The following is a 45,066-nucleotide window of genomic DNA, read 5'->3' as shown; positions in this document are numbered from 1 at the left end:
TCGCGCCGGCGGCCACGTTACGCAGACCCTCACGCACCAGAGCCTGAGCCAGGATCGTCGCGGTGGTCGTACCGTCACCCGCGACGTCGTTGGTCTTCTTCGCGACTTCCTTGACGAGCTCCGCGCCGATCTTCTCGTACGGGTCCTCGAGCTCGATCTCCTTGGCGATGCTCACACCGTCGTTGGTGATCGTGGGAACGCCCCACTTCTTCTCCAGAACGACGTTGCGACCCTTCGGACCGAGCGTGACCTTGACCGCATCGGCCAGCTGGTTCATGCCGCGCTCCAGGCCGCGCCGTGCCTCCTCGTCGAAGGCAATGATCTTCGGCATGGTTTCTGGGTCCTCCCAGTGGGATGGCAGGTTCGATGGCCTGGCCACAACGACGCCCGCGACGGACGGCTCCCGCCGACTCCGGCCCCGGTGCAACCACCGTGGATGCCGGGCGGATCGGGCAGCCTCGCCGTTTCAGCCTTTGGCACTCCCTAGGCGAGAGTGCTAAGTCTTGTTTAGCACTCGGCATGGGTGAGTGCAAGCTCGCTGCCGCTTCTCCGCGTCGCGCACCGCCGCCTCTCCGGCCCGGTCCGTGGCCCGGTCCGTGACCCGGTGCGGCGTTGCGACATCCTCTGCCAACCTCGTGGAAGGGCTGCGAACATGGCGGATGCCGGCCCGTTGTCGGGTAGGCGACACAGGGGGCCGTCCGGTACCGGCGTGCCCTGGCCTGCCTCGTGGGCGCCGCCTCGCCCCGCCGGGCGCGGGGCCGGCGGGGTACCCCGCCGAAGCACGGGGCGGACCTGCATCAGTGGCCGCCGGGCGTGCCGGGCCCGCGACTTCCTTGCCCTTCCAGAGGGTCTCGTGTCTGATTGGCCCCTCGGGAAAGGCAAGGAACCGCGCCGCGGGGGGTCCGGATCGCGGGTCCGGGGGACCGTCGCAGCGAGGCGCGGGGTCGCGCTTGCGTGGGCGCGGGGCGGCACTGCGGGTCCAGGGACCGCTGGTCGGTCAGTCGTCGCCGAGGCCGGCGGCCTCGAAGGCGCGCAGAGACGGCTTGATGGTGGCCGTCGGCCCGCCGGTCTCGACCAGCGGGTCGAGGGTCTTCAGCCCATCGCCGGTGTTGTAGATGACGGTCTCGGCGGCCGGGTCGAGCAGGCCCTCGCGCAGCAGACGGCGCAGGTTCGCGACCGTGACGCCGCCGGCGGTCTCGCCGAAGATGCCCTCGGTGCGGGCGAGCAGCCGCATGCCCTCGAGGATCTCGTCGTCGCTGACGTCCGTGATCGCGCCGCCGGTGCGGCGGGCGACGTCGAGGGCGTAGGGTCCGTCGGCCGGGTTACCGATGGACAGCGACTTCGCGATCGTCGACGGCCGCACCGGGGCGACGGTGTCGACCCCGCGGGCGAACGCCGCGGCCACCGGATTGCAACCGGCTGCCTGCGCGCCGAAGACCCGGTAGGGCGTCGGCTCCACCAGGCCCAGCTTGCCGAGCTCGCCGAACGCCTTGTCGACCTTGGTGAGCAGCGAGCCGGACGCGATCGGCACGACGACCTGCTCGGGCAGCCGCCAGCCGAGCTGCTCGGCGACCTCGTAGCCCAGCGTCTTGGAGCCTTCGGCGTAGAACGGCCGGACGTTGACGTTGACGAACGCCCACTCGTACTCGCCGGCCAGTTCGCTGCACAGCCGGTTGACGTCGTCGTAGTTGCCCTGGATCGCGACGAGGGTTCCGCCGTACACACCGGTGGAGACGGTCTTGCCGGCCTCCAGGTCGTGCGGCACCAGCACCACCGAGCGCAGGCCGGCCCCGGCGGCGTGCGCGGCCACGGACTGGGCGAGGTTGCCGGTCGAGGCGCAGGCCACCGTGGTGAACCCGAGCTCGCGGGCGGCACTGAGGGCCACCGAGACGACGCGATCCTTGAACGAATGCGTCGGGTTGGCGCTGTCGTCCTTGACGTAGAGCGTCTTCATCCCCAACTCGGCGGCCAGGCGCGGGGCCGGGCGCAGCGGCGTCCAGCCGGCACCGAGGGACACCCGGCGCGCCGGGTCGTGCCCCGCGGGCAGCAGGCCCACATAGCGCCACAGGTTGGCCGGCCCGCGCTCGATGGATTCCCGGGTGACCCGACCCAGCAGGTCGGGGTCGTAGGAGATCTCCAACGGGGCGAAGCACTCCACGCAGACGTGGGCCGGGGAGAGCGGGTAGGTGGCGCCGCAGTGGCGACAAGATAGCCCGACCGCGGGGTTCGCGACGTCGAGGGCGGGAGTGCCGGCACGCTCGGGCGCGAGAGTCATAAAGAAGCTCCTCATCTTTCCCGGGGCAACCTGCCACGGGTCGGAATTAGCACCTGCCGCGCATCGGATGCGGGAGGTTGCCGGGGCTTCACAGGGCCGTTCCCTCTGCCCCTCTGGATGAGCCAGATGAAGTTGTCTGTCCGTACTGTAGACCGTGGGCCGGAGATCGTGCACCGGTGTTTCGTGGTTCACGGTCATGAGATCGTGTTTCGCCGGGTGCGGTCCGCCTTGGCCCCCACAATGTTCACCGGCGCAGGGCACGCCGGGCCCGCGTCCGGCGACCGCCGTCCCCGCCCGGTGCCCGAGCAGCGGCGGCGGGCCGACCCACCTCGCAGACCAGGGAGTCCGTGACAGTGAGTATTCGCGTCGTCTACACCGATCTCGACGGCACGATGGTCGGCCCGAAGGGCTGCTTCTTCCGCGCCGAGGGTGGGGCGATCACCCTGGACCCGGCGCAGGCGCTCACCGAGCTGCACTCGGCCGGCATCGCGCTGGTGCTGGTCAGCGGCCGCACCCGGCCGCAGCTGCTCGAGGCGGCGCAGATCTTCGGCGCGGACGGCTTCATCGGGGAGCTCGGGGCGATCGTCGGCTGGAACGACGGGCGAGACAGCGAGATCCTGCGCGGCGCCATGCCACCCGATTTCGACCAGGTCCCCGAGTCGCTGCTCGACCAGTTGATCGAGCGCTATCCAGGCCGCCTGGAGCTGCACGCCCCGTGGCACACCGGCCGTGAGGTCGACGTCATGCTCCGTGGCCGCATCGACGTCGGCGAGGTCGACGGCTGGCTCGCCGAGATCGGCTTCGCCTGGCTGAGCATGCGTGACAACGGCCTGATCTCGCCGGCCCACATGCCCGAGCTGGGGGTGGCACCGCACGTGTACCACCTCGTTCCCGGCGGGGTGGGCAAGGGCGACGCGGTGGCCTACGACCTCAAGCGCCGGGGCGTGTCCCCGGCCGAGGCGATCGCGATCGGCGACTCCGCCAGCGACCTGACGATGGCCCCGCACGTCGGCCGGATGCACCTGGTTGCGAACGCAATGCGCCATCCCGACATCACCGCCCTGCTTGCCCGTTACGACAACGTGACGGTCGAGGCGGGCACGGTCGGCGCCGGCTGGGCGAGCGCGGTGCGGTCAGCCGCCGTCTGATCCGTCGCTGTCTGCTCCGTCGGGGCGCGGTTCGCCGCCGGCTCGCTGGCGGTTTCCCCGCTGTTGGCGGACCGGCCGGCGGCCGGACACCGGACGGACGATAGCCGGTCGTTTCCGACGGAACCTGCGCCGGATGGCCGTGGTGTGGCCGGTGGTCCGGCCTGTGCGGCCGTCCGGATGGCCTACCCTCCGCAGTGTGCAGCGGATGCGGGAAGCCGAGCAGGGCACGTCGGCGAGTCCTCTGGCGCGGGGGACAGCGCGGGTGCTGGTCGCCTCCAACCGGGGCCCGGTGGCGTTCGTCACCGGTGACGACGGTGAGCTGGTGCTGCGGAGGGGGGCCGGCGGCCTGGTCAGCGGCCTGAGCCAGGCTGCTGCCGATGCCCCGCCCGATGCCCTGCCGATGGTCTGGGTGTGCGCCGCGCTCGGCGACGCCGACCGGCGCGCGGTTCGCGCCGCACCGGCCGGCCGGCTCGACCTCGCCGGCCACGACACCGGCGGCACGGCCGTGCGGATGCTCGACGTCGACCGGGTCGTGTTCGACCGGGCCTACAACGCGGTCGCGAACCGCATCCTGTGGTTCGTCCAGCACCTGCTCTACGCCCCGGCCTCGCAGCCCGTGTTCGACCCGTCGTTTCGCCGCGACTGGGCGGCCTACGAGGCGTACAACGCGATGTTCGCCGAGGCGCTGGCGCATGAGGCCGCCCCGGGCGCCTCGGTGCTCGTCCAGGACTACCACCTGACCCTCGTCGCCGGGCAGCTCCGCCGGCTGCGCCCGGACCTGCGCATCGCCCATTTCAGTCACACCCCGTGGGCGCCGCCGGAGTACTTCCGGATGCTGCCCGACGATGTCGGCGAGCAGATCCTGCGCGGCATGCTCGGCGCCGACCGGCTGGGGTTCCTCACCGACGCCTGGGCCGACGCCTTCATCGAGTGCGCCCGCGGTCTGGCCGGCGTGCGGGTCGAGCGGCGCGCGATCACGGTGGCGCCGCCCGCCGGGGCGGTGGGGACCGGCCGCACGGTGCGGATCGGGGTGCACCCGCTCGGCGTCGACGCCGACGAGCTGCGCGGCCGGGCCGACGCGTCCGACGTCGCCGCCCGGGCGGCGGAGCTCGTCGAGCTGGCCGAGGGCAGGCGCCTGATCGTCCGAGTGGACCGCACCGAGCTGTCCAAGAACATCGTGCGCGGCCTCGCCGCCTACCGGGAGCTGCTGCGGACCCACCCGGAGTGGCGCGGCAAGGTGATGCACCTGGTCTGCGCCTACCCGTCGCGACACGATCTGCCGGAGTACCGCGAGTACACGGCGGCGGTGCAGCGGCTCGCCGCGGAGATCGAGGATGAGTTCGCCACGGACACCTGGCTGCCGCTGCGACTGGAGATCACCGACGACTATCCGCGGTCGATCGCCGCGCTCACGCTCGCCGAGGTGCTCGTCGTCAATCCGATCCGGGACGGGATGAACCTCGTCGCGAAGGAGGGGCCGGTCCTGTCGCGGCACGACGCTGTGCTGGTGCTGTCCCGGGAGGCGGGGGCCTGCGCGGAGATGGGCCGGGCGGCGCTGGTGATCAATCCCTTCGACATCCAGGCGACCGCGCAGGCCCTACACGCGGCGCTGACGATGCCCGCTGCCGACCGCCGACGCCGCGCCGGCGAACTCGCCGCCGTGGCCGGCCGGCTGCCGCCGCGGGTCTGGTTCACCGACCAGCTCGCCGCCCTCGCCGCGGATCGCGCCGATACGCCAGTCAGCCACCGAGGCGCTCGATGAGCACCTCCAGCAGCGCGACCATGCCGGCGGGGCCGCCGACGACCAGGTCGGCGCGCTCCCGCAACACGGCGGGGACCTCGGGACTGTCGCTGCACACGGTGATGCCGGGCAGCCCGCCTGCCCGCATCTCGTCGACGGCGGAGAAGGCGGGCAGGTCGCCGTAGTCGTCCCCGGCGACGAGCACCGAACGTGCCCCACGGGCGGCGACGAGCTCGCGCAGCGCGCCCCCCTTGTCGTGCCCGGGCGGGCGCAGTTCCAGCACCTTCTTGCCCGGGGCAGCCTCCAGCCCATGCTCCTCGGCGAGGGTCGTCAGGGCCGGGGCGAGCGCGGCCAGCGCCGCGTCCGGGTCGGCGGTGCGGCGTACGTGCACGACGAGCGCCTGGTGCTTGTCCTCGACGACCGTGCCGGCGGGGGCGTCGCGCAGCAGCTCGGGCAGTGCTCCGCGGACGGCGGCGACGCCCGCCAGCGGCTCGGGGCTGGTGATCGTGCGCGACTGCGAGTCCCATCGCTGCAGTCCGTACTGGCCGAGGATGACCAGCTCGCCGAGGCCGGGGAGCTTGTCCACCCCGGTCAGCTCCAGCAGTGCGTCGACCGGCCGCCCGGTGATGATCGCCAGCGTGCCCACCACGTGGGAGATCCGGCGCAGCGCCTCGAGCGCCCCGGCGGCGGGGACGGCGTCGACCGGGCGGGCGACGATTGGAGCGAGGGTGCCGTCGTAGTCGAGGGCGATCAGGGCGCGGTCGGGCGCGGTGAGCAGGGCGGCGAGCCCGGCCCCGCCGGCGGGGGTGCGGGGCGCGGGCGGGTTGTGCTGGGCGGAATCGCTCACGGAGCCTTCCCGGGGTCGCTGTCGTCGATGGTCGAGGGCCGGCGGACATGCCCACCGGGGAATGTCTCAGGCGGAACGATCACTGATCATTTTTCCGGGTCGGCGGGGAAGTCGCGAGTGATGACGAGGATCAGGGCGCCGGTGGAGACGATCCTCGTCTGTGAGCGGGGAATGATCTTCTCGATGCCCGGAATGGCGTCCTTGAGTGCCTGGGCGGCCGCGGCGTCGGAGTCGTCGTAGAACACCGTCGAGACCGGCACGTCGTAGATCGACTGGAAGTTCCCGGTCCGCTCGACGGGGAACCCGGCGGCCTCGACCTGCCCGGCCGCCTTCTCCGCCAGTCCGGAGATCCGGGAGTTGTTCAGCACGACCACCGGCGCCGTCACGGGAGGCCGTCGGCCCGGCTGCGCCGGTGGCGGCACCGATGTCGCCGATGCCGGCCGTTCGGCGGGTGGCGTCGTCGCGGCCGGGCTCGGGCGGTGGGTCGGAGAGGCCGTGGGCGTCGTGCGATGCACGGAGGACGACGGGCTTGAGCTGCCGCCGTCCGGGGTGCGGGAGGGCGCCGCGACCGGGTTCGGCGGCTCGGGGTCGGACTTGCCGTTGAGGAGGTTGACCAGCAGGATGCCGACGAGCACGGCGGTGACGGCGATGGCTCCCGCCACCACGGCGTGCAGCCGGTCCGCGGGCCGGCCCGGAGGTCGGCGCTGCGGCGGCGCGCTCGTGCCATGCGTCATATGTCGCTTTACTCCTCGACCCGGTCCCGGCGGCCGGACCTGGCGGCCCGGCGCTGCTCGCGCAGTCGGCGCAGCCGCCGGACGAGCATCGGATCCGTGATCAGCGCCGCGTCCGAGTCGATCAGTCGGTTGAGGATCTGGTAGTAGCGCGTCGAGGACAGACCGAACTCGGCGCGGATCGCCTCCTCCTTCGCCCCCGGATGGCGCCACCAGCCCTGCTCGAAGCGAAGGATGCGCCGGTCGCGGTCGGACAGCTCCGCGGCCGGTGTGCTCGTCCGCCCGGGTTCCTCGGGCGGCAGGGGTTGAGCTGCCTGCACAGCGGGACCTCCTCGGGACGCGGCCGGGACGATGAGCGCGCTCGGACGCAGCCACGCCACGCCCGGTATGGTTCGCCGCCCACTATTTCACCCCGAGGGTCCGACATCCCCGGTCGTCTCCGGGAACACACATTCCGGGCGGCCATCGCACCGGCGGGCCCATACCCGCCCAGCCCGGCCCGCATCGACTGGGGAGCTTCTACGCTGGACCGGTGACCCGGCGTTTCACCCGCACCACGGAGGACTTCGTCTGCCTCGTCTGCGGGACCGCCGTGCGCGGCGACGGGTATACCAACCACTGCCCATCATGCCTGTGCTCGCGCCACGTCGACGTGCATCCCGGCGACCGCACGGCCGGCTGCGGTGGGGTGATGCGTCCGGTGGCCGTCGAGACCCGGGCGCATGAGGTGATCCTCACGCATGCCTGCGAGCGCTGCGGCCACCGCCGGCGAAACCGCACCGCGCCGGCCGACGACCGTGACGCCCTGCTCGCCGTCGCCGCAGCAGCGGCGCAGGCGGCGGTGTTCTCCACCACCGAAGTGGCGTTCCCCGAGATGGGATCTCTGATGGGGCCGGACTCCGCCGGTGCCCGGCCACGGCGGCGCGGCCGCGCCCGCACCGGCCGCGCCCGCACCGGCCGCGGCCGCGGCCGCTGAGCGGCTCGCGTCCTGGTCCGGTGCGCCCGGTCGGGCAGCCGCACGAGTTGCCGAGAGCTCGCACGATCGGTGGCCTTGACCGTGGTCACCCTCGGCAACTCGGCGACCGGCACCGTCCGGTGGCAGCCCTGGGCCCGAGGGCCCGGGATGCCGCCCGGCGCGGCCCGTTCGGGGCCGGCGCGAGTCACCTCGCGCCGGCGAGTACCCCGTTGGTCGGGGTCGCGACCCGTGGGGGAAGGGACGCCTGGTTCAGGTGGGAACGGCGGATCGGCAGGCGGGCCCTCAGGGGTACAGGCCGCGCGTCTGGTGGGCCTCGGCGACCCGGCTCACCCCGATGATGTGCGCCGCCTTGCGCATGCTGATGCCCTGCGTGGTGGCGAGCATCGCCACCTCGCCGTAGGCCCGCTCCATCAGGGTCCGCAGCCGGTCGTTGACCTCGTCCTCGGACCAGAAGTAGGCCTGCATGTCCTGCACCCACTCGAAGTACGAGACCGCGACGCCGCCGCCGTTGGCGAGGATGTCCGGCACGACCATCACGCCCCGGTCCTCCAGGATCCGGTCGGCCTCGGCTGTCACCGGGCCGTTGGCCCCCTCGACGATGATTCGGGCCTTGACCCGGTCGGCGTTCTCGATGGTGATCACGCCTTCGAGGGCCGCGGGGAGCAGGACGTCCACGTCGAGTTCGAGCAGGTCGTCGTTGGTGAGCGTGTCCGTGCCGGGGAACCCGACGACGGTCTCCGCTCCCTCGGCGAGGTGGCGGATCAGGGCCGCCGGGTTGAGACCCTGCGGGTTGTAGATGCCGCCCTTGACGTCCGAGACCGCGACGACCTTGCAGCCGGCGTCGTGCAGGTACTGGGCGGCGAGCGCCCCGACCTTGCCGAAACCCTGAATGGCGACGGTCGTGTCGTGCGGGTCCCGCCCGGTCTGGCGCAGCGCGGCGAACAGCGCGAGCTGCACGCCGCGGCTGGTCGCCCCGGCCCGCCCGGCGGAGCCGCCGATCGACAGCGGCTTGCCGGTCACGACACCGGTGGCGATGTGGCCGGTGTGGGCGGAGTAAGTGTCCATGATCCAGGCCATGGTCTGCTCGTCGGTGCCCACGTCGGGGGCCGGAATGTCCTTTTCCGGCCCGATCAGGGGAACGAGCTCGGCGGCGTAGCGCCGGGTCATGCGCTCGCGTTCCTGGCGGGACAGCAGCGCCGGTTCCACGGCGATGCCGCCCTTCGCCCCGCCGTAGGGGATCCCCATCAGCGCGCACTTCCAGGTCATCCACATCGCCAGCGCCTTGACCTCGTCGAGGTCGGTGTCGGGGTGGTAGCGGATGCCGCCCTTGCCGGGGCCGCGGGCGAGGTTGTGCTGGACGCGGTAGCCGGTCAGCACCATCAGCGAACCGTCGTCACGCAGCAGTGGCACGCTGACGGTGATCGCCCGGCGGGGCGTGCGGAGCAGGTCGTGCAGTCCATCGTCGAGGCCCAGATGACGGGCCGCGTTCGCCAGTTGAACGCAGGCCGTGTCCCATGCTGAGCCGGATCCGAGGATCACAGGCACCTCCGCGGCGCATTTCGAGTCACCCTCCGCCGCCGAACGCGCCGCCGGGTTCGTCGGCCACGGCGCGCTCCGTTGCGTGCCGTGGCAGTGACTCGATATGGCGCAAACAATAGGTGACGACAGAGGCCCTCCGCCCGGCGCATCGAGGGCGCGCCTCGGGCCGCCCGAACGGGCGGGTACGGTCGCGGTCGTGCGCGCGGATCAGTCGGCCCCGTCCGCCGGGCCGCCCCGCCCGCCGGCCCCGGAGCCGGTCGCCGGCGGCGGCCCGGTGGCCACATCCCGGACCGGTCCGGGTGCCCCCCGTCTGACCGCCGGTCGATTGTGGGGTGCCTGGCTGCTCAGCCACGCGCTGCTCGTCGTCGGGGTCCTGGCCGGCCAGACGTTCGGTGCTCAGCAGAGCGTCCTGGGTGATCTTCGAATCTACGCCGGCTGGGCGCACGATCTCGGCCACGGCGGTGGCCTGCCCGTCGGCGATGATCGCTGGCAGTACCCGCCTGCAGCGGCGGTCGCGCTCGTGCTACCGGAGCTCGCTCACACCCTTTCGGCGGTGCCCTATCGGGTGGCGTTCCTCGCGCTGACGCTTCTCGCCGACCTCGCGGTGACCGCCGCGCTGGCGCGGCGCGACCGAGGCGCGGCGCTGTTCTGGGTGGTCGGGATCACCGCGCTGGGCCCGGTGGCACTGGCCCGATTCGACCTGCTACCGGCGGCGGCGGCGGTCGCCGCGGTGCTCGCCGTGTCGCGTGCCCGGTTCGGCCGCGCCGGATTCCACCTCGGCGTCGGTGCGCTGCTCAAAGTGTGGCCGTTGTTGCTGCTGGTCGCGGTGCCGGTCCCGGCGGGCTCGCCGGCACGGTGGCCGGCCCGGCTGCGGGCGGGGGCGACCCGCCTGGTCGGCGGGCTGTTGGGCGCCGTGGTGCTGCTCGCCGTCGTCGGAGCGCTGACCGGATGGTGGCGCGACGCCCTCGGCTTTCTCGGCGCGCAGCAGGCCCGCGGGCTGCAGGTCGAAGCGGTGGCCGCGACGCCGTTCGTCGTCGCCCACATGCTCGGCGGGCCGGCGCCCGACTACTCCTACGGTTCCCTGCAGTTCGGTGGCTCGGTGGCGCGCGTCGTCGCCACAGCATGCAGCCTGCTCGAGGCCGTCGCCATCGTCGGCGCGACGGTGTGGTGGTGGTCGCGGGGCCGGCTGCCGGCGGGTGACGGGGCAGCCCGGGCGGTGGCCGGGACGCTCGCCGGGCGAGCCCTCGCGCTCGTCGTCATGGTCGTCGTCACCGCCCGGGTGCTCAGCCCGCAGTACCTCGTGTGGATCCTCGCGCTGGTCGCCGCGGGGCTCGCAGTCGACCCTCCGGCCACGAGCGGCACCGGCACCGGCGGCCGGCTGCGGCAACCGCGCGCGCGGTTGCCGGTGGCGCTGCTGGCCTGCGTCGTGCTGACCCAGCTCATCTACCCGTGGCGGTACAACGACGTCATCCAGGGCCGGATCGTGTTGAGCCTGCTGCTGGTGGCGCGCAACCTCGGCCTGATCATGGTGTGCTGGTGGGCGGTGCGGGCCGCCGCCGCGCCGCCAGCAGCGCCGTTGCGGCCCCGACCGCGACGGCCAGCACGGCGACGGTGACGAGGGCGGCCACGCCGGCGGTGCCGAGCAGCCGCCAGGTGGCCGCGAGCGGTGGGAGGGTCGCGAAGCACAGCACGGTGGAGGCCAGGACCAGCGCGGCGGCGGTGCGTCCCGCGGCCGTGCCCGCCAGCAGCCCAACCCGCCGCCCGGCCGGGGCGCCGCGTGCCGCGAGGACGGCGAGCGGCGCCAGGCACAGCGCGAGGTACCAGGGGTAGACCACCGGATTGCCGAGCGCCACGGCCAGACCACCGAAGCCGACGACGACCAGGTCGGGCCGGTGGTCGGCGAAGGACCGGAACGCCCGGTCGGCGCCCGCCGGCGATGTCCCGGCGGACGATGTCCCGATGGGTGGCGTTCCGGCGGGTGGCGTCTCGGCCGGTGGCGTCTCGGCCGGTGGTGTCCGGCGCCAGGCGCGCAGGGCGAGCGCGAGGACGACGACCGCCGCGGCCGCGAGGCACAGCGCCCGGGTCACCCGCTGCGACGTGCCGTCCGCGGGATGTACGCCGACCAGCGCGAGCACGCCGTCGGCCGCCGTGGCGAGGATCGAGGCGGGAGCGATTCCGGTGGTCACGGCGCCCGATGTCGACAGCGCCCGGATCCAGGTCGGGCCGAAACCCGCGGCGGCGATGCTCAGGCCCGAGGCGACGGCGACGGCGACGACGTCCGCGGTGAGGCGCACGGCGGCGGCCCGCACCGGCCGGGGCGCCCGCCGCGCGGCCAGCAGGTGGGCTAACACGAGCCAACCGACGCAGAGCAGGGCGGTCGCCTTGACGTTGCCCGCCAGGCACGCCAGTCCCGTCGCGGCTGCGCCCGCAACGATCCCACCCACCTCGGTCTGCCCCCGGTCCGCCGCCTGCGGGTACGGCCGCCTCGCGCGGCGGGTGGCGCGGTCCACCACGAGGGCGGCGACGACGAGCATGGCGGCGATCGCGTCGAGGTGCGCGCTGCCGACGAGGTGGATGACGACCACGGGGTTCGCCGCGGCCAGGACCGCAACCGCTTGGCGCCGGGTCGGCTCGGACCCGGCGAGGCGCAGTGACAGGCCGATCATGGCGATCGTGGCGAGGACGGCGACCACTCGGAGCACCACGACGGTGCCGGCGGGCCCGCCGCCGATCGCCGCCGCGGCCTTCTCGACCGCGACCGCGGCGCCGCCGTAGGGGGTGTGGGTGTGCCACCAGCGCGGGTCGACCGCCCACACGAACGCCCGGCCCGAACCGTCCGGTGCCCCGGCCGTCAGCAGGGTGGCCACGCCGTGGGTCGCCGGGTCCAGACCGAGCCGGGCCAGCTCGCCCTGGGCGGCGTAGGCGTACACGTCCCGGCTGAACAGCGGCGGGCCGACGGCGAAGGGCAGGCTCCATGCAGCGGCCGCCGCGAGCCCGGCGCGGGTGGACACCTGCCCGGCGGCCATCGCGCGCACCAGGAGAGCCCAGCACAGACACAGCGTGATGACGCTGAGCGCGGACAGCCCGACCAGAACGCCCCTTGCCGTCTCCGCCGGCGGGGTCGATGGGAGAATTCCCAACCAGGATGAGGGATCGGTGACGTACGGATCGCGTGGGCCGAGCCGCCCCTCGGCCAGCATGGCCGCGACCGCGGCGCCGGTTCCGCCGATGATCAGCCAGATGACGCTGGTCGAGGCCCTGCTGGCGGACGGTCCGCGGTCGCCGCGCGCCACCGGAGAGAAGGTGGTCGTGGCCGGCCGGTCGCCTGTCGGTGGGTTGGCGGGAGATGATCGGTGGGATGCGGCGGACGGACCGTCGTCGGCGCCTTGGGAGGTCGCGGGTGACAGCGCTCGCGGCGCCCGGCTCCCCGGTCGACGCCACGCCCGGTAGTCGGCCGATGACCTCGCTTGTGGCGCTGCCGGCCGGCGAGACCGGGTCTCGCGTGGCTCCACTGCCCCAGACCCCCTTCATTGCCCTCGAGCCGCCGCGGCATCACGGGCCGGTTGTGCGGGGCCTGCTCGTTGTCGTCGCGGCCGTGCGCCGGTGGCCCTGGACGCTGACCGCAGCACTGTGCCTGCTGTGCGTCGGGCTCGGCGTGACCGGTCCCGACACCCCCGCCCAGGAGTACCGGGTGTGGCTGTTCCGCCACGGCGGGGCGGTCCTCTGGGACGATCAATGGTACGGCGGCCACACCATACCCGGGTACAGCGTGCTGTTCCCGCCGCTCGGTGCGCTGTTGGGGGTCCAGCTCCTGGGCGCGATCTCCTGCGTCGCCTCCACGGTGATCGTGACCCGGCTGCTGCGTGGTCCGGGCCGGCGGTCGGGGCAGGACCTCGTCCTCGTCTGGTTCGCCGTGGCGACGGTGTCGAACCTCGTCGTCGGGCGGATGCCGTTTGCCCTCGGCATGGCGTTCGGCGCGCTGGCGCTGCTCGGGGCCCGCGAACGCCGGGCGAAGCTGACCTGGGCCGGCGCCGTGCTGTCGTCGCTGGCCTCACCCCTGGCCGCCGGGTTCGTGCTGCTCGTCGGCGCCGCGCTGCTGCTGACCATCGGCTGGCGGCGCGTGCTGCCGTTCGCCGGTGCCGGGGCCGGCATCGTCGTCGCGCTCGCCTTCCCCGAGGACGGCTACCAACCGTTTCCGGCGCTGACCTTCCTGTCGCTGCTGGCGCTCATCGCGGTGGGCCTGCTGGTGGTCCCGAAGGGCGCCCGGGCGATCCGCCACGGCCTGCTGCTGTGGGCGGCCGCGGCGGCGGTGTTCTTCTTCATCCCCTCCCAGGTCGGGGGAAACATCACCCGGCCGGCGACGCTGCTGGCCGGCCCCGCGGCGGCACTGTTGCTCGCCGACCGTCGCCGGGTGCTCGCGATCGTGGCGATCCCGCTGATCGGCTGGCAGATCGGTCCGATCCACGGCGCGCTGCTCACCCAGGGCGATCCGTCCTCGTCCGCCGGGTACTACACCGAGCTGCTCGACTACCTCGACCGCGGCGCTCCGGTGCCGGCCGGCCGGGTCGAGGTTCCGTTCACCCGGGCCCACTGGGAGGCGCGTTTCGTGGCGCCGAGCGTGCCGATGGCCCGAGGCTGGCTGCGCCAGCTCGACAGCAAGTACAACGCGCTGTTCTACGACAGCAGCCTCAACGCCGAGACCTACCACGAGTGGCTGCTCGCCCGGGGCATCCGCTATGTCGCCCTGCCCGACGTGGAGCTCGACCCGTCCGCCGTCGCGGAGGCGAAACTGCTGCGGGCGGGCCTGCCCTACCTCGAGCTCGCCTGGGCGAACCCGCACTGGAAGGTCTGGCTCGTCACCGACTCCGCTGGTCTGGTGCAGGGGCCGGCGAGCCTCACCGAGCTCGGGGTGAGCTCGGTGGCGGTGCGCTTCCGCACACCGGGGGTCGCCACCGTGCTCGTCCACTACACGCCCTACTGGCGGCTGTCGGAGGGCAGGGCGTGCGTGTTCCGCGCCGCCGGCGGCTGGACGGGCATCCTCACGGAGGCACCCGGGCCGGTGCGGCTGTCCGCCCGGCTCTCGGTCGACGGCCTGACCCGCGCCAGCGCCCTGGACTGCCCCGTGGACCAGCGCATCTCCTGACGGCGGCCCCGCTCGGGGCCAGCCGGGAGTCAGGCGGGATCGTCGAGGCGGACGATGCGCAGCCCCACATGGGCGAGGATCGCCGGCAGGCTGCGGATGACATCGCGGTCGCGTTCCCGGTCGGTCTCGGGCAACGCCGACCAGTCGACGATCGCGGGGTGGCGGCGGTCGGGACCGCTCTGCTGGGTCGGCCCCAGGGCGTAGCCGTGGATCTCCCGCTCCCGGCGCCACCGCTGGTGTTCCTGCTGGGCGAGCTCGTCGATCTCGTCCGCGGTGAACGCGAAGTCGGTGTCGGTCTCCCCGGCCGGCATCAGCATCAGCGTCTGCGCCGTCTGCAGGATCTCCCCGAACTGGGCGACCTGCGCCCGGTTGGAGTCCTGCAGGTCATCCGGGAGCTCCTCCCACGTCACCATCGCCGGTCTGGACCCCATCGCGGTGCCCCGGCGGCGTTCCGCCGCCAGATAGTGCTCGTGGCTCGCCCGGGCGAAGCGTTCGATCAGGTCGGTGTCGCCGAGGTCGAGCGGGAGCGCCTCGTCGTTGACGGCGAAGAAGCGCACGCCGCCCAGAAGGTCCTCCAGCAGTGGCCCCGGCAGCGGGGTCGGCGGGCGGGGGAACGTCGGCCGGCCGAAGACGTCCTGCAGGCTGCGCTGCCGGCCGGTGCACACGATGACCGTGGTCCGCGCGACCCCGAATCGGCCGTTGAGCACCTGCGCCGCGTCCAGCCCGCACAGCAGCGCCCGTTCCTCGTCGCTCTGGCAGACGTAGACGAACTCGGGGGGCCCGTTGGGACCATCCGCTTCCATGACGGCCCGCGGCAGCTCGCTGTTCGGGGTGTTGTGACCGGTGAGCGCGACCCGGGCGAGCGCGGGTTCTCGGACGCGCAACGCGGCGAGTATCTCATCGGCCGCCGGATCGGCCACGGCGATGGGCAGCAGCGGGCCGGCCGCCCCGACCAGGGTCAGCCAGCGGCGGGCCAGCTCCATCACCAGGGCACGGCCGAGGCCTGACAGCCCGAGGACGGCCAGGGGCGCCGGTACGACGGGCAGTTGTTCACCGCGATCCGGGGCGGCCCAGCTCGGCGGGTAGCGGTTGAGCAGGGCGCGCGCGCCGAGCACCTCGACGGCGAAGAAGTCCAGCCGGAATCCACTGTCGTCATTGAACCCGATCCGTCGGGCGCGCAGGTGCGGGATCAGAGAGAGGTCGCCTACCTGGGCCACGCAGCGCAGCGGCTGTTCCGCCCGGTCGGCGGCCAGGCGCCGGGCGGCGAGGGCGATGGCCAGGTTCGACGAGGTGTCCGGCAGACAACCGTAGACCACGTCCGCGCGGGCGACCCCGGCCTTCGCCAGCACCAGCGGCTCCATCGGGTCGCCGACGACCCGCAGCAGGCCGGGCGGGAGCTCGGCGTCCGGATACTCCCGCTCCGCGTCCTCGGCGACCAGCACCACCCGTTTGGACCGGGAGAGCTTGTCGACGAGCGCCGACGCCGTGGGACCGGTGCCGCACACGATGACGTGATGGCGGGCGTGGCGGGCCCGGAAGCGTTCGAAGCGCTGGGCGAAGATCGTGCTCACGCCGTCGGCGACTCCGACGGCCGTCGCCACCGGCGCGAGGAACCGCGCTATCTCCAGCGCCAGTGGGTACCGCCCGCCGTTCTGGAAGACCGTCCCGTCGGCGAGGAAGAGAGTCGCGGTGAAGAACACGATGTTGGGCCAGTTGAACATCGCCGGCTCACTGCGGAACTGCCGGTACATCCCGATCAGGCCGAGGCTGAACGCGATCACCCCGAGGACGGCGAACGTCCCCAGCAGATGACGGCGCAGCCAGCGGGCCAGCCGGCCGGCGACAAGCTGCGGGCGGGCCGCCCAGCGTTCGAGTCGATGCCCGACGCCGGCGCGCCCGCCCCGGCCGCCGGGTGCGCCGCGGCTGATCACCGTGGCCGTCCCGGTCGGGTTGCCGATGGCGCGCTCGAGACCGCCGACGCCGGGTTCGCCGCGCCGGCCGTCCGATCGGCCTCACCGCGCGGAGGGCTCGGATACCAGGTCGGCGACGACGATGGTGGTGTCATCGCGGGCTCCGGCGAGCAGGGCGGCTTCGACGAGGGCATCCGCGGCCCGCTCGGGCGGCTCGGAGCCCAGCTCGCCGAGCAGGCCGTCGAGCTGCTCGGGCGTCATCACCTTCGTGATGCCGTCACTGGCGAGGACGACCCGGTCGCCGGCCCGGACCGGCTCGCTGAAGATGTCGGCCTCGATCTCGTCGGCGAGACCGACGGCGTTCAGCAGCGGGCCGTTGCGAATCGCGTGCGGGGTGGTCAGCGCCCGTGGGCGCCCCCGGTCCGGCTGCAGCCACACCGAGCTGTCGCCGACGTGGGCGACGGTGAGGTACTCGCCGGTGTTGTGCTGCCGGCCGAGGATGACGACGTCCAGCGTGCAGGCCATGCCCAGCCAGGTTGGTTCCTCCCGGGCCCGGGTACGGACCACCCGATTCGCCCGCTCCACCGCCTTGCGCAGACCCTCCAGGGGATCCTCGGCGTACTGAGGACGGAAGCCGGCCACGGTGGTGACGGTCAGCGTGGAGGCGATCTGGCCGGCTGCCTCGCCCCCGACGCCGTCCGAAACCGCCAGCAGACCGTCCACGACGACGAACGCGTCCTCGTTGGGACCGCCGCGCTTGCCTCGGCGGGTCCGGCCGGCGGCGGCCAGGCGCAGCGGGGCGGCCGTGGTCTGCTCGGGCTCGGTCGCCATCAGATCGGTCGCCTGCTCCCGCGGTGCGGCGGAGGCGGTGTTGGGATAGGTGGTCGCCGTCGGCGTGCTCTCCCGCCGTGGGTCGCCCGCGGCTGCTCGCCTACCCGCCGGGTCGGCGTCCGGCGCGGCCGACTGCGCCACGAAGGTCGTTGTGGGCGGCGCGATCGGGTAGTCACCGGTCTGCGGGTCGTAGTAGCGGGTGGCGTCCTCCCGCTCATCCTCAAAGGGCTGATGCTGATACGGCGGAGCGGCGGGGGGTGGAGTCCAACCGGTCGCGTCGGGATCGCGACTGTTCTCCCCGCCGACCGGAACCTGCGCGGTCACGTCCCCTCCCCACGACACGCCCGCCTCCGGGCCGCCGCCTGCGTCGTCGGCCGTCCGTGCGGCGGGGGGGACCGGCGCCGGCTCGGTGAAGCCCGGCACGATCCCATCCGGCGCGGCAGCGTCGGAGCTGTCTCGCAGCGGCACCGTACCGGAGCGATGCCGCTGCTGGTCCAGTCCACGGCCGCGGCGCTGGCTTCCCTGCCGAACCGGCCGGTTGTTCAGAGCGAAGAAGATCACCAGGGCTACCAGCAGCACCACGATGAGCATGATCGGCACCAGCGAGCTACCCATGGCCTCCGTCCTCGCCGAACCATTCACGATCACGCTGTCGGACGTGTCGCCAGCCGTCCTTCTCCTACCCAAGGGCATCGGCGCACCGCTAACCCCTGGTGTGTCGCGACACCGACACAGGTGCTGGTCATTGTTCCAGACTCCAACGACCCCGAGTAGAGCGAACGGGACAGCCGCGATGATCGTTTCGCCGGTCGGATGCGGCGGCGGGACCACGGCACCCCGGAGGTCTGCGCCCGCCCGGCCGCCGTCGGCGTGCCGCCGCCGGGTGGTGCCTGCCGGTGCCCGCTGCCCGCCGGACCCCGTGCCGGGCACGACGTGCCGTGGGAGCACGCCGGGCGGGCTCGCGGTCGTCACCCGCCGGCCCGACGAACGGTGGTGTCACCGGACCAGCGCGAACAGGGCGAGCACGGCGGCGGCCAAGGTGAAAGCGAACACGGGGAGCCCGAAGGAGCGCCGCCGGCGCCGGATCGCGCCGCGTTCGGCGATCTCGGCGATGACCCGGGACTCGACGAAGCCGGATAGTTCGTGCTCCGCCCGCAGGCGTGGGTCGTCCGGCAGGTAGAGCGCGACCAGCCGATGCACGACGCGTTCCAGGTCGGCGGGATGCGGCCCGCCGTCGCGACGGAAGTACTCCTCCGCGGCCACCTGCAGGCCCGACTCCGAGGTCGACTCCGAGGTCGACGCCGTGCCGGCCCGCCGGGGTGCGCCCCGACTCCAGATGGCCTCGTGCAGATCCCAGGCATCGTCCCAGCTCGGCACGTGCCGGACCAGCAGGCCGAAAACCCGGGCCGGATCGAGCGGCCCCGGCCCGCAGGCGTCGAGGAACGCGACCGCCGGACTCCGCCCGTCCGCCGAGCTCGGCGGGATGCGCACGGTGAGCTCGGTGCCCAGGTCATGCAGCTCCGCCGGGGACGACGCGGGACGACGCGGGCCGACGGCCGCGCATGCGCTCTGATCATCGCTGTCCACGCCGCGGGTGTAGAGGTCCAGCACGCGAGCAACGGTGTCGACCACCTGGCTTCCGCCCTGGCGGGCCGCCGCCAGTGCCTCGAGGAAGGGCCGTGCGCCGGCGGCGAGGAGCCCAGGTCCGTCGTCGTCGCGTCCGGGCGGTGGCGCCGACCCGGCCGGGACAGCAAAAGCCGCCGCGTCGGCGATCGCGTCCCGGAGGTCCTCGGCTCCGTACCAGCCCGGGGCGTACAGGACGAGTACCCGGAAGGCATCGGCTCCCCAGGAACGGGTCTCCCGCAGCAGTCGCACGACCGCCGCCGCCGGCGACTCGGCGGGTGCCCCCGCGGCCGGTGCGGTCGCGGGGAGCGTCGCGTCGGCGGTGAGCCAGGCCAGCTCGTTGGCGAGGGCGTCGGCGAACATGTACCCCTCGGTGAGCCCGAACCGGTCGAACACAGTGCGCAGTGCCGGGCGGAGCAGGTCCCGGACGCGTGCGGCCCGGTGGCCGTCGTTCCGACGGTCCGGGTTGGCGACGGGTGTGACCGCCAGTGCACCGAGGTCCGCGACCAGCCCGGCCAGTAGCTGCACGATCTGCCGATGCATCGTCGCGACGGCGGTGTGGACCGCGGTGACGTATGCCGCCCGGTCGAACTCGGCTGGATCGTCGGCCGGTGCCAGCCGGGTGATTGCCTGGGTGACGTCGCTGGCGGCGCGGGCCAGAACGTCGGCGCGCTGCCCCGGTGGGCGGTGAGGTTTCGGCTGGAACCGGGCGCCCGGCGGGCCCGGCGGGCGGAACAGGTCGCGCAGCGAGGCGAGCTCGCGCAGCTCGGTGGGCGATTTCAGCGGATCTGCCAGGGGATCGTGACCCGAGTGCGTCAGCGAGACCCCCAGCGGCACCCCGAAAGCGGCCAGCAGCCGGTCGACGGGGTGCAGCCGGCCGTCCCAGTACGACCACTCCATCCGGTAGGCCGCCGCCACATACCGGGTGACCGCGACCTGAGCGGCCCGCTCCAGCTCAGGCCACTCCGTGGCGGTCGCCACGGGGGAGGCCGCCACGGGGGAGGCCGGCAGAGGGGAGGCCGCTGCTGACAGGACGGCTGTCACCGTCACCTCGAAGCCGGTCTCCGGTTCGTCCGGGTGGAACTGGTTGGCGGTGTCGGGTTGGTCGGTGGTGGCCGGGGGGCTTCCCGGACGGACGGTGCGCAGCGCGTCGAGGGTCTCGGTGGCGAGCCGCAGCGCGCTGCCGCTGGCCGACGGAAGCCGGTACGACGAGAGGATCGATTCCAGGCCGGCGGCGAGGGGCGGGATCGCCTGGCGCAGCGACTCCTCGGCGCCGCGGGTGGGAGACGGACCGCGCAGCGCGGCGAGATCGTCGGCCAGTGCAGTCAGAGCCCCCTCGACCTGCCGTTGCTCCTCGACGACGGCGGCCTCGACGTCCGCGGCAACCCGGGCACGATCGGCCGGATCGACCTCCCCCAGCCGGTCGAGCACGCCGGCCACGACCATGGCACGGCCCTGCTCCCGCGACGTCGGCTCGGTCCGTTTCCCCCAGCCTGCCGGCGATCTCAACTGCCGACCGGACGCGCCGGCAAGCGGTCCCGTCAGCTGGCCCGCGATGCGGCGTAACTGCCCGCGTAGCCGTTCGGCGCTCGGCAGGTGGATGGGCAGCCCGACCGGGCGGGTCAGGATCGCGATCAGCCGACCTGCCGGGTCGGTGCCGTCCTCGTCGGCGGGTCCCGGCGCCAGCAGCAGCTCGTAGGCGTCGTGCAGGTGCTCGACGACCGCGCGCGCATGCCCGGCGGCCGGCGGCGTCGCGGTGGATGATCGTGCATCCGCCGGCAAGGCCATGGCCTGGGTGGGGGACGGTTGACCCGCTGCGGTCTCCGGGCTCGGGGGCGGTTCGCTGATCGGGTAGGGGCCGATCGGCTGGGAGCCCGCCAGCTGGGAGCCCGCCAGACGGGGGACAGCCAGGTCGGGACTGGGCTGTTCGTCTGGTCGGTCCACCGCCGCGTCCCGTGCGCTTCTCGCCACCAGTCGGCGGCACCACTGCCCGGGATCGTGCGGCTGGAACGCCTCCCCGTCGACCAGGGCCAGCAGGCCGCTGACGCCGCGGATCCCACTGCGCCCGTAGACGTCGACGAGCAGGCGGGCCGCCTCGGAGACGGCCGGGGGAACCGGCGGCACGACACGTGGATCAACATGAACTGCCGCCGGGTCGGCACCGACCACGAGCTCGGGCGAGACCGGGACGAACAGGAACCGGGGCGCGGAGGGGCCCGGGCCGGTGGTGGCGCCGTCGGATGCCGCCGGCCCGTGCTCCACGGCCAACGTTTCGCGGTTCGACGCCGACGCCGACACCGACGCCGGCTGGTTCGGTGCAGTGGCGGCGCGGGCGCCGGGCGATGGGAGACCGGGGGCGGGCGAAGCGGCGTGGATGGCGAAGGTGAGCCGGTAGGGGAGCACCCCTTCGAGCATCTCGACGAGTGCCCACATCAGCGTGACGGCCTCGTCCGGGCCGGTGTGCGACACCATGAACGGTCGCTCCGTCCACGACCAGGTGAGCACCGTCGAGACCAGGGCGGTCAGCTGGTTGCGCCGGGCGGGGACCCGGGCGGCCTGGCGCAGGGTCCGCTCGCCGGTCCGTCGCTGCGCGGTGAGGTCGTCGAGGTGCAGGGGGGGCAGCCGCGGCATGGTCCGGGCGCCGCCGGCCGTGGCGCCGCCGGCCGCGTACAACGCCAGCGCGACCCGTTCGGTCAGGTAGTCGGCCCGCCCGATCAGGACGTGCGCCCGCAGCCGGCCGCGGCCGGCACCGTTTCGACCGGCACCGTTTCGACCGGCACCGTTTCGACCGGCGACCTGGACGCGGTGGACGAGCGCGGCGTCCGGTACGTCGAACTGGTCGTCCCGGACGGGCCGATCGGGCGCGCCGACGACGTAGGCGAGCGCGGTCGGCGGGTGGTCAGCAGGACTGTCGCCCGCCTTGACCTGGGCGGCGAGCAGGCCGTTCCACGAACGGGTCACCGTGGAGCTCAGCGAACTCGCGATGGGAAAGTAACCCTCGGCGTCGGCCCGTGTCCGCCTGGACCAGGCATAGACGATCTGGTCAATGCGGGTCACCGCGGAGATGGCGCTGTCCGTGGCCGCGGGGCCCACGCGATTCATGGCCGCAGGTCCGGGAACTGGACCTCCAGCACCCCGGCGCCTCGGACGGGGGCCAGCCGCAGTACGCCGGCGCCCCGCGTCGCCGCGGTCCAGACGATCTCGATGCCGGGTTCGACCGACTCCGCGGGATCGGCTCGGTTCGTTTCCCAGGGCGCAGGGTCCGGTCGGACCGCCCGAGGCACGAAGCCGATTACTCCGGGCATGGCCGGCACCGTGCGGGTGAGCTGATCGAACACCTCGGGGCTGCGCAACGCGCTGAGCAGGGCCCGCAGCGCCGGCCCGTCATCGCGGGCATCGTCATCGCGGGCATCGTCATCGAGCCGCTCGGGCCCGGCTGGCGCGGACTCGCCTGCGGCGCAGACCTCGGAACCGGGCGGATCCACCGGCGCGGCACACGGTACGCCCTCGACCGCCTCGACCCAGATGATCGCCGGGATGGCACCCACGTAGCTGGGCGACGGCGGACACGCGGCGGCGCCGGTCGGCCGCGCGTCTCCTTCGGCCGTGTCCGCTCCTTCGGCCGTGTCGTCGAGGGTGGCCGTGTCGTCGACGAAGTCGTAGAGGGCCGGGTTGTAGGGGGCGTCGAGGTCGGGGAGCGTCTCCTCGGCCGGCACTGCGGCGAGCGGATTGCCCCAGGCGCCGGCGGTGAACCCCGGGCCGTCGCCGGTGCCTGCCGACGCCCGCGTCTCGCCTCTCCTGGGCGCGGTGCTTTCGTTCGGCCCCGGCCCGACCAGAACAAGCAGCACCGACGCCGCGGGACGGCCGGCGATGAGCGCATCCAACCCCGCCAGGCTGGCCGCTGCCGCGTGGGCCTCGCTGATAATCAGCAGGCGTTCCGCGGTATCCACGTCGAACCCCACGTGCCGGTGGAGCAGGGTTCGCAGGGTGCCGGGAGTGAAAGGGCGGCCCAGCACGCACTCCCGGCTACAGGAGCGCAGGTCCAGGGTGGCGGCCAGGCCGGCCGCGGCACTCACCGACGGCTCCGGGCGACGGTCGTTCCGCGGCGCGCCCGAGCATTCCACCGGGCCCGACGATGTTCATGCCTCCGCGCCCGGTTTGCCGATGCACGATTGGCCGCCGAGAGGTGGCGGGACCGGCGTTGTTTTCCCGCCGGGTAATGCTGCCAGGCAATGAATGCCCGGGTTTTGACGCATGGGCGGGATGAGCTGCCCCCACCCGGTGTCCTCTGCTTCCTTGACAATGGACGTCCCCCCGGTTCGCCACCGACGGACAATGATCGTGTAGTTGGCCAATTACTGCCTACTGGCGAAAAGTTATTCCTCGAACCTTGGTCAGTCCAGCGAAAGGCCAAAAAATCATCTAGGTCCGAGTGATCCGGACTCCCGGTGTGGGCGTCGGAGTCGGGAACGCCGACGTCGGCGACAGCTTTTCGTCGGCTGCATCCGCAGACGTGGCGTGCAGCGGCATGTGCGGCGGACCGTTCTGGTTTCGTGGCGTGCCGTCGAGTGAACACCGATGATCGGCCCGCAGCTCGCCGCCATACGTCTACGTCGAACGCCGTGCCGGGGTTTTCGACAAAGATGGACGAGCGTTGCAGAGTTGATGTCAGCTCGGTGTTCAGCGGGAGGTTCGGTGGGTGCCTGCCGCCGGGCGGGAGTGGCCGGGCTGTTCCGGCGAAAGGCGTCCGGGCGAGCTTCCGGAGATCATCTCTTTGCGCCGGCGGGTGGAGAAGCCTCCTTCACCGGGCGTGACGTTTATCCGGGTCGGCGGCGCGGCCGGAACGCTTTTCGTCACGGAAGGCGGTCGGTGCCGCGGCGGTTCTGGGCCGGACCAGCGTCACCTGGTCGAATGGCACCGGGTCGGGGGAACTCGAGTCGTATGCGGTCACCCGGATGCTGGTCATCCCGCCCGGCTCGCCGGGATCCACCTCGAACCCGGCGAACGCGTAGGGGTGATCGGGTGCTCGGAAGGCCAACCAGGACGCGTCCTCGAGCTCGCGTACGGCGGGCCGGTGCCGGCGGCCCGGTTCGCGGTCGCGGACCCCGACCACGATCCGTCCGGCGGGCGGATCCAGCAGCGTGTCCGCGGACGGCGCCGACGAGCCTCCGGTGCCCACCATCAGATGGACCGTTCCCGTCGACGTGTCGACGACGGCGCCGCCGGGCTCGTCCGGACCCCCCGACCCGGCCGTCTCCGCAACCGGCCGGGGGGCGAGGGTCCTGCTGCCGGGGACGGTGCCTCGCACCGGGTGGCTGCGTTCGTAGTGGTGCTCGTGCCCGTAGAGCACGAGGTCCACTCCGTGGCGGTCGAACAGCGGCAGCCAGGCCTCCCGGATGCCCAGGTCGGCGCCGTTGTGATCGGCCGAGGTGGACAGGGCCGTATGGTGCATGGCGACCACGATCCAGTCGATGCCCGGGTCGGCGCGGGCCTGCTTCAGCGTCCGCGCGAGCCAGGCGGTCTGCCGGCCGGCGCTGAACCCGCGCAGGTAGATCGGGCCGCTGTTCTGGTAGCAGACGTCGTCGGCGCTGAGCAGCACGAAGCGGACCGCGCCGACGGTGAAGGCGTACCACAGGCCCGCAAGGTAGTTTTCTTCCCCGTTCGGCGGCAACTCGAAGTAGGCCTGGTAGGCCGCGAGCCCCAGTGCCCCGTTTCCCCGCTCGATCTCGTGGTTACCGACGCACGGCAGCCACGGCCGTAGCCGCGCGGACGTGCTGATCATCGTGAACCAGTCAGACCAGGTCCGCACGGGGTCCTCACGCTGGTTGGCGTAGGACAGATCTCCGCCCGCGAGCGCGAACAGGGGCGCGCACCGCTCGACGCCGGCCACGGCGTACCCGGAGGCGGGCGAGCCGAACGGGTCGTACGGCCGATCGGTGCCCTGATCGCCGAAGAAGGTGAAGCTGAAGGCGGCCCGCGACCCCGGCGCCGTACGGAACGAGCCGTCCGCCGCCTGCGGGCGGCCGTCATGCTCGACCGTGAAGACGTAGTCCGTGGCCGGCTCGAGCCCGGCCAGGGGCGCGTGATGGGCGAAGACGGTCTCGCCGGTGTGGGCATCCCGATAGGAGCGGGTGTTCGCCGGGACCGCCTCGCCGGACGTGCCGGGCCCGGTCGGGCAGCGGACTGCAGGCCGGGTGACGGGGCCGCGGGTCAGCCAGGAGACGACCATGGCCGTCGCCGGGTCGGCGCCGAAGGCCAGATGGACGCCGTAGGCTTCCTCGGCACCGCCAGTCACTCCACCCGATCCCGCCTGATGTCTGCTGCCGTGGGCCTGTTTGCCAGGCATCAAGCATGGTGTCATGGCCTGCGGCCACCCATCGACCGAACGTGGTGTGGGTTAGCCGACGTTCAGGCGCCCCCGGCGCCCGACCCGTGGACCCTTACCGTCCGGGGACGGCGCATCCGCCCGCTGTCCCGGGGACGGGTGACCGGGGAGCGATCATGACTGCCGCCGACGCTGCCCTGTTGCTCAGCGCCGGCGTACTGGCCGGCATCACCAGCACCGTTGCCGGGCTGGCGTCGCTTGTCTCCTATCCGGCGCTGCTCGCCACCGGGCTGCCGCCGCTGGCGGCGAACGTCACCAACACGACGGCGCTGCTGTTCGTCGCGGTGGGCGCGGCCGCCGGGTCGCGGCCCGAGCTCGCGGGCCAGGCCGACCGGGTCGCCCGGTTCGCGGTGATGACCCTCGCTGGCGGGGCGGTGGGCGCCGTCCTGCTTCTGACGCTGCCGGAGCGGACGTTCGAACGCGCGGTGCCGGTGCTGATCGCCGGGGCAGCCGTGCTGCTGTGGGCGCAACCTCGGATCCTCGCCCGGCGGGCCGAAGCGCCGGCCGAAGGCGGCGCGGCGGTGCTCGCCGCGGTCTTCGGAACCGGGATCTACCTGGGCTACTTCGGCGCTGGTGGCGGCGTGGCGCTGCTCGCCGTGCTGGCGGTGGCGATTCCCGAGCCGCTGGCTCGGGTCAACGCGATCAAAAACGTGTCGTCGGGCTTCGCGAACCTGGTCGCGGCGGCGGGGTTCGCGGTCTTCGGGCCGGTGCACTGGGCAGCGGTGGCGCCGCTGGCCGTCGGCCTGCTGATCGGCGGTGCGGCCGGGCCGCTGATCGTGCGTCGGCTGCCGGGCGACGCCCTACGGGTACTCATCGGGCTGGCCGCGCTCGGTCTTGCCGCGAGCCTCGCCTGGGATGCCTACGCCTGATCCGACCCGTATCTGGGCCGAGCCGTATCTGGGCCGACAGGTGAGCCCCGGAACCTGGTGGGATTCCGGGGCTCATCCGCGGGCCGATGGCGCTGGTTGCGCGCCGGTGGTGCTACTCGCTGGACTTGGCGAGGTCGATCGGCGGTGCGTCCGGAACCTGGGTCGGCTTGGTCTCGCCGCGGAAGATGAACTTGGCGTCCTCCCCCTCGCCTTCGACGTCGCCGACGACGATCTCGCCCGGCTTGAGCGTGCCGTACAGGATCTTCTCGGACAGGACGTCCTCGATCTCGCGCTGGATCGTCCGGCGCAGCGGCCGGGCGCCGAGCACGGGGTCGTAGCCCTTCTTCGCCAGCAGCACCTTGGCGGCCGACGTCAGCTCCAGGGCCATGTCCTTGTTCTTGAGCTGGATGTCCACCCGGGCCAGCATGAGATCGACGATCTGGATGATCTCGGCCTCGGAGAGCTGGTGGAAGACGATGATGTCGTCGATCCGGTTGAGGAACTCCGGCCGGAAGTGCTGCTTGAGCTCGTCCTGGACCTTCGCCTTCATCCGCTCGTAGTCGACCTGGCCCTGACCGGTGGCGAAGCCGATGCCGGGGCCCTTGGAGATGTCCCGGGTGCCCAGGTTCGACGTCATGATCAGGACGGTGTTCTTGAAGTCGACCAGCCGGCCCTGGGAGTCGGTCAGGCGACCGTCCTCCAGGATCTGCAGAAGCGTGTTGAAGACGTCGGGGTGGGCCTTCTCGACCTCGTCGAACAGGACGACCGAGAACGGCTTGCGCCGCACCCGCTCGGTGAGCTGGCCGCCCTCCTCGTAGCCGACGTATCCGGGCGGGGAGCCCACCAGCCGCGAGACGGTGTGCTTCTCCATGTACTCGGACATGTCGAGCTGGATGAGCGCGTCCTCGTCACCGAAGAGGAACTCGGCGAGCGTCTTGGACAGCTCGGTCTTACCGACACCGGATGGGCCGGCGAAGATGAACGACCCGCCGGGACGCTTGGGGTCCTTCAGCCCGGCGCGGGTGCGCCGGATCGCCTGGGAGACGGCCTTGATGGCCTGCTGCTGGCCGATGACCCGCCTGTGCAGCTCGTCCTCCATGCGCAGCAGTCGGGCCGTCTCCTCCTCGGTGAGCTTGAAGACCGGGATGCCCGTCCAGATGGCGAGCACCTCGGCGATCTCCTCGTCGCCCACCTCGGCGACGACGTCCATGTCGCCGGCCTTCCACTCTTTCTCCCGCTTCGCCTTCTCGGACAGGAGGGTCTTCTCCTTGTCCCGCAGGGAGGCGGCCTTCTCGAAGTCCTGCGCGTCGATCGCGGACTCCTTGTCCCGGCGGACATTCGCGATGCGCTCGTCGAACTCGCGCAGGTCCGGCGGCGCGGTCATCCGGCGGATGCGCATCCGCGAACCGGCCTCGTCGATCAGGTCGATCGCCTTGTCCGGCAGGAAACGGTCCGAGATGTACCGGTCGGCCAGGGAGGCGGCGGCGACCAGGGCGGCATCGGTGATCGACACGCGGTGGTGCGCCTCGTACCGGTCGCGCAGGCCCTTGAGGATCTCGATGGTGTGCGCCACCGACGGCTCCGCGACCTGAATCGGCTGGAAGCGGCGCTCGAGCGCGGCATCCTTCTCCAGGTGCTTGCGGTACTCGTCGAGGGTGGTGGCACCGATCGTCTGCAGCTCACCGCGGGCGAGCATCGGCTTGAGGATCGACGCGGCGTCGATCGCGCCCTCAGCGGCACCCGCGCCGACCAGCGTGTGCAGCTCGTCGATGAACAGGATGATGTCGCCGCGGGTGCGGATCTCCTTGAGGACCTTCTTCAGCCGCTCCTCGAAGTCACCGCGGTAGCGGGAGCCGGCGACCAGGGCGCCGAGGTCGAGGGTGTAGAGCTGCTTGTCCTTCAGGGTCTCGGGCACCTCGCCCTTGACGATCGCCTGCGCCAGGCCCTCGACGACGGCGGTCTTGCCGACGCCGGGCTCGCCGATCAGGACCGGGTTGTTCTTGGTCCGGCGCGACAGCACCTGCATGACGCGCTCGATCTCCTTCTCGCGCCCGATGACCGGGTCGAGCTTGGACTCGCGCGCCGCTGCGGTGAGGTTGCGGCCGAACTGGTCGAGCACCAGCGAGGTGGACGGGGTGCCCTCGGCCGGAGCGCCGGAGGTCGCCGTCTCGCCCTTGCCCTGGTAGCCGGACAGGAGCTGGATGACCTGCTGGCGCACGCGGTTGAGGTCCGCGCCCAGCTTCACGAGCACCTGGGCGGCGACGCCCTCGCCCTCGCGGATCAGGCCGAGCAGGATGTGTTCGGTCCCGATGTAGTTGTGGCCGAGCTGGAGGGCCTCCCGAAGCGACAGCTCCAGGACCTTCTTCGCACGCGGGGTGAACGGGATGTGCCCGCTCGGTGCCTGCTGGCCCTGGCCGATGATCTCCTCGACCTGGGACCGCACACCCTCAAGGGAGATGCCGAGGGACTCGAGGGCCTTGGCGGCGACGCCCTCGCCCTCGTGGATCAGGCCGAGCAGGATGTGCTCGGTCCCGATGTAGTTGTGGTTGAGCATCCTGGCCTCTTCTTGGGCCAGGACGACGACCCGACGTGCCCGGTCGGTGAATCTCTCGAACATGTGCGCTCCTTCGAGCTGCGACCGACCACACGACAGCCGGTATCCGCATGCTAGCTCCGCCGAGGCATGTCCTCACGCATCGAACAGAAACCTACCCGCCGGCTCCGCCCTCTTCGTCGAGGACGGAGGACCGACTCAACTGCCGGCCCGACCAGCGGAGACGCTTAGGGCAACCGTGGCCGACCAGCCATGATTCCGTCACGTCGTTCCGCCAAGAGCAGAACGACTCGAACTGCGCGGCGCCGTCGCCGCCCGCCCGCTCGGGGCGGTGAGGGCCGCCCGCGGGGCGGTCTCCCACCCCGACGGACTCTCCCTCGTCGCTACCGACGGTAGTCGATGGCGGGGGGCTCTCTGTTGTGATTGGCGCCACATGCGTATCGCTTTGCTGTTTTGATGTTACGTATCGTCGTCGATGCTCGAAGGATCTCGCGCATTGTCAGACTCAGTGTATTCGGTTAACCACTTTACGTCTGCCGCTGCCGAGTCGCGTACCAGATGTTGATCATACAGCAAGTGCTCTGTGACCCTGCGTGTCTATCCAGGCGCGCATGCGTCGCTCCCGTTCGATGTCGTCGGTGAAGGGACAGGTCGTGCAGTACTCGTCGCCGAGGCGGTGGGCGAGGCAGCAGGATCCGCAGCGCATCCCGGTGTAGGGCCGGCCGCGATGGACGAATTCGTGCCAGCGCGGGCGGGCGCGCATGGTCGGAGCCGCCCGTTCGAAGAAGGCGTCGGCCTCGTCCCGTCCCGCGTCGGGGTCGCCGGTGGCCCGCTCGGTCAGGAGGAAGGCGCGTGCGCACTGGGCGGCCACCGCTCCCCAGAGGGCCGGATAGCCGAGTCGCACGCGTGCCCGCAACTCCCGGACGAATGGACTCAGATGGGTGAGGATCTCGTCCACAAGGACCCCCCGCAGCGCGACGAGATCACCGACCATCCGGTCCGCCCCCTCGTCGGGCGGGCTCGCGGGGTGGGCGCCGCCTGCGGCCGCCCGGGTGTCGGCCAGCACCGTCCCGGCGGGTCCATGCAGCGCCGTCCGGTCGTACCAGCCGCTGTCGAGCTCCCGCAGCGACATCCGCGCCGGGTTCAGGTCCGGGACCCGTTGCAGCAGCATGTAGGAGGCGACGGCCGGCGCCACGACGGCGGCGGAGTACCAGTTGGCCAGGTAGCTGGCGGCGACCTCGGGGCTGGCACCGGGATGGGATCGAGCGATCCGGGCCAGCGACCGCGTCACTCCGCCCGGGCCGGTGAGGAAGGCGCAGTCCGCCCAGCCGGGGCCGGTCGGCACGCCGTAACACAGGCTGCGGGGCTCCAGCGCGCCGGCAAGATCATCCGGGACGATCCCCTGCGCGGAGGTCGCGCTGGACTCCCGCGGGGAGCGGCGGGTCGAGGCGCCGCCTTCGGTGGCCGACTCTCGCGGCGTTGCGGGATTCGGCAGTGGCACGAGCATGAGCTTAGGTAAAGCTAACTTCACCGCGCTGTCAAATGACTGTGACCACACCGGCATGCACACCCGACATAGCCACTACTTGAGGCATATGTCCGCATTCGCCCCTCAAGGCGCCGTGCGACGGGCTCTTCGCGAGAGATGGTCGGACCGGACTCCTCGTCCCGCGGCGTACGCGTCAAAGGTGGCCATCTGCCCAGGCTCGACTGCGCACCGTGTCCGATTATCCTCGTCTCCTTCGCATCGCGCATCCGCAGGCCGCCTCTGAGTGCCGAACCGCAGGTCGCACGGGCAGGTCGCGACGCCTGGACGGGCCTGACGGCCTGAACGGGTGACGATGGTGGCCGAGGGCGGCCGCCCCGCAGCGCCGGCCCGGCCGGTGGTGTGCAGGGGAGCGGGGCTGTCTGGGTCCTTCTAGAGGGACAAATCAGGCGTCGAACCCTCCAGAAGGACCCATGCAGCCGCTCTCCCCCACATCGGCACGCGAATCGCGCTCCCGGCGGTCCTTGTGCGTACCTGGGCGTGGATCGCGCATCTGGCGGTCGCGGTGGCGGGTGGGTCAGCGGCGGTCGGCGGCGAGGCGGCGGTCGACCGCCGTGGCGATGGCCTGCTGGCCGCGGGCGGTCGGGTGCGCGCTGAGGTCGCGGGCCGGCGGGAACAGGCCGATCGGGGCCACCCAGGAGTCCTTGGTGCAGATCTCGTGGCCGCGCAGCGCCCGGTCGGTCGCGACGTACTCCACGTTCGCGTCGCCCGCCGCCCGCCGGATCACCTGGTTCAGCTGGCTGTTCAGACTGGTGAGCTGGCGTCGTTCGGTATTACTCAGCCACTTACAGGTGTTCTTGCGCTGACTGCTCGGGAATATGTCGGGATATCCGACCACGACGATCCTGGAGTTTGGCGCTGCCGCCTTCACCGCCGCATAGTTCGCGCTCAGGACATCCGGAAGTTTCTTGGCGATGAGATCCCGCTCGCGCTTGTCCTTGCCATCCCAGAAACATTTCCAGGCAAAACAGCTCAGGATTACGTTGCTAAAACCGACGTCGTTGCCGCCGATGGTGATGGTGACGATATCCGGGGCGGTACGCAGCTGTCGCAACTGGGTCAGCTGCGGCGTCTCGCCCTTGAACGACTCGTTGAGGGCGTCCGTGGTCGCCCCGGAGCACGCCGCGAACAGCGCCACGGTGGTCGACGGCTCCATGGCGGCCAGTCGCCGCGGCCACGCCTGGTTGCTACGCCGGCAGCGGGGAGTGAGTACGTCGAAAGGGGGGCTGCCCTCGCCCGAGGAGTAGGAGTCGCCCAGCGCCGCCAGGGTGCGCTGCCGCGGCACCGCGGCAGCCGACGCATTCCACCCGGACGACACCGTCACGGCGGTATACAGGAATACCGTCGACAGCACGAGGAGGAAGGGCCGGGCAAGGCGCCCGGACCGGCCGGCCCCGCGACCCGCCCATGCTCTCGAGGATCGGTCCCGCATAGCGGGAATCGTAACCGGCGGAACCGGCCGCGCATCCCGGATCCGGCAAGGTGTCGGTTACCTGACCGGCCACCGGTCGAGAATTCGCCCGCCAGCCGCCGGACGAATCACGCCGCGGCCGAAATCAGATGTTCTTCTCGAAGACCAGGCGTAGACCGATGAGCGTCAGATGCGGCTCGTGCCGGTCGAGCGTCTCGCTTTCCTTGACGACGAGTGAGGCGAGTCCACCGGTGGCGATCGCGGTCGCGTGCGCGCCGAGCTCGGCGCGGATCCGCCGGACCAACCCGTCCACCTGGCCCGCGACCCCGAAAATCATCCCGGACTGGAGTGCCTCGACGGTGCTCTTGCCGATCACCGACCGCGGTGGGGCGAGCTCGACCTTGCGCAGCTGCGCCGCGCGGGACGCCAGCGCGTCCAGGGCGATCTCGATGCCGGGCGCGAGGACCCCGCCGATGAACTCGCCCCGCGCCGAGACCACGTCCAGGTTCGTCGAGGTCCCGAAGTCGACGACGATCGCCGGGCCGCCGTACAGGTGGTGCGCGGCGAGCGTGTTCATGATCCGATCCGCGCCGGCTTCCTTCGGGTTGTCGATCAGGATCGGCACCCCCGTCCGGGTGCCCGGTTCGACGATGACGACCGGAGTGTCGCGGAAGGCCCGGACCACCATCCGGCGCAGCTCCCGCAGCGCCGCGGGGACCGTCGAGCAGATCGACACGCCCGTGATCCGATGCTCGCCGAGCAGGCCGCGATAGAGCAGCACGAGCTCGTCGGCGGTGGAGTGCGGGTCGGTGCGGACCCGCCAGGAGTCGGCGAGCTCATCGCCGTCGAAGACGCCGACGACGGTGTTGGTGTTGCCGACGTCGATGGCGAGCAGCATCAGGACTCCTCCACGGTCGGGCCCGCCCAGTCCGGTCCCGACGGACGGCCGGGATCGAGATCGAGGCCGAGATCGAGAGCGGGCGCGGAGTGGGTGAGGGCGCCGACCGCAAGATAGTCCACCCCGGTGGCCGCGACGTCCGGGGCCACCCGCAGGGTCAGCCCGCCGCTGGCCTCCAGCCGTACCCCCGCCGGCCTGGCGATGGCCACCGAGGCCCGCAGGTCCTGCGAGGTCATGTTGTCGCAGAGGATGAGGTCCGCCCCCGCGGCGACGGCCTCGGCGACCTGGTCGACCGTGTCGCACTCGACCTCGACGGGCAGCCCCGGGAAGCGGGCCCGCACCGCGGCGAAGGCCGCCGCCACCCCGCCCGCGGCGACCACGTGGTTGTCCTTGATCAGTGCCGCGTCGGTCAGCGACATCCGGTGGTTGCGGCCCCCACCGCAGCGCACGGCGTACTTCTCCAGGGCACGCAGCCCTGGCAGCGTCTTGCGGGTGTCGCGGATCGCCGCGCCCGTCCCGGCGATGGCGTCGACCCAGGCGCGGGTCAGCGTGGCGATCCCGGACAGGTGGCACAGCAGGTTCAGCGCGGTGCGCTCGGCGGTGAGCAGGCCGCGGACCGGGCCGTTGACCCGGGCCACCGTCGTGCCGGGGGAGACGGCGTCGCCGTCGTGGGCGGTCAGGGTGACGGTCACGGACCGGCCGAGCAGGCTCTCGAACACCGCCGCGGCTACCGGCAGCCCGGCGACCGTGCCGGCCGCGCGGCTGACCAGGGCGCCGTGCCCGACCAGGGCGGCGTCGACGGTTGCCTCGGAGGTGGCGTCGACCGCGCCGATCCGGCCGCTGTGCTCGTCCGACTCCGAGCTCGGCAGGTCCTCGGTGACGGCCCGGCCGATCACCGCGACAACGCCCTCGGGGTCGAGGCCGGCCGCCGCCAGCGCGCTGCGGGTGGCGGGGGACAGCCGACCGCTGTGGACCTCGGCCCAGTGGTGGTCCGCCGCGGCCTGGTCGGCGGCTGCGCCCGCTTCTCCGGCCACGGCCTGGGGGGTGCACGGACCGTTCACGGCGCCGGCCGCATGGGTTCGACGTCGATGATCAGTTCCCCCTCCGGGTCGAGCCGGGTCAGGATCCGGCCGAGCCAGTGCGCGTCGTCGCGTTCGCCGAAGTCCTCCCGCCAGTGGGAGCCCCGGGTCTCCGTGCGGGTCGCGGCGGCGGCGACCAGCGCGGTCGCGACGGTGCGCAGGTTGGTCATCTCCCAGGCCGGCGGGCCGGCGGTCACCGTCGCACCGCTGATCCGCAGATCGCCGAGGCCGGCCAGGACCTTCGCCGTCGCCCGCAGGCTGTCGGCACTGCGCAGCACCCCGGCGCCGTCGGTCATCGCCCGGGTCAGTTCGGCGCGTTCGGCCGGATCGGTCAGCCCGCTGCCCCGGCCGACGACCGGGGCGGCGGGCACGGCGTCGCTGCGCCGGCCCGCGCGCTCGGTGCCCGCAATGTCCTGGGCGATGCGGGCCGCGAAGACCAGGCCCTCCAGCAGGCTGTTCGACGCCAGCCGGTTGGCACCGTGCACCCCGGTACAGGCCACTTCCCCGCAGGCGTAGAGGCCGGGGACCGTGGTGCGGCCCCACAGATCGGTGCGCACCCCGCCGGAGGCGTAGTGGGCGGCCGGCGCGACCGGGATCGGCATGGTCACCGGGTCGACGCCAACCGAGCGGCAGCGGGCGGTGATCGACGGGAAGCGCCGTTCGATCGTCCTCGCACCGAGCCCCCGGGCGTCGAGATACAGGTGGTCGACGCCGTGGGCCGCCATCACCCGCGACATCTGCTTGGCGACGACGTCGCGGGGGGCGAGGTCGGCCAGCGGATGAGCACCGGCCATCACCCGTTCGCCGGCGGCGTCGACGAGGACGGCGCCCTCGCCGCGCATCGCCTCGCTGACCAGCGGTTGCTGACCGCCGGGTTGGGCGCCGACCCGCGCGGAGTCCGCCGGTGGCAGCCACAGCGCGGTCGGGTGGAACTGGACGAACTCCAGGTCGGCGACGACGGCGCCGGCCCGCAGGGCCAGCGCCACGCCATCCCCGGTGGACACGCCCGGATTGGTGGTCGAGGCGAAGATCTGCCCCATCCCACCGGTCGCGAGCACGATCGCGGGCGCGGTGACCGCCCCGACGCCGTCCCGGCTGCCCTCGCCGAGCACGTGCAGGGTCGCGCCGGCCGTGCGGCCGTCGGCGTCCCGCAGCAGGTCCAGGACGAGGGCGTTCTCGATCACCTCGATCTCGGGATCAGCCCGCACCGCGGCGATCAGGGCCCGCTCGACCTCCAGCCCGGTGGCGTCGCCGCCGGCATGGACGATCCGGTTGCGCAGGTGACCGCCCTCGCGGGTGAGGGCGAACGAGCCGTCGTCGGCCCGGTCGAAGCGCGCGCCGAGCTCGGCGAGTTCCCGAACCCTGGCCGGTCCCTCGTCGACCAGCACCTGCGCGGCGCCCGGGTCGCACAGGCCGACGCCGGCGACGAGGGTGTCGGCGAGATGGTCGGCGGGGGAGTCCTCGGCGGCAAGTGCCGCGGCGATCCCGCCCTGCGCCCACCGGGTGGAGCCCGCGTCGAGATGCGCCTTCGTGACCAGCAGGACCCGGGCCGAGGGCAGCTCCCGGCGTAGGTGCAGGACCGCGGTGAGACCGGCGATCCCCGAACCGATGACGACGATGTCCGCGGCGCGGGTCCACCCGGGGCGAGGTGCGCCGAGCCGGCACGGCAGCATGATCACCGGGGTGCCACGACCGTTCGGCTGACGTCGCCGCGCAGGCTCTCCGGATCGCCGGGAAGCGCCTCGGCCGGGTCGTGCCCGCGGCCGATGATGCGGTTCTCGGCATCGACGAACAGCACCCTGGGGACGTGCCGGCGCGCCTCGGCGTCCTCCATCACCCCGTAGGCGATGATGATGACCAGGTCGCCCGGCTGGACCAGCCGGGCCGCCGCGCCGTTGATGCCGATCACGCCGCTGCCGGCCGGGCCCGCGATCGTGTACGTCTCCAGTCGGGCGCCGTTGTTGATGTCGACGATCGTCACCTGCTCACCGGGGAGCAGGTCGGCGGCCTCGAGCAGGTCGGAGTCGATCGTCACCGAGCCCACGTAGTGCAGGTCGGCCTGGGTGACCGTGGCCCGGTGGATCTTGGCGGTGAGCATGGTGCGCAACACGGTCAGGCCCCCTGGGCGTTGGTGGGGAGGATGAGCGAGATGTTGTCGATCAGGCGGGTCGTGCCCACGCGGGCGGCGACGAGCAGCAGCGCGGGGCCACTGCGGACCGGCCCCAGGTCCTCGGGGCTGGCCAGTTCGAGGTAGTCGACGGCGACGCCGTCCGCCGCGGCGAGCACGGCGCCCGCGGCCGCGAGCACCGCCGGCGCCCCCGCGCTGCTGGCCGCCACGCCGGCGGCGAGCGCCCGGGACAGCGCGAGCGCGTCGGTCCGCTGCACGGGGGTGAGGTAGACGTTGCGGCTCGACCTCGCCAGACCGTCGGGCTCACGGGCAGTCTCCACCCCGATGACGGTGACGTCGAAGGCGAGGTCGACGACCATCCGACGGATGCAGACGAGCTGCTGGGCGTCCTTGCGGCCGAAGAACGCCAGGTCCGGATGGACCAGGTGCAGCATGGTCCCGACGAGGGTGAGCATCCCGTCGAAGTGACCCGGGCGGGACGCGCCCTCCAGCACCGCGCCGAGTGGTCCGGCGCTGAGCTGGACCAGCGGCGGCGGATCGTGGATCACCGTGGGGGCGAACACCACGTCGACCCCCTCCCGGGCGCACACCGCGAGGTCCGCGGCGAGCGTGCGCGGGTAGCGGTCGAGGTCCTCGCCCGCCCCGAACTGCAGCGGGTTGACGAAGATCGTGGCGACCACCTGGTCAGCCTGGGCGCGGGCCGCCCGCAGCAGGCTCGCGTGCCCCTCGTGCAGCGCCCCCATGGTCATGACCACGGCGCGGACCGGCCGGTCGTGCCGCGAGGCCGCGCGGGCGGGCCCCGACTCCTGGTCGTCCTCGGTGTCGGTTCGCAGGTGCGCGTCGCCCCGCCGGTCCAGCGCGGCGAGGGCGGCCCGCAACTCGGCTCGGTCGCGGGCGAGCACGGGCTGATCGGGGCCGGCCGGCGCCGGCATCGGGCGGGGAATGGCCACCGGCCGCGGCACGTCCCTCGCGGCTTCGGTGGGCGCCGCGGCGGCGGATTCGAAACCGGTGGGCCGACCGCGGCGCGGGGCGCGGTCGTGCGGGGTGGAGAGGTCGATGCTCATCGTTTCCGTTCCAGTCCTCGGGCGGGGTACCGGACGTCGAGCGCCACTGTAACTCGCCCGCAATGGTCGCCGCGACTCCCTGTGATCCGGGCATCGTCGGCTCGGTCCACGCGCCGTTTTCCCAGCCCCGCGCCGGTGCTGGTGCAGCGTCTCGGAAGTCCCCTGCCCGTCCTGCTACCACGTTCTGTGACGTCTGGCGGTGTGGCCGAGGCGGGGTCGCGACGGGGGCGACCGGCTCGTGCGTCGGCGGCGGATGCGTGGGAGAGCGCCTACCTGTTCCTTCTGGAGGGTCCGGCGTCCGATTCATCCCCTCAGAAGGAACAGGTTGCCCCGTTCCCAGGCACCGCCCCGCCTCGCGAGGCGGGGCGGCGGGGGACCGGGGGGCCGTCCGGCGGCGAGGCGGGCGCCGTCTGACATCACACTCCGTCACCAAATGTCGGAACGGAACCAGCAAACCGCTGCACTAGCTCCAGGGACGGACGGCACGGGCTCCTTGTCAACCCGGCGGCATCGCCCAGCGGGGCGTCGGGTAGCCCGGTCGAGGCCGTCGCCGCGGCTCCAGCGGACCGCTCCCGGTGCTGCTCCCGCTCCCGGTGCCGCTCCTGGTGTCGGTGTCGGTGCCGAGGTGGTCCGGGGTGGCTTCCAGCGCCGGCTCGGGCGAGGTCGCTCTGGAGAGCTGGCCGATCTGGTCCGAGCGGGCCCGGTTTCCGATCGCACCGATCGGCTGGGTCGGCAGGTCGGGACCGCTCGGATCGTCCGGCCCCGGCCCCGGCCCCGATGTCGGCGTCGTGTCCCGCCACACTCGATCCCCGAGCAGGGTGAGCACCGCCGGCATGAGGATCACCCGGATGACGGTGGCGTCGATGAGGATCGCGGCACCGAGTCCCACCCCGAGCTGCTTCATGCTGACCTGGGACAGCGTCGCGAAGATCGAGAAAACCGCGACCATGATGACCGCCGCGCTCGTCACCACCCCGGCGCTGCGCCGCACCCCCACCGTCACGGCGTCGCGCATGGACAGCCCGGCCACCCGCGCCTCCCGGACCCGGCTGAGCACGAAGACCTGGTAGTCCATGGACAGCCCGAACAGCACCACGAACAGCATCAGCGGCAGCCAGTTGGTGACGGCCCCGGTGGAGGTGTAGCCGAGCAGCCCGTCGGCCCAGTGGTGCTGGAAGACGGCGACCAGCAGGCCGTAGGCGGCGCCCACCGACAGCAGGTTCAGCCCGACGGCCACCGCCGCGACGACGGCGCTGCGGAACGCGGCCAGCAGCAGCCCGAAGGCGAGCACCATGACGAAGCCGATGACCAGCGGGATCCGGCCGTTGAGGCGGGCATTGAAGTCCGCGGAGCCGGCGGTGGTGCCGGTGACGTCGGCGCGCAGGCCCGGTGTGGTGCCGATGGTCGCCGGGATCACCGTGGACCGCAGCGTGTGCAGGGCCTTGACCGAGTCCCCGTCCGTGCCGCTGCCCGCGATCGGGATCTTCACGCGGGCGACCCGGTGGTCGGCGGTGACCGTGACGACCACCGGTTCGAACATCCGGCCGCTGGCGATCGCCCGGGTGCGTAGCGCGTCAATGGCCGCCCGCACCTGCGGGGTGGTGACGTCGGTGCCACCTGTACCACCTGTACCGCCGTTGCCGGAGACGACCACCGCGGCGGCCACCTCGCCGCCGGGGAAGGCCGCGGAGAGCCGGTTGTAGGTCTTCATGATCGGCAGGTTCTTCGGGATGTCGTCGATGCCGGGTTCGGCGGTGTGCATTCCGAGCGCGGGCAGGGCCAGCAGCACCAGCAGGCCACCCGCGACCGCGGCGACCGACCCGGGCCGGCGCAGCAGCCGACCCATGATCCCTGGTCTGGCCAGCTGCGCCTGGTAGGCGCGTCGCCGCGCGAGCAGCTCGTCCCCGGGGCCGTGGACGGCGGGATCCAGCAGTTCGACCGGCCCGGTGCCGGCCCGGTCCCGCCGCCTCGCGCGGCGACGACGCCGGACGGGCCCGCCCGCACGGCGATGCCACGGCAGGCGCAGCAGCTCCACCCGGTCGCCGAGCAGCGACAGCAGCGCGGGCAGCACGGTGAGCGACCCGAGCACGGCCACCAGGACCACGATGATCGTGCCGACCGCGACCCCGGTGAACACGGACAGCCCGGTGATGAACAGGCCCGCCATCGACGCCGCGACCGTCAGACCGGAGACCAGCACCGCGTGCCCGGACGTCTCGGCGGCGATCTCCAGGGCGCGCTGCGGACCGTGGCCGGCGGCCCGCTCCTCGCGTTCCCGGCGGATGTAGAACAGGGCGTAGTCGACGCCGACCGCGAGCCCGATGAGCAGCATGACCGAGGTCGCCGTGTCGTCGGTCGGGAACAGCCGACTGGCGAAGGCGACCAGGCCGAGTGCCCCGACGAAGGCGGTCAGCGCCAACCCCATCGGGATCACCGCGGCGACCACCGCGCCGAACACGGCCAGCAGGATGCCGAGGGTGAGCGGGATGGCAAGCAGCTCGGCGTGGTGGAAGTCGTTGCCGACGGTGGCGTCCAGGGCCTTGTCGGCGCTGGCGTCCCCGAACTGTTCGACCGACACGCCAGGATGCGCCGAGCGGACGGCGGCGACGGCGTCCAGCGTCGGTTCGACCGGGGCCGGATCGTCCTCGGTGCCCTTCAGATTGAAGGCCAGCAGCACCGAGCGCAGGTCGTGGGAGACCAGGCCGGTGTCGGTGCTCACCCCGGGCAGGGCCAACGGGCTGCGAAGCGCGGTGGCCACCCCGCTCGCCCGGACCCGGGCGGCGACGTCGGCCAGCGCCGAGCGGATCTGTGGGTCTGCCAGCAGCGCCTGCGGGTTCGCCGCGGGGGTGGTGCGCTGGATCAGGACGTTCTCGTCGGCCGGGTTGACGTAGCCGTGCTCGGCGAGGATGCGCTGGGCCCGGGCGTCCTGCCCGGTGCTGTAGTCGGTGTCGGCCAGGGTGTGGGTGCCGATCATGCTGCCGAGGACGATCGCCAGGATGACGCCCAGCAGCCAGCCGCCGACGGCCAGCCGCCGGTGCCGGACGCTCCACCGCGCCGCCCGCGCGGCGAGGTGCGTCGGCCGGTCCGCGCCGGCCGGCGGGCCGGCGGGCCGCCCGGCCTCGGGAAGGTCCGGCGGCCGGCCCGGACCGGCTGTCGGACCTGGGGAAACGGCTGTCGGACGGGGTGGCGTCTGCATGGAACGACGATCTCGTTCTCGCCGTTCATGGTCACTGCGGCGAGCTACCGACTTCCCGCTGTGGCCATCCGCCGGCCCGGTGGTGGGGCTGTCCCCACCACCGGTAGGCGGGCTCGGCTCAGCTCAGCTGGTGGAGAGGTAGTCCTTGAAGGAGATCCCGGTCAGCCGCTCGTACGCCTCGACGTAGCGGCCCCGCGTCGCCTCGACGACGTCGTCCGGCAGCTCCGGCCCCGGCTCGGTCTTGTTCCAACCGGTGCCGGTCAGATAGTCCCGGATGTACTGCTTGTCGAACGACGGCTGGGAGACGCCCGGCGACCAGGTGTCCTCCGGCCAGAAGCGCGACGAGTCGGGGGTGAGGACCTCGTCGGCGAGCCGCAGTGTGCCCTCGGCGTCGTGGCCGAACTCGAACTTCGTGTCCGCGAGCAGGATGCCCCGCTCGGCCGCGAGGTCGCTGGCCCGGCCGAAGATCTGCAGGGTGAGCCGCTCCAGCTCGGCGGCGAGCTCGTCGCCGACCCGGCCGGCCGCGTCGGCGCGGCTGATGTTCTCGTCGTGCTGGCCGATCGGCGCCTTCGTCGACGGGGTGTAGATCGTCGCGGGCAGCCGGCTGCCGTCCACCAGCCCGGCCGGCAGCGGGTGTCCGCTGACCGCGCCGGTGCGCTGGTAGTCCTTCAGCCCGCTGCCGGTCAGGTAGCCGCGGGCCACGCATTCGATCAGCACCATGTCCAGCCGGCGGCACAGCATCGACCGGCCGCGCAGCTGCTCGGTGTACGGCGCGAGCTCGGCCGGGTACTCGTCCACGTTCGAGCTGATGACGTGGGACGGGACGAGGTCGGAGAGCTGGTCGAACCACCACAGCGACAGCCCGGTCAGCACGGCGCCCTTGTCGGGAATCTCGGTCGGCAGGACCACGTCGAACGCCGAGATGCGGTCGCTGGCGACCAGGAGCACGGCGTCGTCCCCGACGGCGAACAGCTCCCGGACCTTGCCCGAACCCAGGTGGGTGAGTCCGGCGAACTCCTCATGTGTCAGCGGCATGTCCCGACCGTACCGACCCCGGACACCACCTGCGGCCCAGTGCGTCCCGCGCCATGCCCGCGCAGCGATTTATCCGTTTGTGGCGTCCGGTGCAGGTCGGACGATCCGCCGCCGACCTGCGTCGCCGGCACCCATCACCGAACATGGATGTTGCCCCGAACGTGTCCATGCAGGCCGAGGTGACGGCAGGAGGCTGGGTGGAGGCGTCAGACAACCGGGACGGCGCCACCTGGCAGACAGCCACCGACCATGGCACCAGTGCGGACCATGGCACCAGTGCGGACCATGGCACCAGTGCGGACCATGGCACCAGTGCGGACCATGGCACCAGCGACCCGCGGGGGACCGGCTCTCCCCGCGGGATCGGCACGGTGGCAGCCCGGCTGGCCGGGGGAGCGGGCGCCGGGCACCCGGAGCATGGGATCTATGGAACGGTCCTCACCGCGGGCCTGCTCGCGGCGCAGGACCCGCGGCACGACCCGTTGGCCGGCATCGTCATCGACGTTCTGGTCACGGTAATGGTGTTCTGGCTGGCCCACGGCTACGCCCACGCCGTCGGTCACCATCTGGCCCCCGGCGGACGATCGGCAGGAACCGGCCAGCCGCAGGGGCTCCTGCGGCTGGCCTGGACGGCGCTGATGCGGAACTGGCCGCTGGTGCAGGCCTCGGTTCTCCCGTTGGCCGTGCTGATCCTCGCCCGCGTGGCCGGCGCCACCGCCGAGGGCGCGCAGCAGGCGGCGCTGTGGACCTGCGTCGTCCTCCTGGCGATCTGGGGCCTGCTCGCCGGCGGGGCGGCCGGGCTGACCGGCTGGCGCCTGGCCCGCTACGCCACCGGCAGCTCCCTGCTCGGCCTGGTCCTCGTCGCCCTGGAGGTGGCCATCCACTGACCGCCGGCGGGTCCGCGCCGCCGGCGGCCGAACCGTGGCTCAGGTGAGGGCGGCGAGGGCGTCGAAGACGGGGCCGAGGCGCTCGGTGTAGCGCTCGGGGCGGCTGACCTCGTCCAACCGGGCCTCGTCGAGGGGCAGGCCGCGGTCGCCGGCGTGCTTGCGCAGGGTTTCGCGGAACGGCACGCCGGTCTGCCAGGTCTCCATCGCCGCCGCCTGGGTGATGGCGTAGGCGTCCTCGCGGGACAGGCCTGTCTCGACCAGTTCCAGCAGCACCGCCGAGGTGTAGACCAGCCCGCCGGTGGCGTCGAGGTTCGCCCGCATCCGCGCCGTGTCGACGACCAGGCCGGTGACCAGCCGCGTCGTCAGATGCAGCAGGTAGTCGACGCCGGCGGCGGCGTCCGGCAGGGCGATCCGCTCGGTCGAGGAGTGGGAGATGTCGCGCTCGTGCCAGAGCGGCACACCCTCCAGCACCGGGACGTACTGGGCCCGCACGATCCGGGCGAGGCCGGCGATCCGCTCCGACATGATCGGGTTCTTCTTGTGCGGCATCGCCGAGGAGCCCTTCTGCCCGGAGCCGAACGGCTCGGACAGCTCCCGGACCTCCGTGCGCTGGCCGTGGCGCACCTCCAGCGCGACTGCCTCGCACAGCGTCGCGAGCCCGGCCAGCGCCGCCACCCAGTTGGCGATGCCGTCGCGCAGCACCACCTGGGTCGCCACCGGCGTCGGGCGCAGGCCCAGCTTGTCGGCGACGTACGCCTCGACGTCCGGCTCGATGTTCGAGTACGTCCCCACCGCGCCGGAGATCTTGGCGACGGCGACGTCGGCGCGAGCGGCGCGCAGCCGGTCGCGGCAGCGGGCGAGGCCGAACGCGAGGTCGGCGACCCGGTGGCCGAAGACGGTCGGCTCGCCGTGGATGCCGTGGGTGCGCCCGACCCGCAGGGTGTCCCGGTGGGCCAGGCCCAGGTCGCGCAGGGCCGCCACCAGCGTGTCCGCGCGGGCCAGCAGCAGATCGGTCGACTCGACGAGCTGCAGCGCCAGCGCCGTGTCCAGCAGATCCGACGACGTCATCCCGAAGTGGACGTAGGCGGCGGCCGAGCGGGGCTCGGTGCGGTCCGCCCAGGCCGACAGGAAGGCGATCACGTCGTGCTGGGTGACGGCCTCGATCTCCGCGACCGCCTCGGGCGTGGGAGCGGGGGCCGCCCGAACAGGTGCGACGGAGTCGGCGGGTATCCGGCCGGCGGCGGCGTGCGCCTCCATGACCAGCACCTCGACCTGGCACCACAGCTCGTACTTGCGCGCCTCGGACCACACCCGGCCCATGTCGGGCAGGGTGTACCGGCCGATCATGGCTGGGCGGCGGCGGTGGCCACCGTGCTCAGGGCGTCCGCTGCGGCCTGCTCGAAGTCGTCCTTGAACGCGGCGAGCTTGAGGCTCAGGTCGGGGTCGGACAGCGCCAGGATCTGAACGGCGAGGATCGCCGCGTTCGTCGAGTTGTTCAGCCCGACGGTGGCGACCGGCACGCCCGGGGGCATCTGGGCGATGGCGAGCATCGAGTCCATCCCGTCCAGCGCTCCACCGGAGATCGGCACCCCGATCACCGGCAGCGTCGTCAGTGCCGCGACGGCACCGGGCAGCGCCGCGGCCAGGCCTGCCCCGGCGATGACCACCGAGATGTCCCGGGCCCGCAGCTGGCCGACGTACTCGGCGAGGGTGCGCGGGGCCCGGTGCGCCGACAGCGACACCTGCTCGTACGGCACGCCGAAGCGCTCCAGGGTGGCGCCGGCCTTGCTCATCGTCTGGGTGTCCGACGGCGACCCGAAGACGACGGCCACCCGGGGACGGTCGGATCCGGTGCTGCTCTGCGACACGGTTACTCCTTCTTCGTCGGCCGCGTCGGGTCCTCACCCGGCGCGGTGTCCGCGCGATGTACGTCAGCCGCATGACGCATTCGGGACGGATCCCCGATATCGGTTCGGTAATGGGCGCCGGCCAGCGAGATCCGGCTGACGGCCTCGTAGGCAGATCCTCGCGCGGACTCCAGGTTGGAGCCGATCGCCGTGACGGACAGCACGCGCCCGCCGGACGAGACGACCTGCCCGTCGGTGTCCCGGCGGGTCCCGGCGTGCAGGACGTCGACGCCCGTCAGCGCGCCGGCGGCGGCGAGCCCGCGGATCGGGTCGCCCAGGCGCGGGGCCGCCGGGTAGCCCGGCGCGGCCACGACGACACTGATGGCGGCGCCCGAACGCCACACCGGCGCGCGGCGCCCCGACAGCACGTCGGTCAGCGGCGTGCTGAGCAGGGCGAGGATGGCCTGCACCTCGGGATCGCCGAAGCGAACGTTGAACTCCACCACCCGCGGGCCGCGGGTGGTCAGCGCGAGCCCGGCGTAGAGCAGGCCGGTGAACGGGGTGCCGCGCCGCGCCATCTCGTCCACGGTCGGGCGGATCACCGTCGCCACGATCTCCGTGGACAGCCCGTGCGACGCCCAGGGCAGCGGGGTGTACGCGCCCATCCCGCCGGTGTTCGGCCCGGTGTCGCCGTCGCCGACCCGCTTGTGATCCTGGGCGGGCAGCAGCGGCAGGATCGCGCCGGACTCGGTCACGACCGCGAACAGCGAGACCTCCGGGCCGTCGAGATACTCCTCCAGGACGACCCGGTCATCCGGGTCACGCAGGCTCGCGCGCACGGCGGCGACGGCGGCGTCGCGGTCGTCGGTCACGGTGACACCCTTGCCGGCGGCCAGCCCGTCGTACTTGACCACGTACGGCGGGCCGAACTCGTCGAGGTCGGCCAGTGCGGGCTCGACCTCGGTGTGGTCGCGGGCGGCGGCGGTGGGAACGCCCGCCGCGCTCATGACCCCCTTGGCGAACGCCTTGCTGCCCTCCAGCCGGGCCGCGGCGGCGCTCGGCCCGAACACCGGCAGGCCGCGGGCGCGCAGCTCGTCGACGGCCCCGGCGACCAGCGGCACCTCCGGACCGATCACGGTGAGGTCGGCGCCGACCCGCTCGGCGAGCTCCGCGACCGCGTCCGGGTCGGCGACGTCGAGTGGGCGGGGCTCGGCGAGCTCCGCCGTGCCGGCATTGCCCGGCGCGCACACCAGCGCATCGCCCCTCGGGTCGCGAGCGAACGCCCGGCAGAGGGCGTGCTCGCGCCCGCCGGAGCCGACGACCAGGACCTTCATCTTTTCACCTCGGGGCGGGGGCGGCGGCCGGCCGCGCGCCGGTGGGCACCGCGGGCCGGGCAGCCGGTC

Annotated in this window: 32 protein-coding genes and 1 riboswitch; of the genes, 7 read left to right on the top strand and 25 right to left on the bottom strand. The window is 72.9% G+C overall.

Going from position 1 to position 45,066, the window contains the following annotated elements:
• Positions 1-331 (bottom strand): TCP-1/cpn60 chaperonin family protein (locus NBZ83_RS05940; protein WP_308203769.1); only part of this gene is annotated, 331 nt, incomplete at its 3' end.
• 666 nt (positions 332-997) lie between these two features.
• Positions 998-2,275 carry a threonine synthase gene (gene thrC, locus NBZ83_RS05935; protein ID WP_261567385.1) on the bottom strand — a complete coding sequence of 426 codons (1,278 nt, stop codon included), beginning with the start codon at positions 2,273-2,275 and terminating at the stop codon, positions 998-1,000.
• Positions 2,276-2,283: 8 nt separating this feature from the next.
• Positions 2,284-2,399, bottom strand: a riboswitch (SAM riboswitch).
• 229 nt (positions 2,400-2,628) lie between these two features.
• Here thrC and NBZ83_RS05930 point away from each other — a divergent pair.
• The gene (locus tag NBZ83_RS05930) at positions 2,629-3,423 is read left to right on the top strand and encodes an HAD family hydrolase (RefSeq protein WP_261567386.1); all 795 of its coding nucleotides are present in this window, start codon (positions 2,629-2,631) and stop codon (positions 3,421-3,423) included.
• 205 nt (positions 3,424-3,628) lie between these two features.
• Positions 3,629-5,185, top strand: coding sequence for an alpha,alpha-trehalose-phosphate synthase (UDP-forming) (locus NBZ83_RS05925; RefSeq protein ID WP_261574489.1), 1,557 nt, complete (start codon positions 3,629-3,631; stop codon positions 5,183-5,185).
• Here NBZ83_RS05925 and otsB read toward each other — a convergent pair.
• From otsB to NBZ83_RS05910, 3 genes are all read right to left on the bottom strand, one after another.
• On the bottom strand, positions 5,163-6,011 hold the full coding sequence (gene otsB, locus NBZ83_RS05920) for a trehalose-phosphatase (RefSeq protein ID WP_261567388.1): 849 nt from the start codon (positions 6,009-6,011) through the stop codon (positions 5,163-5,165). The two genes, NBZ83_RS05925 and otsB, sit on opposite strands and share 23 nt — an antisense overlap.
• A gap of 86 nt (positions 6,012-6,097) precedes the next feature.
• Positions 6,098-6,745: a LytR C-terminal domain-containing protein gene (locus tag NBZ83_RS05915; RefSeq protein ID WP_261567389.1), complete on the bottom strand. Its 648-nt coding sequence runs from the start codon at positions 6,743-6,745 to the stop codon at positions 6,098-6,100.
• Between the two features lie 8 nt (positions 6,746-6,753).
• Positions 6,754-7,062, bottom strand: a complete 309-nt coding sequence (locus tag NBZ83_RS05910; RefSeq protein ID WP_261567390.1) for a DUF3263 domain-containing protein — start codon at positions 7,060-7,062, stop codon at positions 6,754-6,756.
• Between the two features lie 212 nt (positions 7,063-7,274).
• Between NBZ83_RS05910 and NBZ83_RS05905 the strand changes: the two genes are divergently transcribed.
• Positions 7,275-7,718, top strand: a complete 444-nt coding sequence (locus NBZ83_RS05905; protein ID WP_261574488.1) for an RNHCP domain-containing protein — start codon at positions 7,275-7,277, stop codon at positions 7,716-7,718.
• Between the two features lie 282 nt (positions 7,719-8,000).
• Here NBZ83_RS05905 and NBZ83_RS05900 read toward each other — a convergent pair whose 3' ends face one another.
• Positions 8,001-9,257 (bottom strand): Glu/Leu/Phe/Val family dehydrogenase, encoded by a 1,257-nt coding sequence (locus tag NBZ83_RS05900; protein WP_261567392.1) that lies wholly within the window; start codon positions 9,255-9,257, stop codon positions 8,001-8,003.
• Between the two features lie 196 nt (positions 9,258-9,453).
• Here NBZ83_RS05900 and NBZ83_RS05895 point away from each other — a divergent pair, with 196 nt between their 5' ends.
• Positions 9,454-10,872: a glycosyltransferase 87 family protein gene (locus tag NBZ83_RS05895; RefSeq protein ID WP_261574487.1), complete on the top strand. Its 1,419-nt coding sequence runs from the start codon at positions 9,454-9,456 to the stop codon at positions 10,870-10,872.
• Here NBZ83_RS05895 and mptB read toward each other — a convergent pair.
• Positions 10,781-12,550 carry a polyprenol phosphomannose-dependent alpha 1,6 mannosyltransferase MptB gene (gene mptB, locus NBZ83_RS05890; RefSeq protein WP_261574486.1) on the bottom strand — a complete coding sequence of 590 codons (1,770 nt, stop codon included), beginning with the start codon at positions 12,548-12,550 and terminating at the stop codon, positions 10,781-10,783. The two genes, NBZ83_RS05895 and mptB, sit on opposite strands and share 92 nt — an antisense overlap.
• Before the next feature lie 107 nt (positions 12,551-12,657).
• Between mptB and NBZ83_RS05885 the strand changes: the two genes are divergently transcribed.
• A complete protein-coding gene (locus tag NBZ83_RS05885; RefSeq protein WP_438803292.1) occupies positions 12,658-14,400 on the top strand; it encodes a hypothetical protein in 1,743 nt (580 codons plus the stop codon).
• A gap of 29 nt (positions 14,401-14,429) precedes the next feature.
• On the opposite strand, the gene NBZ83_RS05880 is transcribed toward NBZ83_RS05885, so the two are convergent.
• From NBZ83_RS05880 to NBZ83_RS05860, 5 genes are all read right to left on the bottom strand, one after another.
• A complete protein-coding gene (locus tag NBZ83_RS05880) occupies positions 14,430-16,331 on the bottom strand; it encodes an NAD-binding protein (RefSeq protein ID WP_261574485.1) in 1,902 nt (633 codons plus the stop codon).
• A gap of 81 nt (positions 16,332-16,412) precedes the next feature.
• The gene (locus tag NBZ83_RS05875; protein ID WP_261574484.1) at positions 16,413-17,756 is read right to left on the bottom strand and encodes a PP2C family protein-serine/threonine phosphatase; all 1,344 of its coding nucleotides are present in this window, start codon (positions 17,754-17,756) and stop codon (positions 16,413-16,415) included.
• Between the two features lie 381 nt (positions 17,757-18,137).
• Positions 18,138-21,866, bottom strand: a complete 3,729-nt coding sequence (locus NBZ83_RS05870) for a hypothetical protein (RefSeq protein WP_261574483.1) — start codon at positions 21,864-21,866, stop codon at positions 18,138-18,140.
• Positions 21,863-22,840 (bottom strand): hypothetical protein, encoded by a 978-nt coding sequence (locus NBZ83_RS05865; RefSeq protein ID WP_261567398.1) that lies wholly within the window; start codon positions 22,838-22,840, stop codon positions 21,863-21,865. Before NBZ83_RS05865 ends, NBZ83_RS05870 begins: the two co-directional genes overlap by 4 nt.
• Positions 22,841-23,565: 725 nt before the next feature.
• Positions 23,566-25,110: a purple acid phosphatase family protein gene (locus tag NBZ83_RS05860; RefSeq protein WP_264762905.1), complete on the bottom strand. Its 1,545-nt coding sequence runs from the start codon at positions 25,108-25,110 to the stop codon at positions 23,566-23,568.
• Positions 25,111-25,265: 155 nt separating this feature from the next.
• On the opposite strand from NBZ83_RS05860, the gene NBZ83_RS05855 reads away from it, so the two are divergent.
• Positions 25,266-26,018 (top strand): sulfite exporter TauE/SafE family protein, encoded by a 753-nt coding sequence (locus tag NBZ83_RS05855; RefSeq protein WP_261567400.1) that lies wholly within the window; start codon positions 25,266-25,268, stop codon positions 26,016-26,018.
• Between the two features lie 112 nt (positions 26,019-26,130).
• On the opposite strand, the gene NBZ83_RS05850 is transcribed toward NBZ83_RS05855, so the two are convergent.
• From NBZ83_RS05850 to NBZ83_RS05805, 10 genes are all read right to left on the bottom strand, one after another.
• Complete coding sequence (locus NBZ83_RS05850) at positions 26,131-28,635, bottom strand: ATP-dependent Clp protease ATP-binding subunit (protein WP_261567401.1); 2,505 nt, start codon at positions 28,633-28,635, stop codon at positions 26,131-26,133.
• Between the two features lie 502 nt (positions 28,636-29,137).
• Positions 29,138-30,079, bottom strand: a complete 942-nt coding sequence (locus NBZ83_RS05845) for an IucA/IucC family C-terminal-domain containing protein (RefSeq protein WP_261574482.1) — start codon at positions 30,077-30,079, stop codon at positions 29,138-29,140.
• A gap of 556 nt (positions 30,080-30,635) precedes the next feature.
• Positions 30,636-31,472 carry an SGNH/GDSL hydrolase family protein gene (locus tag NBZ83_RS05840; protein WP_261574481.1) on the bottom strand — a complete coding sequence of 279 codons (837 nt, stop codon included), beginning with the start codon at positions 31,470-31,472 and terminating at the stop codon, positions 30,636-30,638.
• A gap of 202 nt (positions 31,473-31,674) precedes the next feature.
• Entirely contained in the window at positions 31,675-32,427 is a 753-nt protein-coding gene (locus NBZ83_RS05835) for a type III pantothenate kinase (protein ID WP_261574480.1), read from the bottom strand.
• Entirely contained in the window at positions 32,427-33,386 is a 960-nt protein-coding gene (gene nadC, locus NBZ83_RS05830; RefSeq protein WP_261567415.1) for a carboxylating nicotinate-nucleotide diphosphorylase, read from the bottom strand. Before nadC ends, NBZ83_RS05835 begins: the two co-directional genes overlap by 1 nt.
• 98 nt (positions 33,387-33,484) lie before the next feature.
• Complete coding sequence (locus NBZ83_RS05825; RefSeq protein WP_261567405.1) at positions 33,485-35,185, bottom strand: L-aspartate oxidase; 1,701 nt, start codon at positions 35,183-35,185, stop codon at positions 33,485-33,487.
• The gene (panD, locus tag NBZ83_RS05820) at positions 35,182-35,616 is read right to left on the bottom strand and encodes an aspartate 1-decarboxylase (RefSeq protein WP_261567406.1); all 435 of its coding nucleotides are present in this window, start codon (positions 35,614-35,616) and stop codon (positions 35,182-35,184) included. Before panD ends, NBZ83_RS05825 begins: the two co-directional genes overlap by 4 nt.
• Positions 35,617-35,618: 2 nt before the next feature.
• A complete protein-coding gene (gene panC, locus NBZ83_RS05815) occupies positions 35,619-36,698 on the bottom strand; it encodes a pantoate--beta-alanine ligase (protein ID WP_261574479.1) in 1,080 nt (359 codons plus the stop codon).
• A gap of 496 nt (positions 36,699-37,194) precedes the next feature.
• Positions 37,195-39,894, bottom strand: a complete 2,700-nt coding sequence (locus NBZ83_RS05810) for an MMPL family transporter (RefSeq protein ID WP_261567408.1) — start codon at positions 39,892-39,894, stop codon at positions 37,195-37,197.
• Between the two features lie 123 nt (positions 39,895-40,017).
• On the bottom strand, positions 40,018-40,929 hold the full coding sequence (locus NBZ83_RS05805) for a phosphoribosylaminoimidazolesuccinocarboxamide synthase (RefSeq protein ID WP_261567409.1): 912 nt from the start codon (positions 40,927-40,929) through the stop codon (positions 40,018-40,020).
• A 161-nt stretch (positions 40,930-41,090) separates the two neighbouring features.
• On the opposite strand from NBZ83_RS05805, the gene NBZ83_RS05800 reads away from it, so the two are divergent.
• On the top strand, positions 41,091-41,816 hold the full coding sequence (locus NBZ83_RS05800) for a hypothetical protein (protein WP_438803290.1): 726 nt from the start codon (positions 41,091-41,093) through the stop codon (positions 41,814-41,816).
• A gap of 39 nt (positions 41,817-41,855) precedes the next feature.
• Here the strand turns inward: NBZ83_RS05800 and purB are convergent, their stop codons facing one another.
• The 3 genes from purB to purD are packed head-to-tail and all read right to left on the bottom strand — an operon-like array spanning position 41,856 to position 44,997.
• The gene (gene purB / locus NBZ83_RS05795; RefSeq protein WP_261567411.1) at positions 41,856-43,163 is read right to left on the bottom strand and encodes an adenylosuccinate lyase; all 1,308 of its coding nucleotides are present in this window, start codon (positions 43,161-43,163) and stop codon (positions 41,856-41,858) included.
• Positions 43,160-43,684 carry a 5-(carboxyamino)imidazole ribonucleotide mutase gene (purE, locus tag NBZ83_RS05790; RefSeq protein ID WP_261567412.1) on the bottom strand — a complete coding sequence of 175 codons (525 nt, stop codon included), beginning with the start codon at positions 43,682-43,684 and terminating at the stop codon, positions 43,160-43,162. Before purE ends, purB begins: the two co-directional genes overlap by 4 nt.
• A 2-nt stretch (positions 43,685-43,686) precedes the next feature.
• Positions 43,687-44,997, bottom strand: coding sequence for a phosphoribosylamine--glycine ligase (gene purD / locus NBZ83_RS05785; RefSeq protein ID WP_261574490.1), 1,311 nt, complete (start codon positions 44,995-44,997; stop codon positions 43,687-43,689).
• Positions 44,998-45,066 lie beyond the last annotated feature (69 nt).

The sequence above is a fragment of the Frankia gtarii genome (genome assembly GCF_025403375.1).
Classification (GTDB): Bacteria; Actinomycetota; Actinomycetes; order Frankiales; family Frankiaceae; genus Frankia; species Frankia gtarii.
Note: the sequence above shows the minus strand (reverse complement) of the source record. Positions and strands in the feature narration are given on the sequence as shown.

Coding starts and splice junctions, on each gene's coding strand:
- thrC (WP_261567385.1), bottom strand. CDS start 2,275: ATGACTCTCGCGCCCGAGCGTGCCGGCACTCCCGCCCTCGACGTCGCG.
- NBZ83_RS05925 (WP_261574489.1), top strand. CDS start 3,629: ATGCGGGAAGCCGAGCAGGGCACGTCGGCGAGTCCTCTGGCGCGGGGG.
- NBZ83_RS05915 (WP_261567389.1), bottom strand. CDS start 6,745: ATGACGCATGGCACGAGCGCGCCGCCGCAGCGCCGACCTCCGGGCCGG.
- NBZ83_RS05875 (WP_261574484.1), bottom strand. CDS start 17,756: ATGGGTAGCTCGCTGGTGCCGATCATGCTCATCGTGGTGCTGCTGGTA.
- NBZ83_RS05870 (WP_261574483.1), bottom strand. CDS start 21,866: ATGAATCGCGTGGGCCCCGCGGCCACGGACAGCGCCATCTCCGCGGTG.
- NBZ83_RS05860 (WP_264762905.1), bottom strand. CDS start 25,110: ATGCCTGGCAAACAGGCCCACGGCAGCAGACATCAGGCGGGATCGGGT.
- NBZ83_RS05855 (WP_261567400.1), top strand. CDS start 25,266: ATGACTGCCGCCGACGCTGCCCTGTTGCTCAGCGCCGGCGTACTGGCC.
- NBZ83_RS05850 (WP_261567401.1), bottom strand. CDS start 28,635: ATGTTCGAGAGATTCACCGACCGGGCACGTCGGGTCGTCGTCCTGGCC.
- NBZ83_RS05845 (WP_261574482.1), bottom strand. CDS start 30,079: ATGCTCGTGCCACTGCCGAATCCCGCAACGCCGCGAGAGTCGGCCACC.
- NBZ83_RS05835 (WP_261574480.1), bottom strand. CDS start 32,427: ATGCTGCTCGCCATCGACGTCGGCAACACCAACACCGTCGTCGGCGTC.
- panC (WP_261574479.1), bottom strand. CDS start 36,698: ATGAGCATCGACCTCTCCACCCCGCACGACCGCGCCCCGCGCCGCGGT.
- NBZ83_RS05810 (WP_261567408.1), bottom strand. CDS start 39,894: ATGCAGACGCCACCCCGTCCGACAGCCGTTTCCCCAGGTCCGACAGCC.
- NBZ83_RS05805 (WP_261567409.1), bottom strand. CDS start 40,929: ATGCCGCTGACACATGAGGAGTTCGCCGGACTCACCCACCTGGGTTCG.
- purB (WP_261567411.1), bottom strand. CDS start 43,163: ATGATCGGCCGGTACACCCTGCCCGACATGGGCCGGGTGTGGTCCGAG.
- purD (WP_261574490.1), bottom strand. CDS start 44,997: ATGAAGGTCCTGGTCGTCGGCTCCGGCGGGCGCGAGCACGCCCTCTGC.